The sequence below is a fragment of the Streptomyces kronopolitis genome, assembly GCF_014646275.1.
GTDB lineage: Bacteria > Actinomycetota > Actinomycetes > Streptomycetales > Streptomycetaceae > Streptomyces > Streptomyces kronopolitis.
On the sequence record NZ_BMND01000005.1, the window covers coordinates 112,085 to 167,852 of the forward strand.

53 protein-coding genes (2 of these 53 cut by a window edge) are annotated in these 55,768 nt (G+C 73.2%); 30 read left to right on the plus strand and 23 right to left on the minus strand.

Translation table 11 applies throughout. The features are described 5' to 3' along the window. The 3 genes from IEY78_RS08455 to IEY78_RS08465 form a co-directional block, all read right to left on the minus strand. On the minus strand, window positions 1-260 hold the 5' portion of the coding sequence (locus IEY78_RS08455) for a DUF4097 family beta strand repeat-containing protein (RefSeq protein WP_189096984.1). 586 nt of this gene lie to the left of the window's left edge; 260 of the gene's 846 nt are visible here — the first part of the coding sequence; its start codon is at window positions 258-260; its stop codon lies off the left edge, out of view. Window positions 261-347: 87 nt separating this feature from the next. Next, window positions 348-866 carry a hypothetical protein gene (locus IEY78_RS08460; protein WP_189096985.1) on the minus strand — a complete coding sequence of 173 codons (519 nt, stop codon included), beginning with the start codon at window positions 864-866 and terminating at the stop codon, window positions 348-350. A gap of 225 nt (window positions 867-1,091) precedes the next feature. Next, window positions 1,092-1,739 (minus strand): TetR/AcrR family transcriptional regulator, encoded by a 648-nt coding sequence (locus IEY78_RS08465; protein WP_189096986.1) that lies wholly within the window; start codon window positions 1,737-1,739, stop codon window positions 1,092-1,094. Between the two features lie 144 nt (window positions 1,740-1,883). On the opposite strand from IEY78_RS08465, the gene IEY78_RS08470 reads away from it, so the two are divergent. Further along, a complete protein-coding gene (locus IEY78_RS08470; protein ID WP_268240258.1) occupies window positions 1,884-2,513 on the plus strand; it encodes an MSMEG_1061 family FMN-dependent PPOX-type flavoprotein in 630 nt (209 codons plus the stop codon). A 43-nt stretch (window positions 2,514-2,556) separates the two neighbouring features. After that, entirely contained in the window at window positions 2,557-3,465 is a 909-nt protein-coding gene (locus tag IEY78_RS08475) for a PDR/VanB family oxidoreductase (protein ID WP_189096988.1), read from the plus strand. A 67-nt stretch (window positions 3,466-3,532) separates the two neighbouring features. On the opposite strand, the gene IEY78_RS08480 is transcribed toward IEY78_RS08475, so the two are convergent. Genes IEY78_RS08480 through gltX form a run of 4 tightly spaced genes read right to left on the minus strand, consistent with a single transcriptional unit; the run spans window position 3,533 to window position 9,888 of the window. Then, window positions 3,533-5,125 (minus strand): class I adenylate-forming enzyme family protein, encoded by a 1,593-nt coding sequence (locus tag IEY78_RS08480; protein ID WP_189096989.1) that lies wholly within the window; start codon window positions 5,123-5,125, stop codon window positions 3,533-3,535. 21 nt (window positions 5,126-5,146) lie between these two features. Continuing rightward, window positions 5,147-6,427 carry an MFS transporter gene (locus IEY78_RS08485; RefSeq protein ID WP_189096990.1) on the minus strand — a complete coding sequence of 427 codons (1,281 nt, stop codon included), beginning with the start codon at window positions 6,425-6,427 and terminating at the stop codon, window positions 5,147-5,149. 37 nt (window positions 6,428-6,464) lie between these two features. Further along, window positions 6,465-8,315, minus strand: a complete 1,851-nt coding sequence (gene asnB / locus IEY78_RS08490) for an asparagine synthase (glutamine-hydrolyzing) (RefSeq protein WP_189096991.1) — start codon at window positions 8,313-8,315, stop codon at window positions 6,465-6,467. Between the two features lie 52 nt (window positions 8,316-8,367). Next, window positions 8,368-9,888 (minus strand): glutamate--tRNA ligase, encoded by a 1,521-nt coding sequence (gene gltX, locus IEY78_RS08495; protein ID WP_189096992.1) that lies wholly within the window; start codon window positions 9,886-9,888, stop codon window positions 8,368-8,370. 449 nt (window positions 9,889-10,337) lie between these two features. Here gltX and IEY78_RS08500 point away from each other — a divergent pair, with 449 nt between their 5' ends. Continuing rightward, window positions 10,338-10,841 (plus strand): hypothetical protein, encoded by a 504-nt coding sequence (locus IEY78_RS08500; protein ID WP_189096993.1) that lies wholly within the window; start codon window positions 10,338-10,340, stop codon window positions 10,839-10,841. Between the two features lie 13 nt (window positions 10,842-10,854). Here the strand turns inward: IEY78_RS08500 and IEY78_RS08505 are convergent, their stop codons facing one another. Beyond that, entirely contained in the window at window positions 10,855-11,865 is a 1,011-nt protein-coding gene (locus tag IEY78_RS08505) for an aldose epimerase family protein (RefSeq protein WP_229699788.1), read from the minus strand. Between the two features lie 426 nt (window positions 11,866-12,291). On the opposite strand from IEY78_RS08505, the gene IEY78_RS08510 reads away from it, so the two are divergent. The 5 genes from IEY78_RS08510 to IEY78_RS08530 all read left to right on the plus strand — a co-directional run bounded on the left by IEY78_RS08510 (window position 12,292) and on the right by IEY78_RS08530 (window position 17,182). Then, window positions 12,292-12,558, plus strand: coding sequence for an acyl carrier protein (locus IEY78_RS08510; RefSeq protein ID WP_189096995.1), 267 nt, complete (start codon window positions 12,292-12,294; stop codon window positions 12,556-12,558). 1 nt (window position 12,559) lies between these two features. Next, window positions 12,560-13,624 (plus strand): GNAT family protein, encoded by a 1,065-nt coding sequence (locus IEY78_RS08515; RefSeq protein ID WP_189096996.1) that lies wholly within the window; start codon window positions 12,560-12,562, stop codon window positions 13,622-13,624. Window positions 13,625-13,758: 134 nt separating this feature from the next. Then, on the plus strand, window positions 13,759-15,282 hold the full coding sequence (locus tag IEY78_RS08520; protein ID WP_189096997.1) for an amino acid adenylation domain-containing protein: 1,524 nt from the start codon (window positions 13,759-13,761) through the stop codon (window positions 15,280-15,282). 50 nt (window positions 15,283-15,332) lie between these two features. Further along, window positions 15,333-15,800, plus strand: a complete 468-nt coding sequence (locus IEY78_RS08525) for a cobalamin-dependent protein (RefSeq protein ID WP_189096998.1) — start codon at window positions 15,333-15,335, stop codon at window positions 15,798-15,800. Beyond that, window positions 15,797-17,182 carry a methylaspartate mutase gene (locus tag IEY78_RS08530; RefSeq protein ID WP_229699789.1) on the plus strand — a complete coding sequence of 462 codons (1,386 nt, stop codon included), beginning with the start codon at window positions 15,797-15,799 and terminating at the stop codon, window positions 17,180-17,182. Before IEY78_RS08525 ends, IEY78_RS08530 begins: the two co-directional genes overlap by 4 nt. Here IEY78_RS08530 and IEY78_RS34795 read toward each other — a convergent pair. Together IEY78_RS34795 and IEY78_RS08540 are read right to left on the minus strand one after the other, a co-directional pair. Further along, window positions 17,163-18,761 carry an AfsR/SARP family transcriptional regulator gene (locus IEY78_RS34795; RefSeq protein WP_189096999.1) on the minus strand — a complete coding sequence of 533 codons (1,599 nt, stop codon included), beginning with the start codon at window positions 18,759-18,761 and terminating at the stop codon, window positions 17,163-17,165. The genes IEY78_RS08530 and IEY78_RS34795 overlap by 20 nt on opposite strands. Before the next feature lie 618 nt (window positions 18,762-19,379). Further along, window positions 19,380-19,928: an NUDIX domain-containing protein gene (locus IEY78_RS08540; protein ID WP_189097000.1), complete on the minus strand. Its 549-nt coding sequence runs from the start codon at window positions 19,926-19,928 to the stop codon at window positions 19,380-19,382. 335 nt (window positions 19,929-20,263) lie between these two features. Here IEY78_RS08540 and IEY78_RS08545 point away from each other — a divergent pair, with 335 nt between their 5' ends. From IEY78_RS08545 to IEY78_RS08585, 9 genes are all read left to right on the plus strand, one after another. Then, window positions 20,264-21,172, plus strand: a complete 909-nt coding sequence (locus IEY78_RS08545) for a TauD/TfdA family dioxygenase (protein ID WP_189097001.1) — start codon at window positions 20,264-20,266, stop codon at window positions 21,170-21,172. A 58-nt stretch (window positions 21,173-21,230) separates the two neighbouring features. Next, complete coding sequence (locus IEY78_RS08550; protein WP_229699790.1) at window positions 21,231-22,802, plus strand: pyridoxal phosphate-dependent aminotransferase; 1,572 nt, start codon at window positions 21,231-21,233, stop codon at window positions 22,800-22,802. Window positions 22,803-22,836: 34 nt separating this feature from the next. Beyond that, window positions 22,837-23,646 (plus strand): BtpA/SgcQ family protein, encoded by an 810-nt coding sequence (locus tag IEY78_RS08555; RefSeq protein WP_189097002.1) that lies wholly within the window; start codon window positions 22,837-22,839, stop codon window positions 23,644-23,646. A 59-nt stretch (window positions 23,647-23,705) separates the two neighbouring features. Continuing rightward, complete coding sequence (locus IEY78_RS08560; protein ID WP_189097003.1) at window positions 23,706-24,812, plus strand: SIS domain-containing protein; 1,107 nt, start codon at window positions 23,706-23,708, stop codon at window positions 24,810-24,812. After that, window positions 24,809-25,519, plus strand: coding sequence for a cupin domain-containing protein (locus IEY78_RS08565; protein WP_189097004.1), 711 nt, complete (start codon window positions 24,809-24,811; stop codon window positions 25,517-25,519). The genes IEY78_RS08560 and IEY78_RS08565 overlap by 4 nt, the downstream gene beginning before the upstream one ends. A gap of 100 nt (window positions 25,520-25,619) precedes the next feature. Next, window positions 25,620-26,984 (plus strand): aldehyde dehydrogenase family protein, encoded by a 1,365-nt coding sequence (locus tag IEY78_RS08570; RefSeq protein WP_189097005.1) that lies wholly within the window; start codon window positions 25,620-25,622, stop codon window positions 26,982-26,984. 69 nt (window positions 26,985-27,053) lie between these two features. Continuing rightward, window positions 27,054-27,368 carry a phosphopantetheine-binding protein gene (locus IEY78_RS08575; RefSeq protein WP_189097006.1) on the plus strand — a complete coding sequence of 105 codons (315 nt, stop codon included), beginning with the start codon at window positions 27,054-27,056 and terminating at the stop codon, window positions 27,366-27,368. Next, entirely contained in the window at window positions 27,355-28,317 is a 963-nt protein-coding gene (locus IEY78_RS08580; RefSeq protein ID WP_189097007.1) for an LLM class flavin-dependent oxidoreductase, read from the plus strand. Before IEY78_RS08575 ends, IEY78_RS08580 begins: the two co-directional genes overlap by 14 nt. 87 nt (window positions 28,318-28,404) lie before the next feature. After that, the gene (locus IEY78_RS08585) at window positions 28,405-29,172 is read left to right on the plus strand and encodes a class I SAM-dependent DNA methyltransferase (protein ID WP_189097008.1); all 768 of its coding nucleotides are present in this window, start codon (window positions 28,405-28,407) and stop codon (window positions 29,170-29,172) included. A 165-nt stretch (window positions 29,173-29,337) separates the two neighbouring features. On the opposite strand, the gene IEY78_RS08590 is transcribed toward IEY78_RS08585, so the two are convergent. Then, window positions 29,338-29,529 carry a CsbD family protein gene (locus IEY78_RS08590; protein WP_189097009.1) on the minus strand — a complete coding sequence of 64 codons (192 nt, stop codon included), beginning with the start codon at window positions 29,527-29,529 and terminating at the stop codon, window positions 29,338-29,340. Window positions 29,530-29,923: 394 nt separating this feature from the next. Here IEY78_RS08590 and IEY78_RS08595 point away from each other — a divergent pair, with 394 nt between their 5' ends. After that, entirely contained in the window at window positions 29,924-30,454 is a 531-nt protein-coding gene (locus IEY78_RS08595) for a hypothetical protein (RefSeq protein WP_189097010.1), read from the plus strand. Window positions 30,455-30,500: 46 nt separating this feature from the next. Here IEY78_RS08595 and IEY78_RS08600 read toward each other — a convergent pair whose 3' ends face one another. The 3 genes from IEY78_RS08600 to IEY78_RS08610 form a co-directional block, all read right to left on the minus strand. Continuing rightward, entirely contained in the window at window positions 30,501-30,998 is a 498-nt protein-coding gene (locus IEY78_RS08600) for an NUDIX hydrolase (protein ID WP_189097011.1), read from the minus strand. A 77-nt stretch (window positions 30,999-31,075) separates the two neighbouring features. Next, window positions 31,076-31,693 (minus strand): hypothetical protein, encoded by a 618-nt coding sequence (locus IEY78_RS08605; protein ID WP_189097012.1) that lies wholly within the window; start codon window positions 31,691-31,693, stop codon window positions 31,076-31,078. Window positions 31,694-31,787: 94 nt separating this feature from the next. After that, window positions 31,788-32,615 (minus strand): glutamate racemase, encoded by an 828-nt coding sequence (locus IEY78_RS08610; RefSeq protein ID WP_189097013.1) that lies wholly within the window; start codon window positions 32,613-32,615, stop codon window positions 31,788-31,790. Between the two features lie 182 nt (window positions 32,616-32,797). On the opposite strand from IEY78_RS08610, the gene IEY78_RS08615 reads away from it, so the two are divergent. Then, entirely contained in the window at window positions 32,798-33,958 is a 1,161-nt protein-coding gene (locus IEY78_RS08615; RefSeq protein ID WP_189097014.1) for a glycosyltransferase, read from the plus strand. Between the two features lie 21 nt (window positions 33,959-33,979). On the opposite strand, the gene IEY78_RS08620 is transcribed toward IEY78_RS08615, so the two are convergent. Beyond that, window positions 33,980-35,368: a TerD family protein gene (locus tag IEY78_RS08620; protein WP_189097015.1), complete on the minus strand. Its 1,389-nt coding sequence runs from the start codon at window positions 35,366-35,368 to the stop codon at window positions 33,980-33,982. Between the two features lie 244 nt (window positions 35,369-35,612). Between IEY78_RS08620 and IEY78_RS08625 the strand changes: the two genes are divergently transcribed. Together IEY78_RS08625 and IEY78_RS08630 are read left to right on the plus strand one after the other, a co-directional pair. Continuing rightward, window positions 35,613-36,044, plus strand: a complete 432-nt coding sequence (locus IEY78_RS08625; RefSeq protein ID WP_189097016.1) for a DUF6643 family protein — start codon at window positions 35,613-35,615, stop codon at window positions 36,042-36,044. A 48-nt stretch (window positions 36,045-36,092) separates the two neighbouring features. After that, window positions 36,093-36,917, plus strand: a complete 825-nt coding sequence (locus tag IEY78_RS08630; RefSeq protein WP_189097017.1) for an MOSC domain-containing protein — start codon at window positions 36,093-36,095, stop codon at window positions 36,915-36,917. A gap of 14 nt (window positions 36,918-36,931) precedes the next feature. On the opposite strand, the gene IEY78_RS08635 is transcribed toward IEY78_RS08630, so the two are convergent. Then, on the minus strand, window positions 36,932-37,669 hold the full coding sequence (locus IEY78_RS08635) for a TetR/AcrR family transcriptional regulator (protein ID WP_189097018.1): 738 nt from the start codon (window positions 37,667-37,669) through the stop codon (window positions 36,932-36,934). Window positions 37,670-37,834: 165 nt separating this feature from the next. Between IEY78_RS08635 and IEY78_RS08640 the strand changes: the two genes are divergently transcribed. The 3 genes from IEY78_RS08640 (at window position 37,835) to IEY78_RS08650 (ending at window position 42,823) form a co-directional block, all read left to right on the plus strand. Next, complete coding sequence (locus tag IEY78_RS08640) at window positions 37,835-39,496, plus strand: CocE/NonD family hydrolase (protein ID WP_189097144.1); 1,662 nt, start codon at window positions 37,835-37,837, stop codon at window positions 39,494-39,496. Between the two features lie 109 nt (window positions 39,497-39,605). Next, complete coding sequence (locus IEY78_RS08645; RefSeq protein WP_189097145.1) at window positions 39,606-40,199, plus strand: Rv1733c family protein; 594 nt, start codon at window positions 39,606-39,608, stop codon at window positions 40,197-40,199. Window positions 40,200-40,363: 164 nt separating this feature from the next. Next, window positions 40,364-42,823 (plus strand): right-handed parallel beta-helix repeat-containing protein, encoded by a 2,460-nt coding sequence (locus IEY78_RS08650; RefSeq protein ID WP_189097019.1) that lies wholly within the window; start codon window positions 40,364-40,366, stop codon window positions 42,821-42,823. Here the strand turns inward: IEY78_RS08650 and IEY78_RS08655 are convergent. Then, on the minus strand, window positions 42,793-45,204 hold the full coding sequence (locus IEY78_RS08655) for a hypothetical protein (protein WP_373294089.1): 2,412 nt from the start codon (window positions 45,202-45,204) through the stop codon (window positions 42,793-42,795). The genes IEY78_RS08650 and IEY78_RS08655 overlap by 31 nt on opposite strands. Window positions 45,205-45,475: 271 nt before the next feature. Between IEY78_RS08655 and IEY78_RS08660 the strand changes: the two genes are divergently transcribed. Both IEY78_RS08660 and IEY78_RS08665 read left to right on the plus strand, forming a co-directional pair. After that, window positions 45,476-46,318, plus strand: coding sequence for a DeoR/GlpR family DNA-binding transcription regulator (locus IEY78_RS08660; RefSeq protein WP_189097020.1), 843 nt, complete (start codon window positions 45,476-45,478; stop codon window positions 46,316-46,318). 70 nt (window positions 46,319-46,388) lie between these two features. Beyond that, a complete protein-coding gene (locus IEY78_RS08665; RefSeq protein ID WP_189097021.1) occupies window positions 46,389-46,862 on the plus strand; it encodes an SRPBCC family protein in 474 nt (157 codons plus the stop codon). Window positions 46,863-46,870: 8 nt separating this feature from the next. Here the strand turns inward: IEY78_RS08665 and IEY78_RS08670 are convergent, their stop codons facing one another. Next, complete coding sequence (locus IEY78_RS08670; protein ID WP_189097022.1) at window positions 46,871-48,028, minus strand: PLP-dependent cysteine synthase family protein; 1,158 nt, start codon at window positions 48,026-48,028, stop codon at window positions 46,871-46,873. Window positions 48,029-48,269: 241 nt separating this feature from the next. On the opposite strand from IEY78_RS08670, the gene IEY78_RS08675 reads away from it, so the two are divergent. The 3 genes from IEY78_RS08675 (at window position 48,270) to IEY78_RS08685 (ending at window position 50,031) form a co-directional block, all read left to right on the plus strand. Further along, on the plus strand, window positions 48,270-48,557 hold the full coding sequence (locus tag IEY78_RS08675; protein WP_189097023.1) for a hypothetical protein: 288 nt from the start codon (window positions 48,270-48,272) through the stop codon (window positions 48,555-48,557). A 174-nt stretch (window positions 48,558-48,731) separates the two neighbouring features. Next, the gene (locus IEY78_RS08680) at window positions 48,732-49,235 is read left to right on the plus strand and encodes an ATP-binding protein (protein WP_189097024.1); all 504 of its coding nucleotides are present in this window, start codon (window positions 48,732-48,734) and stop codon (window positions 49,233-49,235) included. A gap of 175 nt (window positions 49,236-49,410) precedes the next feature. Continuing rightward, window positions 49,411-50,031, plus strand: coding sequence for a TetR/AcrR family transcriptional regulator (locus tag IEY78_RS08685; RefSeq protein ID WP_229699791.1), 621 nt, complete (start codon window positions 49,411-49,413; stop codon window positions 50,029-50,031). Between the two features lie 687 nt (window positions 50,032-50,718). Here IEY78_RS08685 and IEY78_RS08690 read toward each other — a convergent pair. The 3 genes from IEY78_RS08690 to IEY78_RS08700 form a co-directional block, all read right to left on the minus strand. Further along, on the minus strand, window positions 50,719-51,624 hold the full coding sequence (locus IEY78_RS08690; protein WP_229699792.1) for a radical SAM/SPASM domain-containing protein: 906 nt from the start codon (window positions 51,622-51,624) through the stop codon (window positions 50,719-50,721). Between the two features lie 258 nt (window positions 51,625-51,882). After that, window positions 51,883-52,092, minus strand: coding sequence for a hypothetical protein (locus IEY78_RS08695; RefSeq protein WP_189097026.1), 210 nt, complete (start codon window positions 52,090-52,092; stop codon window positions 51,883-51,885). A 93-nt stretch (window positions 52,093-52,185) separates the two neighbouring features. Further along, window positions 52,186-53,424 (minus strand): helix-turn-helix transcriptional regulator, encoded by a 1,239-nt coding sequence (locus IEY78_RS08700; protein WP_189097027.1) that lies wholly within the window; start codon window positions 53,422-53,424, stop codon window positions 52,186-52,188. Between the two features lie 539 nt (window positions 53,425-53,963). Here IEY78_RS08700 and IEY78_RS08705 point away from each other — a divergent pair. Continuing rightward, window positions 53,964-54,509 (plus strand): DUF4352 domain-containing protein, encoded by a 546-nt coding sequence (locus IEY78_RS08705; protein ID WP_189097028.1) that lies wholly within the window; start codon window positions 53,964-53,966, stop codon window positions 54,507-54,509. A gap of 141 nt (window positions 54,510-54,650) precedes the next feature. Here the strand turns inward: IEY78_RS08705 and IEY78_RS08710 are convergent, their stop codons facing one another. Together IEY78_RS08710 and IEY78_RS08715 are read right to left on the minus strand one after the other, a co-directional pair. After that, window positions 54,651-55,034, minus strand: coding sequence for a PPOX class F420-dependent oxidoreductase (locus IEY78_RS08710; RefSeq protein ID WP_189097029.1), 384 nt, complete (start codon window positions 55,032-55,034; stop codon window positions 54,651-54,653). Between the two features lie 35 nt (window positions 55,035-55,069). Then, on the minus strand, window positions 55,070-55,768 hold the 3' portion of the coding sequence (locus tag IEY78_RS08715) for an ROK family protein (RefSeq protein WP_189097030.1). 522 nt of this gene lie beyond the right edge of the window; only the last 699 of its 1,221 coding nucleotides appear in the window; its start codon lies off the right edge, out of view — the gene reads right to left on this strand; its stop codon occupies window positions 55,070-55,072.

The window sequence follows — 55,768 nt, forward strand, 5'->3', positions numbered from 1 at the left end:
CCGGTGGGCAGGTCCACCGTCACATCGACGGTGCCGGTGCGCCCGAGCAGATGGCGCTGCTTGGGCGTCCGGACGGCCAGGACGCCGCTGGTGTACGTCACCTCGGTCTGCTCGGCGGCCCGCACGTCCACGTCCCGCCCCGGGTCGCGGGGCCGCACCTCGACGACCGTGTCGGGGCGGTCGCCCGCGGTGAAGTGGATGGAACCGGCGTAGACATGGGCGGTGGTCGAAATCGGTTCGGGAGTGTCGAAAGAAGGCATGGCTGTTCCGTCCTCGTGAGTCCTGGAGTCGTCCCCGCTGGTGGGACGTGGTGTGGGTGGAAGTGGAGCGGGCGGGCGCGGGCGCTGCTAGCGCACCCAGCCCGTGAAGTTCTGTCCGACGGTGTGGGTCTTCTCCGCCGTGCGTGGCCGCGCGCCGCCGTCGACCGCGGCCGACACGGCGCGCACCAGCCACGCGTTGACCGACAGGCCCTCGCGGTTCGCGGCCTCCTCGGCGCGCGTCTTGAGGTGGGCCGGCAGGCGCAGATTGACGCGGGCGATGCCACCGTCGTCGCCGTCCGCGGGGGGCGGCGCCGCGAGTGGTTCGGCGGGCGCGGCCGCCGCTTCGTGCGGGACGCCGGCGCCGGGCGGCAGCGTCACCACGAAGTCGGGGTCCAGCCCTCGCAGCCGTACGTCGACGGAGCCCGGGGCGAGTTCGCGGGTGATCTCGTCCATCGCGGCGGAGAGCACGTTGAGCATGGTCAGACGGGTCGCCGACTCCAGCGGAGTGGTGAGCCGCTCGGCCAGCTCGCGGGCATCTTCCCCGCCTGCCTCGGCGGCCACCGCGAGTTCGCGGCGGAGGGTGTCGACATACGGCGTGAGGTCCATGACGTCATCATGGCACCACTGTGGCACCACGCGCAAGACCGGATGGCACACCACATCGAGTGAGCGGGACAGAGACCGCCCTGACCTGCGGAAATGAAAGAAAATGAGCTGCACCATCGCGGCGCCATGCATGCCCGCGGCACCTTCGGGGGCAGGGAGTGGCGCCGGATGGTGCCACGTGGCACCACCTGATGCCACCCGGCACCACACGGGACCCGCGGCAGCCTACGGAGCCGAGGCCCCGCCCCCCTGCGACCCGCCCGCGAGGTAGCCGGTGAGCATGGTGACCAGCTCGTTCTCCAGGCGGGCGGGGTCGAGCGGGTCGGGTGCCGCGATGAGCTGGTGGACGAGGAGTTCGACCGTGGAGACGACGAGGCGCGCGGCGATGTGCACGTCGGCGACCCGGCTTTCCGGATGGTCCTCGATCAGCTTGCGGACATAGGCGGTCCGCGCCTGCTGGTAGCGGGAGGTCTTCTCCAGCAACTCCGGGGAGCGGGGCGCCTGTTCGATCATGACGCGGAGCAGCTGCGGGTCGTCCAGGTGGTTGTCGATCGCGAGGCGCACATACCCGCGGATGACGTCTTCGAGGGGGCGGAGCGGCCCCTCGTCCTGCTGGCGCGCGGCGGCGGCCATTCCCACCTCCAGATGGCGGGCCAGCAACTCCATCAGGATCGCGTCCTTGTTCGGGTAGTACTGGTACAGCGAGCCGATGGAGATCTGTGCCTGCTCGGCGATCCGGTTGGTGGTCCCGGCGGCATAGCCGTACTCGGCGAAAACGTGAGCAGCGGCCGCGAGGATCCGCTGCCGGGTCAGCTCCGCACGGGCCTGACGGGGCTGTTTACGTGGCTGGAGTCCGCCTCGTCCCGATGTCATGACACCTCCTGGACAGCACCGCGAATGCGAGTAGCGCGGGACCTGAGTAATTGCTCACAATGGTGCCATGACCTGCGGCGGAACGGTATGCCGCGCTGTCTCGCGCGGTCGCCCGACCGACCCCCGATCCGGAAGGAGCCCTCCGTGATCCAGACCGCTGCACGCCCCCGGCGGCTCTCGCCCGCCGATGTCCGTGCGCGGCTCGGCGAGCCCGAGGAGATGATCAAGGCCAAGATCCAGGACCGCATCGACGCACACTTCCACCGCTTCATCGCCCACTCCCCCTTCCTGACGATGGCCACGGCGGACGCGGCGGGCCGGGCCGACTGCTCGCCCCGCGGCGACTACCCGGGGTTCGTGAAGGTCCTGGACGCGCACACGCTCGCCATCCCGGACCGGCCCGGCAACAAGATCGCCGACTCCTTCCGCAACCTCGCCGAGAACGACGGGATAGGGCTGGTCTTCCTGATCCCCGGGCTGCCCGAGATGCTTCGCGTCAACGGCAGCGCCTACCCCACCGACGACGCCGACGTGCTCGCCCGGATGCGGACCGAGGCGCGCGAGCCGGAACTCGCACTCGTCGTGGACGTCGCCGAGGCGTACTTCCACTGCGGGCGGGCGCTGCTGCGCTCCCGGCTGTGGGACCCCGCGAGCCAGGCCCTCGCCGACGAGATCCCGTCGGCCGGCGAGATGGTCGCGGCGCAGTCAGGTCTCGACATCGCCCCCGATGACATCAACGACGCCCTCCAAGAGGCCTACCGCAAGCTCTACTGACCACAACTCCCGCCCTGCCCCGGGACTTCCCCTAGGACCCTTCATGCAGCACACCGTCGTCGACCGCATCGAGAAGATCGCCGAAGACACCGTCGCCCTTCACCTGCGCGGTACCTCCGGGCCGCTCGCGCCCTGGGAGCCCGGAGCCCATATCGACCTGGCGCTGCCCAACTGGCTCACCCGGCAGTACTCGCTGTGCGGCGACCCGGCCGACCGGGACTCCTACCGCGTCGCCGTACGCCACGAACGGCTCAGCCGCGGCGGCTCGGAGTATGTGCACCGGTTCCTGCGCCGGGGCCGCGCCCTCGACGTGTCCCTCCCCCGCAACCACTTCCCGCTCGTCCCCGCGCCCGGCTACCTCTTCCTCGCGGGCGGCATCGGTATCACCGCCCTGCTGCCGATGCTGCGCGCGCCCGCCGCGGCGGGCGTCCCCGCCTCCCTCGTGTACGTCGGGCGCTCGGCCGGGGCCATGCCGTTCGCCGAGGAGCTGCGGGCCTCGTACGGCGAGCGGGTGCGGATCGTCGCCACCCGGGAGGAGGGCAGGCCGGATCTCGCGGCCCTGGCCGCCGAATCGGCCCCCGGCACGCTGGTCTACTGCTGCGGCCCCGACGCGATGCTCGCCGCCGCGGAGGCCGCGTTCCCGGCCGAGCGGTTGCGTGCGGAACGGTTCCGTCCGGCGCACCGGACGTTCGGCCCCGACACGGAGTTCGAGGCGGTGTGCGCGCGATCGGCGCGTACGGTCCGGGTGGCGGCCGACGACTCGCTGCTCGACGCCCTGGCCCACGCCGGGTACCCGCTCCCGTCGGGATGCCGTGAAGGCGTCTGCGGAAGCTGCGCGCTCACCGTCCTCGACGGCGAGCCCGACCACCGCGACGACATCGGCGCCCCGGAGGGCCGGATGTACGCCTGCGTCTCCCGGGCCCGGTCCGCGCGCCTCGTCCTGGACCTCTGACGAGGCGGGCACCGGGCAGGCCGACTCCTCGTGGCCGCGGCGGTGCCGGCCGGCGGAGCCGCCGCCGTCAGCCGGACCGCGGACCGTGCGCCTCGGACAGTGACGCGGCCAGCCGGGGGCGCAGCACCTTTCCGGTCGCGGTGCGCGGGATCTCCGGGAGGGGCACGATGCGCGAGGGCAGTACCGCCTGGGGGAACCTCGCCCGCAGCGCGGCCCGCGCACCCGCGGTGTCCGCGGCGGGGGCGAGCACCACGGCCGCGACGATGCTCTCTCCGGTGAACCTGTCCGGGACGGTGACGCAGGCCGCGTCGCGGACTTCCGGAAGGGCGCGAAGGACGCGGTCCATCTCCTCCAGCGACACGGTCTCCCCGGACACCTTGGCGATGTTCTTCAGCCTGCCGGTGAGGACGAAGTGGTCGCGCCCGTCCTCCACCACCCGGTATCCCAGGTCCTGGGAGTGGAACCACCCGTCGCGGAAGGCCTCCGCGGTGGCCTCGGCGTTGCCGGCGTAGCGGGACATCACGTTGAAGCCCCGCATGCACACCTCGCCGATCTCCCCGGGACGCACCGGACGGCACTTCTCGTCGAGCACCGCCACCTCGTTGCCGGGGACGGCCACACCGACCGAGGGGATGTCCGGATCCAGCATCAGCCGCCGGTAGCCGTCCTCGGACAGGTCCGCCGGCATCGTGGTGGAGAAGTTCGTGGTCTCGGAGAGGCCGTAGCCCTGGAGCACCCGGGCGCCGAGCCGGTCGGACACCGAGCGGGCGGTGCGGGTGGTCAGCGGAGCCGCCGCGGAGACGAAGTAGTCGAAGTCCGGCGGCACTTCGGGGCCGCGCCAGGTCTCCGCGAGCGCTTCGAGGATGCCCGGGACCACGCTCGCGATGCGCGGACGGTAGTGCCGCAGCGTCTTCGGATAGCTCATCGGCGAGAACGACTCGGCGAGCACCGTGTGCGCCCCGGCCATCATGGCGCCCAAAACGGTGAAGTGGGCTCCGTTGACGTGGTGGATGGGCAGGCAGCCCAGCAACCGGTCGCCGGGGACCAGGCCGTGGTGGCGGCGCACCGCCTCGGCGTTGGCCACGGCGTTGCGGTGCGACTGGGCGACGATCTTGGACGCCGCGGTGGAGCCGGACGTCGCGAAGTACAGCGCGTCGGCGGCCGGGTCGACGGACGGCAGCGGCAGCGCGCGCTCCGCCAGGTCCTCCCAGTGCGGCAGGGTGAGGGAGCCCGCGTGCGGCGCACCGGTGCCGGGCGCGTGCAGCACCACCGGCGCGCCGACGGCCCGGAGTTGCTCCGCCCGGCGCTCGGCCGGATCGTTCGGGCCGAGCATCAGCAGGCCGAAGCCGGCGCGCAGCACGCCCAGTATCGCCAGCACCGAGGGCACATCGTTCGTCGGCGCGAGGGCGAGCGCGGCCGGGCGGTCGGTGCCCCACTGGGCGCCCAGCCAGCCCGCGAGCGCGCGGCTCGCGAGGTCGGCGGTGCGGTAGTCCAGTGTGGTCTCGGTGCCGTCGTGCGCCACGGCGGTGATCAGTGGTGCGTCGCCCCGGCGCCGCGCGAACCAGTGCAGGGCGTCGAACGGGGTGCGCCACGCCGAGAAGGGGAAGCCGGGGTCGGCTCCCAGATAACTGTGGGCGCGTTCGCGGTCAGCGGAGGTCATCGAACAGCCATCCCTCGTGGTTCACCGTGCGTCTGCGGAATTCTGCGGGGCGACCTCGCCGGCCCGGTCGTGCGTCGCGCCCGCCGGGTCGGCCGGCTGCGGCACGGCCTGGGTGCGGCGGGTGCGTTCGGCCCAGGCCACCACCGCTCCGGCGGGCAGCACGGACAGCAGGAACGCGCCGCCCAGTACGAGCCAGCCCGGCGGGCCCCCTTGGACCACGAGGACGGTCAGCAGGGTGGGCGCGAGCATCATGGCGGTCGCGTAACCGGTCATCGCGAAGCCCTGGTACTGGCCCTGCTTCCCGGCCGGGGCGAGGCTGAAGGTGATGTGCCACGAGGCCGCCGAGACCAGCAGTTCGCCGCCGACGTGCAGGGCGCCGGCCAGCACCAGCAGCACGCTCGACACGAGCGGCGAACCTCCCGCCGAGGCGGCGAACACACCGCAGGCGGCGCAGAGCGCCACCCCGGACCACCGGAACGCCCGTACGGCGCTGGGCATCGTGGTCACCCGCACGCCGATGCGCACCTGGAACAGCACGACGCTGACCGTGTTCAGCACGAACAGCACGGTCACCAGCGCCGTCGAGGCATGGGTGTACCGGGTGATCCACAGCGGCAGCACGATCTCCAGCAGCACCGTGTGCAGGGCGAGCACGGCGCCGAGCGCGGTGAAGACCGCGAACGGGCCGTCGCGGAAGACCGCCCATCGGGGCTCGTCCGGCGGCGAGTCGGGCGCCGGCGGGACCGGGGGCAGGGTGGCGAGCATGGCCGCGGAGGCGAAGAAGCCCAGCGCGTTCACGATGATGACCGCCGAGAACGCGGTGGCGGTGCCGATCTGCAGGGCGATGCTCGCTCCCGCGGCGCCGACGCCGATGCCGACGTTGTTCATCGACCGGACCCTCGCCTGCGTGCGCACCACCTCGTCGCCGCCCACCAGCCGCGCGATCAGCGCCTGCTGCGCGGCACGGGAGCCGCGCTGCGCCGCGGTGAACAGGCACGCCATCAGCACGAAGACCGGGAATCCGCGCACCAGCAGATAGCCCGAGGCCGCGACCCCGTTGAGCGCCACGAGCAGGACGGCGACGCGCTGCGGGCCCCGGCGGTCGGCCAGGTGCCCCAGGGGCACGCCGACCACGAGGCCCAGCGCGCAGGCGATCGTCAGCCCCAGGCCCATCTCGGTGAGAGTGAGGCCGCCCACCCGGGTGAAGTAGATCGCCGAGCAGGTGGCGAAGGCGCCGTTGCCCGCGGTCATCAGCAGGCTGGCAATGACCAGCCTGCGGGTGGGGCTCAGTCTCGCTAACATCAAGGAATTGCCTTCCTGGGTGGTGCCGTTGGCCGATTCAGGACAGCAGCAGTCGAGGGCGGTGGACGTCCAGCCAGGTCGCGAGGTTCAGGCTGCGCTCCAGTCCGCTCCGTGCCGCCGGGCCCGTCTCCCCCGCCACGGCCTTCTCCAGCCACGGCCTGCTGATCAGGCCGAACACCGGGTGCCCGGAGTCGACGAGCAGCTCCTTGGCCTGCTGCCGCAGCGCGGTCAGATAGCCCGGGTCCTGGATGGAGGGGTAGGCGCTCTTGACCCGGTCGGCCACCGACGGCGGCAGCATGTCCCGGACGGCCGCACGCAGCAGGCTCTTCTCGCGCCCGTCGAAGCTCTTCAGCGTCCAGGGCGCGTTGTGCACGTACTCCACCAGCCGGTGGTCGCAGAACGGCACCCGGACCTCCAGGCCGACGGCCATGCTCATCCGGTCCTTGCGGTCCAGCAGCATGCGCATGAACCGGGTGATGCCCAGGTGCGAGGTCACCCGCCGGGTGCGGGCCTCGGCGTCGTCTCCGGGCAGCTGCTCGACCTCGGCGACCGCCTCGGCGTAGCGGTCCGCCGTGTAGGCGGGCAGGTCCAGCGCCTGGAGCAGCTCCGGGCGCAGGACGCCGCCGTCCCGGCCCTGGCTGCCCGAGGGCACCCCGTTCGCCGGTGACATCCACGGGAAGGTGCCGGCCCGTTGCGCCGCAAGCGACCGGTGCCAGTGGTAGCCGCCGAACACCTCGTCGGCGCTCTCCCCGGACAGGGCCACCGCCGAGTGCTGCCGCACCGCGTGGAACAGCCGGTAGAGCGAGACATCGGTGTCACCGGTGCCGGCCGGGATGTCCCGGGCGGTGATCACCGCGCGGCGGACGGCCGGATCGGCGAGCGAGTCCGTGTCCAGCACGATGTCCGAGTGCACCGTGCCCACGTGTGCGACCACGTCCCGTACGTAGGGCGTGTCCGGGGTGGGGCGGGCCGGGTCAGGTATGTAGTTCTCGGTCTGTCCGGCGAAGTCGACGGAGAAGCTGTGTGCCTTGTCGCCCTGGAGGGACAGCTGCCGCGCGGCGAGGGCGGTCACCGCGCTGGAGTCCAGTCCGCCGGAGAGCAGCAGGCACAGCGGGACATCGGCGACCAGCTGCCGGGAGACGATGTCCGCCAGCAGTTCGCGCACCCGGGAGACGGTCGCGTCGCGGTCGTCGGTGTGTTCTTGCGAGGCCAGCGCCCAGTAGACGTGTTCGCGCACACCCGTGGCGTCGACCGTGACCACCGTGCCGGGCTTCACCTCGCGCATGCCCGCCCATACCGCGTGCCCGGGCGTCTTGACGAAGCCGAAGAGCTCGCGCAGTCCGTCCAGGTCGACGGTCCCGGTGGCCAGCGGGTTCGCCAGGATCGCCTTGGGTTCCGAGCCGAAGAGCACGCCGTCCGCCGTGGGCTGGTAGTACAGCGGCTTGACGCCCAACCGGTCGCGGATCATGACCAGTTTCGCCGAGCGGGGGTCCCAGACGGCGAAGGCGTACATGCCGTTGAGCCGCTCGGCGACCGCCTCGCCCCACTCCAGATAGCCGCGCAGCACCACCTCGGTGTCCCCGGCGGAGCGGAAGACGTGCCCCCGGCGGCGCAACTCCTCGCGCAGTTCGCGGTAGTTGTAGACCTCGCCGCTGTAGACCATGGCCAGCGGGACGGCGGGGGCGTCCAGTGTCATCGGCTGGGTGCTGCCGGCGAGGTCGATGACCGCCAGCCGCCGGTGGCCGAGCGCGGCGCGGCCCCGTGGCTCGGTCCAGGTGCCGTCCGCGTCGGGACCGCGGCAGGACATGGTCGCGGTCATCGCGTCCAGCGTGCGCCGCTCCCCGTTCAGGTCCCGCTCGAAGGCGATCCATCCGGCGATACCACACATGCGACTGTCTCCCTGGGCAGGCGGAACGGGGGGCTGAGCGGATCCGGGCAGGTCACCGGGGTACCGGCGACGCGGCACTCAGCGCATGGCGTATACGGCACAGGCTGCGCGTGCGGCCCAGTAGCGCCAGCGTCTCGTACAGCGGGGGCGCCACCGGGCGGCCGGTCAGGGCGACACGGAGCGCACCGAGCGCCGGCCGGGCCTGCTTGCCCAGCCCCGTCCTGAGGCAGCTCCCCACCGACTCCGCCGTCCAGTCCGCCAGCCCCTCCAAGAGGTCCGCGACGACGCGCAGCGCCTCGTGGTCACACGCCGCCGCCGACTCGTCCGCACCGGCCCGGTCGGCGACCGCGTCATCGGGGAAGAACAGGAACGCGACGGCCTCGGCGGCCGCCGTCAGCGTCTTGGCGGACCGCTGCACCAGTCCGGCGGCCCGGCACAGCATCTCCCGCTGGGCCGCGTCGGGCTCCGGCGGCAGCGCCCCCGACCGGATCACGTACGGCAGCAGCGCCGCGCCGTAGTCGGCGATGCTCAACCGGCGCAGATGCGTGGCGTTGGTCTCGGTGAGGCGTGCCACGTCCAGCCGGACCGGGTGCGCCCGCATCCGCCCGACGTCGTAATCCTCGATCAGCTCCTCGCGGGTGAAGACGGAACCGGTGGCGGAGTGCGACCAGCCGATGGACGCGAGGTAATTGACCATTGCCTCCGGAAGGAATCCGCGCTCCCGATAGCCCAGCACCTCGGCCTCCGGGACGGCGCGGCTCAACTTCTTTCCCCGCGCGTCGAGTACCGGCGAGATGTGCCCCAGACGCGGAATGTGCGTGGTGATTCCGAGGCGCTGCAGGGCGGCGTAGACGGCCAATTGGCGCGGCACCGAGGAGAGCAGGTCGTCCCCGCGCAGACTGTGCGTGATGCCCATCAGCGCGTTGTCGAGGGTGTTCGCCAGCGCGAACAGCGGATCGCCGTTCGCGCGCACCATGACGGGGTCGGGGGTGTGGCCGGCCGGAAAGACGATCCTGCCACGCACCAGGTCGTCGAAGACGACTTCCTCGTCGGGCATCCGCATCCGGAGCACCGGGGTGCGTCCCTCGGCGCGGTAGGCGGCCCTGCGCTGTTCGGACAGCTCGCGGTCACCGTTGTCGTAGCCGGCCGTCGGCGGGCGTCCGGCCGCGTGGTTGCGCGCCTCGATCTCTTCCCGCGTGGAGAACGACTCGTAGAGTTCGCCCGCCTCGAAGAGCCGCTGCGCGGCGTCGAGGTGGATCTCGCGGCGTTCGCTCTGGAGGTAGGGGCCGTGCTCTCCGCCGACGCCGGGGCCCTCGTCCCAGTCCAGCCCCAGCCACTCCAGCACCTCGGTCAGCGGCCGGTAGTACTCGGCCATGCCGGTGGCCGCGTCGGTGTCCTCGATGCGGAGCACGAACCGGCCGCCGTGGTGCCGGGCCAGCGCCCAGTTGACGACGGCCGCGCGGATCAGCCCGATGCTCGGCGGTCCGATCGGGGACGGGCTGAAGGCGGTGCGCACGGTCTCGGGCGCCGCCGCGGACGCGTCCGGCAGGTGGGGGGTCGCCGTCTGTTGCATCACAAGTCTCTTTTCTCGTTCCTCAACGCCCCTGAGCCTGACCGCGCAGCCGCTTTGCCATGGGCAACCGGAATTCCGCTCACCGTCGCGGTGGGATTCATCCGTCGTCTGCGAAAGGTAGCAGCGGGCCCGATGAGCAAATACCGCTTCGGGTAATGCGCGAACCACTCCCGAGGAACACGGGAGTACGGATTCCGATGGCGTGGTGCGCCGCCGCACGGGCGTCCTCATCAGCGCCGGAACAACGGCGGCAGCGGCTGATTGCCGGGAAGTTTCCCCGGAGTTCCGGATGCGGGCCGGCCGTAGTCGCGGCATGGTGCCGAATGAACGACCGTGGACGGGGAGCGACTTACGCTCACGGCGACCATCCCGACAATGCCGTCGAAACTGAAGGAGACCACCATGCCGGGCGCTGAATTCAAGACCACCGCGATAAAGGCGGATTCACGATGACCGAATGGACCTGGGAAGTGGCCGCGGACGCCGGCGAGGTGCACGAGCTGCTGTGCGCGAGCGACCGCTATCAGGGGGAGCGGTTCCACTCGCCGGTGCCGCGGCGCAATCCCGCCACCAGCGCCTCCCTGGTGCGTGACGGCCTGGTGCACCTGCTGCGCGACGGAGCGTCGGCGGCCGCCATGTTCACCCTCACCCGGACCCCGGCCTTCGAGGAGCCGCCGGGAGTCTTCCCGTTGGCCGCGGACCCCGCGTACCTGAGCCGGCTCGCCGTCCGGCCCGACCTGGTCACCGCCGCCTCGCTCGCCGGGCCGCTGTGCCTGCGCCGGGCCATCGCGCTCGCGGGTGAGCGCGGCGCGGACATGCTGCGGGCCGAGGCGAACCCCGACATCGAGTCCACCGTGGAGTGCATGGCGCTCCTGGGCTTCCGCCGCTGCGCCGCGCCGTCCGAGGAGACCACCGGGCCGCGGCGTATCCACCTCTACCGCCTGCTGACCTGAGTCGCCGCTCGGCTCAGTCGCAGTCGAACCGGTAGACGCTGCGGTGCCGGTAGCGGTCGCCCGGGTCGAGCCGTACGGACGGGTAGTCCGGGCGGTTCGGGGCGTCCGGCAGGGCCCCGGTCTCCAGGCAGATCCCGCCGCGCGGGCGCCCGGCGAACCAGTCCCCGGTGTACACGCCGACCGCCGGCTGGTCCGTGCCGAGGCGCATCACCCGGCCACTGCGCGGATCCGCCAGCTCCGCGCACACCGGCCCGTCCGGGACGAGGAAGCAGTTGTCGACGCGGACCCCGTCGAGCGACCGAGCGGCGGTGAAGTCGCGGGCGGTGCCGCGTACGTCCTCGGGGGCGCCGGGAAGCGGGATGAGGTCCTCGTCGAAGCGCACCGCCTCGGTCGCGCCGAGCCGGAGCCGGTGCCCGTCGATGGTGCCCTCCCCCGCGAGGTTCCAGAAGGCGTGCTGGGTCATCCCGACGACGGTGGGCGCCGTGGTGCGCGCGGTGTAGGCGATGACCAGTGTGCCGTCCGGCTCGATCCGGTAGCTCGCGCCCACCGTCAGCTCGCCCGGGTAGCCCTGGTCGCCGTCCGGGCTGAGCACGGACAGCCGCACCTCCAGCGCGTCGCCGTCCCGCGACGCCTCGGCCGACCACACCCGGCGGTCGAGCCCCTCGGAGCCGCCGTGCACATGGTGCTCGCCCTCGTTGCGGTCCAGTGTGTGGCGCACGCCGTCGAGCGTGAACTCCGCGCCGGAGACGCAGCGGCAGTAGCGGCCGACGCTGGCCCCGACATACGGATTGGTCCGGCGGGTCAGGTAGGCGTCGAGGTCGGGCAGGCGCACGCAGACATTGGCGTACCGGCCTTCGCGGTCCGGGACCTGGACGTCGATCAGGGTGGCGCCGTAGCTCCACACCGTCATCGCGGGCCCGCTGCCGGTGTTCAGCACGTAGGACGCCACCTCGGCGGCGGGGAACCCGGCGCGGGCGGGGGCGACACCGACGGTGGTGCGCTCGATGGTGGGTCGTGCGGCCACAAGGGCTCCTCTCGGCACCGACGCGCGGTGCGTGCCTGTGGGGCGCGGCGGATGCGGAGCCTCCGGTGGGGCGTCACGGGTGCGCACGGCACGCGTCGCGGGGTGTTCCGCCGCAGATGACGGCATGCGCCGAAGCGGCCCGCCTGACCGCCAGACACTAATCACGCGCGCCCCGCGTCGCGCCCACCCGGGGGTAACCGCCGTGCCACGGTCCTGACTCGGCGCGCCATCGCGGAGCAACCGCGCGCCGGGCGGATCGATTGCCGGGAGGATGGCGCCGTAGTTACCCGTGTGGTGATCCGGTCGCGTTACGTTCATGACGCGGTGGCGGTCCCTCCCCCGGGACGGACCGGCAACGGCCGATACCGCGAGGTGGGCGAACTCGTCGTCCCGTGCCGGTGGACCTCTACACAGGACAGGTGAGACATGAAGGACGGCCTTGCGCTGACCGAGAGTGCGGTGCGCGACCACGTGCACACGCTGCTGTGCGACCTGCTGTTGCGGGACTCCCTGCCGGCCGACCACGATCTCAGGGAGAGCGGCGCCCTCAACTCCGTCATGTTCCTCGAGCTGTTCGTCCGGCTGGAGACGGAGTTCGGGATCCAGCTCACGGGTGCCGATGTGACGCAGGACAACTTCCGCACGGCGGAGTCGATCGCCCGGTTCGTCTGCGCGAAGCGGGCGGACGGCTGACATGGGCGCGGAACTCACCCTCACCGACTGCACGCCCGCCGATCACGCGGAGATCTGCGCCCTCCAGGAGGGGCTGTGGGCCGGCGGTCCCGCGGGCAACCAGGCCTACCTGGAGTGGAAGTACCACGCCAATCCCTACCTCGACGAGCGGTACACCGTACTCGCCCGCTCGGCGCCGGCCGACGGCTCCCAACTGCTGGGCATGGTCGGGGTGTTCGGCTCCTCCTGGGAGAGGAACGGGCGCCGGTTCACCCTGCCCTGCCTGACGGACACGATCATCACCAGCGAGCACCGCAACAGCCCGCTCTTCCACGAGATGGTCGACGAGGTGCTCGCCCGGCTGCGCCGCGACGGCATCCCGTGGCTGCTCGACTTCGGCGACCAGGGCACCGTGCCGGCGATGCTGTTCCGCGGCTGGCGGCAGGTCGGCGTCTGGGGGCAGTCCGTGCTGACCCGGCCCGCCGACGCCTGGCACCGCAAGCCGTGGGACGAGGTGCCGGCCACCCGCGGTGCCCGCTCCGGTGCGCTGCTCACGCCGTCCCGCACCCCGGACCTCGACGCGATGACCGAGGTCGTACGGGACGTACCTGCCGACGGCCGCCTGCGGGTCGCGCGCGACCGCGCCTACTTCCACTGGCGCGCCGCGCATCCGCTGGCCACCTACTACTACCTCGTGGCGCGGTCGGAGACGGGACGGGCCGAGGGCTACCTCGTCGGCCACCGCTCCGGCGTGGACACCGACCAGGGCCCGACACCGACCACCGTCGTCGAGTGCGAGGCCCGCACGCCAGAGATCCACGCGGACCTCATCCGGCTCGCCCATGAGGCGCTGCCCGGCACCCGGGTGCTCATGTGGACCCGGGATCTGACCGAGGCGGCAGCCGCCGTGCTGGCCGACATGGGCGCCGCGTTCATCGAGCCGACCGGCCGGCCCACCCAGGACCGGCCACTGCCCAGCCTCCTGATCCGCGACACCGGCGCCCGGCCGGTCAGCGCCGCACTCGCCGACGTGGACGGGCTCGACGCATGGGACTTCCGCGGTGTCTCCGGCCGCGGCTGGCGCTGAGGCAGCTCCGCCCGGCTCCCGTCGCGGGCCCGGGCGACCGGGTACCGCTCCGCAAGAGGAAGAGAGGTGTTGACGTGACCGGCCTTCGAGCAGGCGAGTTTCCGAACGCTACCCTCGTCGGGGAACGCCGGGAGTTGCCGGCGTCCTCCGTGGTGGAGCTGATCAGCCGATGGGCCCGGACCGCGCCGGACGCGGTCGCGCTCGAATGCGGGGACACCCGCACCACGTTCCGCGAGCTGTGGCGGCGCAGCATGGCCATCGCCGCCGGGCTGCGGGAGCGGGACGTGCAGCCGGGTGAGGTCATCGGCGTCATCGCCCATCGCACCGCGGAGTCGGTGGCGGCGATGATCGCGGTCATGGCCGTCCGCGCGGCCTACGCGCCGATCGATCCGACCAATCCGCTCGGGCGCGTGCGGCTGATCCTCGATCAGGTGCGGCCCCGCGTGATGCTGTGGGACGGCACCGGCTCCGCCGAGTGCGCCGGCGGCCTGCCCACGCTGGACACCTCCGGCATACCGGACCTGCCGGCGGACAGCCCGGCCCCGGTCACCCGCGGCCCGCGCCACGACGACCTGGCCTACGTGGTCTTCACCTCGGGCTCGACGGGGCTGCCCAAGGGCGTCCTGGTGGAGCACCGTTCCCTGGTCAACTACATCGGCTGGGCGACGACCCACGTCCTGCCGGACGCCGGCGGCGCCGCCTGCCCGGTGTTCGCCAGCATGAGCTTCGACCTCGCGCTCACCACCCTGTGGGTGCCCTTGGCGCAGGGACGCACCATCGTCCTGCTGGAGGACTCCTGGGACTACGCGCGCCTGTACGCGCCCCGGTCCCGGCCGTACGACTTCATCAAGGCCACCCCCAGCCACTTCCGGCTGTTCGAGCGCATGCTGCGGCCGGAGTACCGGTCCGCCGCCAAGCGGCTGATGATCGGCGGTGAGCCGCTGGAGCCGGCCATGCTGCGGCAGATGGGCGACCGGATCGACGGCGTGGAAGTGGTCAACCACTACGGGCCGACCGAGACCACCATCGGCTGCTGCGCCTACCGGTCCACCGTGCGGGACCTGCCCGACCTGCCCACCGTGCCCATCGGCAGCCCCGCCTGGAACGCCGCGGCCTATGTGGTGGACGAGCGCGGCGGACCGGTGGGGGTGGGCGGCCAGGGGGAACTCATCGTCAGCGGGTTCGGCATCGCCCGCGGCTACCTCGGCGGCGGGGGCGGGGACCGCTTCTTCGACGACCCCGCGTTCGGCGGCCGGGCCTACCGCACGGGCGATATCGTCGAGGTGCTGCCCGAGGGCGTGCTGCTCCATCTCGGGCGCAAGGACAGCCAGTTGAAGGTGAGCGGCCACCGGTTCGAAGCGGCCGAGCTGCGCCGCCACGCGATGTCGCTGCCGCTGATCGCCGACGCCGCCTTCGACGTGATCCGCGGTGGCGTCCTGGACGCGGTCGAGGCCTTCGTGGTCTTCGACGACCGGTCGACTCAGACGCCGCCCACGGAGCGGGAGATCCGCGTCCAGCTCGCCTCGCTGCTGCCCAAGGAACTGGTGCCCAGGCGGGTGTACGTGGTGCCCGAGATCAAGGTCAACGCCAACGGCAAACGGGATGTGGGGGCCACCAGGGAACTGGCCGAGGCGCGGGCGGGGGAAACCGGTCCGTGAGCGGGGTACGGGCAGCGCACACCGAGCCGGCCGATGGGGAAGGACCAGTCATGCGGAGCGATCCCGCGCACACCGACGCACCGGAGTCCGCGCACGAGGTGATCGTGCTGGGCGTGACCGCGAGCGACGCGCACGCGGTGGCCAACCAGCTGATCGCGCACGGGCTGCGCGCCCACGGCTTCACCGTGATCAACCTGGGGGTCTGCACCCCGATCGAGGAGTTCGCCCTGGCCGTGCGGGAGAACCCCGGCGTGCTCGCCGTGGTCGTCGGCAGCCTCAACGGCCACGCCTACGACGACCTGTGCGACCTCCCTGCCGCCCGGGCCGCGGGCGAGCTGGCCTGCCCGGTCATCCTGGGCGGCAATCTGTCCGTGGGCAGCCGCAAGGATCCCGACGCGCTGGACCGGCTGCGGCGACTGGGTGTCGACCACATCCTGTCCGAACTGACCGACCTCGCCCCGCTGCTGGGCGAACTGGCCCGGAAGGCCGCGCGGTCCCGGCGGCTGCAGACCATATGAACCGGGACCCGCACCGCCGCACCGACCCGCACGCCGCGCCCGAGCCGGAGTATCCCTCCATGGCCGAGACGGTGCGCTTCGCCCGCACCCGCGGCACGCCGACCGTGCGTGACGTGCTGGCCCGGTCCGCGAAGGACGCGGTGGTGGCCATCCAGCCCCGCTGCGGGGTGGGCGGCCACCCCGAGATGCGGCAGCTGCTGCGCGCGCTGGAATCCGGTGCGCGGCCGGACGTCCTGACCCTCACCATCGACTCCCACACCCGGCTCAACCGCTTCGCGCACGCGGCCCGCCTGGCCGCCACCGATCCGGGCGCGCTGAACGGCTATCCGCTCGTGGCGCACGGCTGGCAGCGCGGCCGCGAACTGGTCGAGGCGGTGTCCGCGCCGGTGGAGATCCGGCACGGCTCCCCGGACGCGCGGCGGCTGTTCCGGGTCGCGGTGGCCGCCGGCGCCACGTCGTTCGAGGGCGGCGGCATCTCGTACAACCTCCCTTACTGCAAGGACGTACCGCTCGCCCACTCACTGGCCTGCTGGCGCGAGGTCGACGCACTGACCGGCGATCTGCGGCGCGCCGGACTGACCCTGGACCGCGAGTTGTTCGGCACCCTCACCGGGGTGCTGACGCCGCCGTCGATCAGCCTGGCCATCGGCGTGATCGAGGCCGCCCTCGCGGCCGCCGAGGGGGTGGGATGCCTCTCCATTTCCTATCCGCAGGGCGGGAACCTCGCGCAGGACGTCGCCGCGCTGCGCGCGATTCCCCTGCTGGCCCGGCGCTATCTGCCGGCGGATGTCGAGGTCTATCCGGTCCTCCACGAGTTCATGGGCGTCTTCCCTGGCCGGCGGGCCCACGCCGAGCAGCTGATCTTCTACGGGGCGCTGACCGCCCGGCTGGGCGGGGCGGCGAAGCTGGTGACCAAGACCTACCAGGAGGCGCTGGGCGTGCCGGACGCCCGGGCGAACATCGACGGGATGCGCCTGGCGGCGGTCGCCAACTCACCGCTGCTGGACTTCGTCACCGTCGACGCGGAGCAGGTCGAGGAGGAACTCCACTGGCTGCTCGCCGAGGTGGACGACCTCGTCGCCCCGGTCCTCGGCGCCGCGGATCCGGCCCGCGCCGTCACCGCGGCCTTCGCCGACGGCACGCTGGACATCCCGTTCAGCGCCAGCCGGTACGCCCGCGGGGACGTGCTGCCCTGCCGCGACGCCTCAGGGGCGATCCGCTACGCGGTGGCCGGCGCGCTGTCCCTGTCACCCGCCGCGGTGGCCCGGCACCGCAGGGCGCTCGGCCTGGCCGACGGCCCGCACAGCATGCGCACCCTGGTCGACCGGGTCACGCGCGACATCAACCACTTCCTCCACCTCTTCAAAGAGATCGAGCCGTGAGCCGCGCCAGGCCCGGTCCCTCCGGCGGCCCGGAGGACTCCGGCGCCCGTGTCTCCGCCCGGCCCTGCCCCGCGCCGGTCCGGACGCGGACCGCCTCCCAGCCCTCCGGCGGCTCGGGCCCCAGGTGGTACGAGATCTGCGCCTCCGTCGCCTGGCGCGTGACCTCGCACACCCGCACCTGCCCCCGGGGCGCCATCGCCAGCAGCCGGAAGCCCCGGTCGACCGCGTCCCCCGTGACGGTCGGGACGCCGCTGTGCGCCGGCAGGTACGACAGGCAGGCGTCACCGGTGACCACGGCGACGTGCAGCCGGAGCCAGGACGGGCGGGTACGCGGCCGGCTGCCGTCGATCCGGTCCCGGAGGGCGAAGGCCGTCCGCACGGCGCGCGTGGCGTCGTCCCGGCGGGGGCCGTCGATGCCGAAGACCGCGGAGAACACCGGTGCCGTCACGGGTCCCACGGTCCCCCCGTTCTGGCTGGACTGCTGCCGCAGCACCGCCTCGATGTCCGCCATGGCGTGCTGAACGCCGTCCAGGTCATGGTCGTCGGACAGGTCGTGCCGCACCCACGCCAGGACGACGCTCACCCGGGTGCGGCGGGGCGCCGACCGGTGGCCCGTACACGGCCGGTCGCCGTCCTCCGCGCGGTCCACCACACGGTGCTCGCGCCGGTGGTCCCGGCCCACCCGTGCCAGCACCCGGCTGACGGCCGGCGCGTCCCGGGCGTCGGGCGCCTCCGGCCGGCGGGGCGGCTGCTGGGCGACGAGGGTCGCCACCCTGGTCGGCTCCGGGGCCCGGTGGCGCTCCCCCGGCGGCGCGGCCGGCACCTCCAGGTCGGGGGCGTGTTCGAGGATGGAGCGCTCCAGGCGGCGCAGTTCCCGCGACGGCTCCAGCCCGAACCGCTCCACGAGTTCGGTCCTGATGCCCCGGAACACCGACAGCGCGTCGGTCTGCCGGCCGCACCGGTAGAGCGCCACCATCAGCTGGCCGCTGAGCCGCTCGCGCAGCGGGTCCTCGGCGACGGCCGTCTGCAGCTCGCCCAGGATCTCGTGGTGCCGGCCGATCGCCAGTCCGGCTTCGAAGTAGTCCTCCAGGGCCCCCAGCCGCTCACTCTCCAGGGCGTCCAGTTCGGGCCAGTTCAGGGCGCCGTCCGTGAGGTCGGCGAGTGCCGCACCCCGCCACAGGTCGAGCGCCCCGCGCAGGGTGCGCGCCGCGGTGACGTGATCGCCCGCGCCGGCCTCGGTGCGTCCGCGCTCCACGTGCCGGCGGAACAGGAAGAGATCCACCGCGTCGGGTGCGACCCGCAACTGGTATCCGGGGGCGCAGGTCAGCAGGGCCGCGCGCGTGTCCGCGGCGCCGTGGGCCAGGTCGAGCCGCAGGCCCCGGACGGCGTTGCCGATCATCTTGCGCGCGGTGCGGGGCGTCTCGTCCGGCCACAGGACGTCGAGCAGCTTGTGCGTGGCCACGACGCGGTTGGCGTTCAGCAGAAGGTAGGCGAGCAGCCGGCGCTTGATCACTCCGCCGAGCGGCATCGTCGTGCCGTCCACGCCTGCCTGGAGAGAGCCCAGTATTCGGAAGTGCACTTCAACCTCATTTCCCTGTTCCCCCGCTTTTTCTCGTTCCTGACGGCCGTCCGACCCGGAGAACATCACCACGAGGAGAGCTTCTTCCGGCCGTTCGCCGGGTTGCACAGGCGTGCGCGCCGAGACGCGGAAAACGGCACATGGTGAAGAAGGCTGTCGCTGACGTCAATCCTCCGCGGATGCGGCGGCGACGGAAACGGAGGCAGGGTAATTCGCCTGCCACCGCGTTCTGGTCACCGCGATATCCGACCGGTCCCTCTTTTCGTGCGGTTACGCGTCGACCGATCACGGCGGATTCGGCTGGAATGCCGGAGAGCCGCGTGACCGCGAAGCGCCCGGCAGGAAGGGGCATTCGGGTACGGGGCAGCATCCAGGCTCCTGCGGATGACGCCGGCTTCCTCGGCTCCGGAAGACCGGACGGACGGGTTCAGTAGATAACGCTCCGTCACATTGCAGGGACATCGCGTCCGGAGTCCAGCGTCCCGGAGATCCTTTGCCCTTTTGGACAGACCTGAGCCGCCTGTGGGGCACAGCAGGCGCCAACGGGCTGCCGCGGCGGAGGATCCGGGGCACCCTGGGCGGCGCACACGGGCCGGTGGAGCCACCGGCGTCCGCGGTTCAGGGCGAGATCCGCCGCCCCTCGGGCCCCAGCAGCGAGCGCCCGGCCAGGGCGGCGGCCAGCGCCCGGGTGTGCCCGGGGAAGGCGAGTTCCGCCGGTTCGCCGAGGACACAGCAGCCCTCGGTCTCGTCCGTCGCTGTCATCGCGGGCAGTCCCGCGGCCGCACGGACGGGCAGCAGCACGAAGAGTTCCACGGTGTCCCGTGTGCTGTGCGCGCCGAACAGGCGCGCCCCCTGTGCCGGGGCCAAGAGCCCGGTCTCCTCGTGGAGTTCGCGCACGGCCGCCTCCCGCCAGCTCTCCCCGACCTCCAGGTATCCACCGGGCAGGGCCAGCTCGCCGCGTCCCGGGGGGAGCGAGCGGCGGATCACGACGATGCCCCGGGTGCCGTCCTCCTGCGTCACGGGCTGTAGCGCCACCGCGACCGGCAGCGGGTTGCGCCACAGCGTCTCCCGGCACGCGGGGCAATCCAGCGGCCAGTGCGCGCCGTCCGGGTAGGCGTGGCCGCAATACGGGCAGTGGGTGACGCGGCGCCCGTGCGTGAATCCCATGAACGCCTCATTTCATGCCAGGGCCCCGCGGCGGAGCGGAACGGGCTCGCCCCGCAAGGGTGCGGTCATGCACCAAGGGAGCCCGCGGGAAGTGTCGAATTCTTCGGCGGGCCAGACCGTAACGATCTCCGGAGAATTCCCGGATAACCGGCCGGCTATCGCCCGTGGTGCACGGCGCCTCTCCGGGATTCCCCGGTAATTCCCGTACCGCCTCTAGAGTGCTCGGCACGCCCCCATTCCCGCTGACCGTCCGCGTCATCGGGCGGGGCCGAGTACCACCGCTCCACAGTTTCCTGGCTCCCGGTAGCTGATTCGTCCGAGCAAAGGAACAAGGCATGGAACAGCCCGCCTTCGCCCCCTCCGAAGCCCCCTGTGCGGCAGCGCGCGGTGTCACGCACGGCTGCTTCGGTGCGTCGCGGTCCGACCCTCACCTCGCGCCCAGGGAACGGCTGCTGGGCAACGCGGCGCCCCTGCACCGTCCGACAGCGGCCGCCCTGGAGGGTCCGGAGGCCGACGACCGCGGCCTGCACCAGGAGGTCACCGAGCAGCTGTGGCGCCAGGGCCTGGCCGTGGTGCAGCTCGACGGGCCGCTGCCTCCCGACCGGTTCATGGCGCTCGGCGAGAGCCTGGGCACGGCGACCCCGGAAACCGATCCGGCGGTGCAGCCGTTCGTCCAGGACCGCGTCATCCTCAACCTCCGCAGCCGGCACGCGCCCACCGCGGAGGTGTCGCTGCAGCCCTTCGCCCGCAACTCGCTCTCCCTGCACTCCGAGAGCAGCGGTGCGAGCGTGCCTCGGCAGCCCCGGTACATCGTGCTCATGTGCGTCAACCCCGGTGACGACACCCCGCACGCCCAGACGGTGCTGGTGTCCATGCGGGACGTGGCACGCCGGCTGTCGCCCGGCGCGCTGGAGCTGCTCTCCCGTACCTCCTACCGGGACAGCCCGGCGGCGCCGCCCCTCGCGCGCCACGTCGACGGCCGGTGGGTGTTCTCCTTCCGCGACTTCCTCGATCAGGAGCTGCGGTGGACGCACGACCGGCCGGACACCGACCCCGAGACGGTCAACGCGGCACTGCGCGAGCTGCTGGCCGCCATGTACGCGCCAGACGAGACGGTCGCCGTGCGCTGGCGCCGCGGACTGCTCGTCGTGATCGACAACACCTACTACTTCCACGGCCGGACCGCCGGCGCCGCGACACCCCCGCGGCAGCAACGGCACCTGCAGCGCCTCCGGATCCGCTAGCCACCCGTCCCGTCGGACCCCTCCGAAGGCCCCTCCCACCACCCCCTGCGAGAAGCCGATGACACTGTTCGACTCCCCTCTGGTCCCGCGCCCTTCGCACGCGTCGCAGGACGCCCTCGCGATGTCCCTGCGGGCGCCCCGGCCCGCCGGGACCTCCGACACCTTCGCCACCCGCGTCGACGAGCGGGTGCTGGACGTCTTCGCCCGGGCCCGCCGCCCCGACGACCCGCTGGAGCTGCGCAACCTGTGGCTGGGCCGGGTGGAGGACGAACTGGGCGCCCACGCGCACCATCCGGCGCTGGCCGAGCAGTGGCGGGACAGCCGCCGGCTCCGCTCGGTCGAACCGGAGCAGGTGCTGGGCTCCCGGGCCACCGTCCGGTTCGTCAAGGAGCTGTTCAACTGGTACTTCCGCGACGACCTGTACGGCGACCTCCGGGACAACGCCCAGTACATCCTCTCCGGCGGCGCGGTGGACGAGGAGCGGTGGGGGCTTCCGCAGAGCCTGAAGGAATGCATCCGCTTCGCTCTGGACCGCGACTGGTACGGCTACTCCGACTCGCGCGGGCGCTACCCGGCACGCGAGGCGATCGCCGCCTACGAGAGCGCCCGGCTCGACGGCATGCGCTACGGGCCCGAGCACGTCGCCATGACGATGGGCGGCACCTTCGCCGTCAGCACGCTCGCGGACTTCGTGCTGCACCGGGCCGCCCCGTCCACCCCGCCGGCCCTGTGCGCGATACCCAACTACCCGCCCCTGGTCGAGACGATCGCCCGCCGGCACGACATCCGGCTGGTCCCCCTGCACAGCGAGCAGGGGCAGACCTCGATCGAGCCGCTCCTCGCGGCGCTCACCCCCGACACCCCTCTGGTGCTGCTGCAGACCGTGGGCAACCCGACCGGCGCGGCCGTCACGGAGGACGGCCTGCGACGGCTGATCGAGGCGGCCTCGCCCTCCACCGTCATCGTCCTCGACGAGTGCCACGAGTGGCTGGGCTCCTACGAGGAGCGCTCCGCCGCGCGCGGTGCCCCCAACGTGGTCAGGGTCTCCAGCCTGTCCAAGACGTGGTCGGCGCCGGGTCTCAAGGCGGGCTGGTTCCTCGCCGACCCCGGCTTCATCGCCGAGTACTACGAGTACGCCTCCTCCTCGTTCGGCGGGCCGCCGTCCTTCTTCTACACGGTCGTGGAGGTCCTGGCCCGCATGGAGCGCTGGCTGATCACCGGCCTGGAGGAGCCAGGGCCGAGCGAACTCAAGGAGTTCGAGGCGTCCTACGGACTCGGCCTGGACCAGCTGCGGCACGCCTTTCGCACCTACCGCACGGAGCGGCTGCGCAGGGCCGAGGAACTCACCGTGCTGCGCGACGCGGCGACCGTCCGCCTGGCGCAGACCCCCGCGCGGGTGCTCACCCCGCGCTTCTCCATCAACACCACCGTGGAACTGCCCGGTTGGGACGACTCCTACCGATGTTTCCGCGACGTGCTGCGGGAGACGGGCGTCTCCCTCTTCCCCGGCATCCTCACCTTCTGCTTCTCCGGTCCCGTCATGCGCATCACCACCGCCCGCCCGTGGGAGCAGATGGCCCCCGCGCTGGACCGGCTGGGATCCCACCTCGACGCCCGGGCGGCCCGCTGATGTCCTTCCGCCACCACGAAGAGCGAGGGGCCGCATGACGTCCTGGGCCCTACCGGCCGGCGGGCACAAGCTGGTCCTCGGCATGGTGCATCTCACGCCCCTGCCGGGCACCCCCTTCCACCGGCCGCACAGCTTCCCGGAGATCCTCGACACGGCGGTCGCGTCCGCGCGGGCCCTGTACGAGGGCGGGGCGGACGGCTGCCTGATCCAGACGGTCGACCGTGTCTACAGCGTCGCCGACGAGTCGGACCCGGCACGTACCGTCGCGATGGGCCTGATCGCGCGCGCGGCCGTCGAGGCGACCGGCGGGGACTTCCGCGTCGGTGTCCAGATGATGCGCAACGCCACCCGGGCCTCGCTCGCCGTGGCACAGGTGGCCGGGGGCGACTTCGTCCGGGCGGGCGCCCTGGTGGGGCAGACCCTCACCGCCCACGGCATGGTGCGGCCCGATCCGCTGGAGGTCATGAGCTATCGCCGCTCGATCGGCGCGGAGCACGTGGGCATCGTGGCGGACATCGACTCCATGCACTTCACCTGGCACGGAGGGGAGAAGACCACCCCGGAGGTGGCGCGCGCGGCCCGCACCGTCGGCGCGGACGCGGTGTCGCTCTCGCACCCCGACCCGCGCACCGCACTGGAGATGATCGCCTCCGTCCGCGAGGCCGTTCCGCAGCTGCCCCTCATCCTGGCCGGACACACGAACCACGACAACGCGGCGCGACTGCTCGCCGCCGCGGACGGCGCGTTCGTGGGCACCTGCCTGGAACGTGACGGCTGGGGCGGCACGGTCGACGCCGACCTCGTGCGGCGCTACGTCGACCTCGTCAGGGGGACCGAGCGATGACCTCCGCGCCCCACCCGGGCCCCGGTCCGGCCGGACCCCCGCCGATGGAGCCGGAAGTGATGCTCCGTCAGGTAGTGTGCCTCGCCGACGACATACGGGGCCGCGCCGCGTCCGTCGCCGAGCAGGTGCGGGCCCTGCCGGGCGCCCTGGACCTGGCCGGCGTCGAGTCGGTGGTCATCGTGGGCAACGGGGACAGCGACCACGCCGCCCGGGCCGTCGAGATGGCCTTCCGGTCCCTCGCCGGTGTCGACTGCCGGCCGGTGAGCGCGCTGCCCTTCACCCACTACCGCAAGCCCGCCGCCTCGCCCGCCCGGGTGCTCACCGTCGCGATCTCCGTCTCGGGCGGCAGCCCGCTCGTCGTCACGTCGGCCGAGCAGGCGAGGGCGGAGGGGGGAGCGGTCGTCGCGCTCACCGCGAACGCGGCGAGCCCACTGGCCCGTTCGGCGTACGGCACCGTCCTGCTCGACCTGCCCGGCCAGGAGCCGTCCCCGGGCGTCCGCACCTACCAGGCCAGTCTCCTCGGCGCGCTGCTGCTGGCGATCGCGCTGGGGCAGGCACGAGGGCATCTGGACCGGGCGGCGGCCGAGATGCTGCGCGAGGAACTCGGCGCGCTGGCCGACGCGATCGAGGCCACCGTCGACGAGAGCGTCCGGCGGACCCGGCAGCTCGCCGACCGGATCGCGCACGCGCCGGTGCTGACCCTGCTCGGCAGCGGGCCGTCCCACGGCAGCGCGCTGTACGGCGCGGCGAAGCAGGTGGAGACCGCCGCCGTCTTCGCCGTGGGCCAGGACCTGGAGGAGTGGTGCCACGTCGAGCGGTTCGCGGGGCCGTCCGACCTGCCGGTCTTCGTGCTGGCCCCGGCCGGCCGGTCCTCCGGTCCCGCCCTGCGGGTCGCCCAGCGCGCCGCCGACCTCGGGCGGCGGCTCGTCGCGGTCGCCCCCGCGGACCGGCTCGACGGCTTCCCCGCCTGGGCCGCGCTGCCCGTCCACGGCCAGGTGCGCGAGGAGTTCTCCCCGCTGCTCTACCACCTCTTCGCCGCCCCGCTCGCCTGCCACCTCGCCCAGTCCCTGGGCCGTGTCCCGTTCGCCGCCGGCCGGCCCGGGCACGCCCCCGCCGTCCCCGTCCGACCCGCCACCCCCGCGACCGTGAAGGAAGAAGGACGATGACCGAGACCACCCACCGCCGGCCCGCCGACGAGACCATCGACCTGCTGCGTGCGGAGCTGGACCGCCTCGCCCCGGCCGAACGCGAGGCCAAGGCGGTGGAACTGCTGTCGGTCCTCGGCCGTACGAAGGCCGCGGAGGCCTCCTCGGCGCTCCCGCCCCTCGAGGAGCCCGGCACCGGCCGCGCGCCCCTGCTGATCTGCGACTGGGCGACCGACCTCGGACTGGACGGGACGACCCAGCAGCTCGGCATCACCATGGCGCCCGGCCCCACCCGGGTGTCGAAGACCGCCGACGCCACCGGACACTCGCTGCTCTCCAGCGGTCATGTCGGGGCCGACATCCTGCACGTGCCCGCCGGCAGCGGCTTCGCCCCGCACACCCACCCCGGGGACCATCTGCTGTTCGTGCTGGCGGGCACCGGCACCATCTCCGTCGCCGGAGAGATCGTGCAGACCCGTCCCGGACAGGTCTACATGGTGGAGGGCGCGCTCACCCACGCGGTGGGCGCGGTGACCGACCACATGATCCTCGCCGTGGGCGCTCCGCACCGCCCCCTGGACAGCCCCGAACGGCAGGAACTCACCGCCTACGCAGCCCTCCTGGGCGATCTCGGCCGTATCACCTGCCGCATCTGCGACATCGAGGGCTCCAGCGGTGAGGAACTCGCGGCGAACGGCTGCCCGCACTCCCCGCACCGGTTCGGGTGATCCGCCCGGGGACCGCCGCCGATCCGTTCCCGGCAGGGCCGTGCGGTCCGCCGACCGCCTGCCGCGTGCTGACCGAAACCACCTGGAAGCAGGGCCCACGATGTCGCAGAACACCCCCACGCTGCCCCTGACCGACCCGCGCACCGGCCGGGAGCGGTCGTCGCTGGCCGTCGGCCGCGAGGCGGAGACCCGGGCCGCGGTGGCGGCCGCCCGCGGCGCCCAGCCCGCCTGGGCCGCCCTCACTCCCCGCGAGCGGGCCCGGCGCCTGCTGCGGTTCGCCGACCTCATCGAGGACAACGCCGCCGCGTATGTGGCGGCCGAGCAGGCCGGGACCGGAAAGCCCGACGCCGAGGCGCGCGGCGAGGTCGAGAACTGCGCCGATCTGCTGCGGTTCTACGCCGGTGCCCAGCGCGCCGACACCGCGCCCGCGGGCGGCCGGCGGATGGCCGGCCGCGAGAGCTGGGTGCGGTGGGAGCCGCTGGGCGTCGTCGCCGCGATCGTGCCGTGGAACTACCCGCTCATGATGGCCGCCTGGCGGATCGGCCCGGCGCTCGCCGCCGGCAACACCGTCGTGCTCAAGCCCGCGCTGACCACGCCGGACACCGCCATGCTGCTCGCCCGGGACGCGGCCGCGGCTCTCGTCCCGGGCGCGCTGGTGACGGTGCCGGGCGACCGTGACACCGGGCGGCTGCTCGTCGCCGAGGACATCGACATGGTGGCCTTCACCGGCAGCGAGGCGGGGGGCCGGGATGTCGCCGTCCGCGCGGCACTGCACCGGGTCAGCCTGGAGCTGGGCGGCAACTGCCCCGCCGTCGTCCTCCCGGACGCGCCCGACGACACCTGCGCGGAGCTGGTGCGGGCCGTCACCTACAACGCCGGCCAGAGCTGCGCCGCACCGGCGCGGGTGATCACCCTGCGGGAGAACTACGAGCGGACCGTGGCCGGGCTGGCCGAGGCGATGGCCGGCCGGCGCGCCGGGGCCGACTTCGGGCCGCTCAACAACGCGGACCAGGCGGCGCGTTACGACCGCATCGTGGGGAGCAGCGCGGCCGGCATCGTCCATGTCGCCGATGTCGCGTCGCGGCCGGGCCAGGAGAACGGCTTCTGGCGGCCCGGACGGATCCTCGCCGATCTGAAGCCCGACGACCCGGCGGTGGTGGAGGAGGTGTTCGGCCCCGTGCTGACGGTCCAGGCGGTGGACGGCACCGAGGAGGCGCTGGCCCTGGCCAACTCCGTGCCTCAGGCGCTCGCCGCGAGCGTCTGGGGTTCCGACACGGCCACCACGCTCGCCCTGGCCCACGAGTTGAACGCCGGGGAGGTCTGGGTCAACTGCCATCTGGACCAGTGCCCCGAGCTGCCCCATGGCGGCCGCGGCAGCTCCGGACACGGCACGGACATGAGCGTCCTGGCCCTGACGGAGTACCAGCGCCCCAAGGCCGTCACGGTGCGCCTGCGCACGCCCTGACGCCCCGGCCGGACGCTGCCCCCGCCCGAGTCCGCTGAGCGGGCCGGGCCGACGAAGGAGAAGAGCACCATGAGTGAGACCGCCGGTCGAACCGGTGACGCGCTGGGCGAGACGATCCGCGATCTCGTCGCCCGGCAGCTGCCCGACGAAGGCGGCAGGGAGCTGACGCCGGATCTCCCGCTGCGGGACGCCGGGTTGAACTCCCTGGGCACCGTCGCGACGCTGGTGGCGATCGAGAGCGAGTTCGGCCTCAGCCTCCCCGACGAGCTGGTCACCCCGGAGACCTTCCACAGCGTGCGGACGCTGACCGCCGCCGTCGCGTCCGTGGTGGACGCGGAGCGGGACGCGACGGGCGGGGCGAGGGCGGACGATGCCGTCTCCTGAACCGGCGCTGCGCTTCGGAGTCCACTCCGGGCAGCAGTACGAGACGTACGACGCGCTCCTGACGCTGTGGCGCAGGGCCGAGGACCTCGGCTACGACTGGTGCTCGCTCTTCGACCACCTGCGACCGCCGATGGGCGGACCGGACGGCCCGTGCTTCGAGGGCACCACCCTGCTCTCCGCACTGACCGCGCAGACCGGCCGGATCCGCGGCGCGCTCATGGTGGCACCCGTGGCGTGGCGCCATCCGGCGATGCTGGCCGCGCTCGCCGCGACCATCGACCACGTCGGCGCCGGGCGGGTGGAAATCGGCATCGGGGTCGGCGGCGCCGACCTGGCACACGAGCAGTACGGCATCGCTCAGCCGGACCGCGCCGAGCGCCTGGAGATGCTGGAGGAGACCGCCGCGGTCCTGCGCGGCCTGTGGTCGGGCGAGGAATTCTCCTACGCCGGCAAGCACTTCCGCATCACGCGGGGCCATCTCCGCCCCGCGCCGGTCCAGCCGCGGCTGCCGCTGGTCGTCGGCGGGGCGAGCCCACCGGTGCTGCGGGTGGTCGCACGGCACGGCGACGTGTGGAACAGCCTGCTCACGGACCCGGACCGGTATCGGCGGCGCGTGGAGCAGTTGGACCGCGAGTGCGCGCGGGCCGGCCGTGACCGGGCGGAGATCCGCGTGTCGATGACCTTCCGCGCGCTGCTCGTCGACGACCCGGCGGAGCTGCCGGGCAGACTCGACCGGCTGCGTGCCGTCTTCCCGCCCGATTCGCCGGTGTGGCCGGAGTATCTGGTCTTCGGTACCCCCGAGCAGTGCGTCGAGGCGCTGCTGCCCTACCGCGAACTGGGCGTCACCGACTTCGTGCTGGGGGCCCGGCCGCCGGTGGACTGGGACAGCGTCACGCTCTTCGCCGAGCGCGTCATCCCGCACCTGCGCCCCGCCTCCACCCCGGCGTGAGCCGAACGTCCGCCCCCGTACCACACCCCGCAACACCACCGTGCCCAGTGCGCGCCCTGAGCGGTGCCCGCAGGAAGGGAAACCCGTATGACCAACTACTACTCCCAAGGATTCGCTGCCTTCTTCGACAGCAGCTACACCGGCTGGGTGGACCGCTTCTCCCCCAAGCTGGTCGCGCACCTGGCGCAGGCGGCCGGAGACAACCGCACCGCAGCCGATATCTGCTGCGGCACCGGCGTGACCGCCGCCCACTTCCTCGACGCCGGCTGGACCCTGCACGGGGTCGACGGCTCGAAGGCGATGCTCGACCTCGCGCGGGCCCGGCACGCCGCACGGATCGAGGAGGGCAGGTTCGGCGTGACGGAGGCCGACGCCCGCGCGTTCCGGCTGCCCGCCGAGGTCGCCGCGTGCGTCAGCATGGACGGCGCGCTCAACCACCTCCCCACCCTCGACGATCTGCGGCAGTGCTTCACCTCGGTGGCCGCCGCGCTCGCCCCCGGGGGCGAGTTCGTCTTCGACCTCTACGAGGAGTCGCACTTCCTCCACTGGAACCACGTCACGCTCACGGACAGCCCCGAGGCGGTCGTGGTCAAGCGGGGGGTGTGGGACACCGCCGGCCGCAGCGGCATGCTGCGCGTCTCGGGGGTGTTCGACACCGGGGACCGGGCGCAGCGGGTCGACCAGACGCTGACGAGCTGGTACTACGACCATGCCGAGGTGACCGGTGCGCTGCGCGCGGCCGGACTGGAGCCGCTCCCCCACGACTTCGGCGGCCCCGACCTCAAGTGCGACTCGGGTTCCTGCTCGCGCACCGATGTGCCGTGCCGCCGGGTCTACCGCGCCCGCAAGGCCTGACGCACGCGACCCCCGGGACGGTGGGCACGGACGCCGCGCACGGCGGGGCGTCGTCGGCACCACCGTCCACGGGGGCCTGGAATACCTGATGTACGGCGGGGGCGTGGCGGGCCGGTGACGGCTCCGGGAGACGGGCCAGCGGGTCCGCCACGCCCCCGCCGGGCGTCAGGAGCGCTTGCCCTTGAGGGAGTCCTTCATCCCCTGGGCGTTGTCGCGGGCCTCGCCCATCGCGCTCTTGGCCCGGCCCCTGGCCTCGTCCGTGCGGCCCTCGGCCTTCATGCGCTCGTTGCCCATGGCCTTGCCGGCCTTCTGCTTGGCCTTGCCCTTCATCTTGTCCATGGAACCCTTGTCAGCCATGTCGAACTCCTTCGTGCGGAGGGGAAAAGCTTCGTCCTCACGCTGCCGCAGGTCGCATCGGCCCGCACCCGGAGGCGGCTGGCCGAGGGAACTCCTGTGCGGCCGCGGTGCGTCCCCCGGCTCCCGCTACGCCTCGGTATCCCGTGCGACGGCGGCCCCGTACCGGCGCGGCCGCGGCACGGGCCGAAGCTCCCGGGCCCGTTCGGGCGTCCGCCGGCCGGGGCCCGGCCACCCGCCACCCCGGTCCGTCGCCCGCGGCGTCCGGTGGCGGCCCCGCGCGTCCCCCACGGGCGTCACCCGATCGGTCGTCCCGGTTCGCCGCGCCCGCCCCGGCCCCCTAGCGTCGTACGACGCAGCGTGCCGTCTGCGCACCGCCGCCTCAAGGGAGTCCGACATGCGGAGGGTCCTCACCGTGCCGACCGTGCTGCTCGCCCTCGCCGGGGCGGGCTGCGGGGACGGCGGCGAAGCGCCGACCGCGGCGTCGTCCGCCACGGGCAGCGGCCCGGGCAGCCGCGGCTCGGCGTCCCCGACCGTCCCGGGACAGCCGGTGGACTGCGGCGAGCTGGCCGACGCGCTGGGCCCCGAGGGCGATGTCACCCTCTTCGCGGATGCCGCGGCCGGCGGCACGGTGGGCTGTACGGAGGCCCGCTCGGTGATGTCCGAGTTCTTCCTGCGGGCGCCGCGGGAGGCCGAGGACGACCGGGGCACGCTCGCCGTCCGGGGCTGGCTCTGCCAGTACGAGAGCGGCCCCACCGGCACCTGGATCACGACCTGCCGCAAGGACAAGCGGGAGATGCACACGGAGGAGCCGTCCGGCCAGAGCGGCCCCTCCGAGGAGCCCGGCACACCGGACGGCTCGCAGCTGCCCACCCTCCCCGACGAGCCCTCCGACCCGATGGACGAGCCGTCGACGGAGGAGCTGTAGGCGGAGCAGCGGTGGGCGGACGCCGGGCCGGGCCCGCCGGGTGCCGTCAGTCCTGCGGCGCCGTCGGCTCCTCGCCCATCCCCTGGAACCACGTCGGCCCCGGCTCCAGCGCCCGCTTGATGCGGGTCAGCGCGTAGTCCTGGAGCTCCGGCAGGGCGTCGACCGCGAACCAGCCCACCTCCAGCGACTCGTCGTCGTTGACCCGGGCCTCACCGCCGATCGCCCGGCAGCGCAGCGTCACGTCCATGAACTGGCAGACGTCCCCGTTGGGGTAATGGGTGGGCGGCATGGTCTCGATGAGGACCACGGCCTCGGGGACGACCCGCACCGCGGTCTCCTCATGGACCTCGCGCACCGCGGTCTCGGCCGGCTGCTCGCCGGGCTCGGGGATGCCGCCGATCACCGACCAGCCGCCGGTGTCGGCCCGCCTGCCCAGCAGGACGCGGCCCCGGTCGTCGAAGACCACCGCGCTCACCCCGGGCAGCCACAGCAGCTGCCGGCCGATGGAGGTCCGCAGGTCACGGATGAAATCGGGAGTTGCCATCCTTCGACCCTACGGGAGACCGGCCGCGGGCTCCCGGCGTACGGTGCAGCCGGTGCCGCCGCCCGCCCGTGCCGCGCTCAGGCGCCGGCCGGGGACCCCTCACGCGGGCGGAGCCGGCCGCGGATCACCCGCACGGCGACCTCCGCGTCATCGACGGTGATGGTGAAGGTCCGCCCGTCGCCGAGCCGCAGGATCACGCCCTCACCGCGGCGGACGACGACGGCGGTGCCCTGCTCGGGGCGCCAGCGGTAGCCCCAGCCGCCCCAGTGGCGGGGCGTGACCTGCGGGGTGAAATCGGCGCCGACGACGGTTTCCAGCGGGATCCGGCGGCGCGGCACCCCTATATGGCCGCACCGCACCTCCAGGTACTCCTTGTCCACGCGCACCGCGACGTGGACGAAGGCCAGCGTGCCGAAGAGCACCAGCAGCCCGGCCGCGACACAGCCGACCACCGACATCACCAGGGCCACCAGGCCCGAGGTCCAGTTGCTGTCGACGGCGAGTTCGATGCCCAGGGCCAGACAGGCGGCGCCGATCGCGGCCAGCAGCCACTGGATGCGGTTGGTGGCACTGCCGTGCCAGACCTCGGGAAGCTCCGCGTGGGAGCCGCCGACGGGGCGCGCCGGGCCGGCGGCGCCGTCGGTGGGGTCCTGGCTCTCGGGGGCGGCTGCCCCCTCGTGGGGGTGGTCCCTCATGAGACGCAGCGTACGCGTCTTTGCACCCTGGGGCAGCGCGTCGGACGCGTCGTTCGCGCCCCGGGTCGCGGGGCGCGCGGCGTGGTGTCCGGCGTCAGCGGCGGGCCGGGGCGGCGGCGCCGTCCGCCGTCGGTGCGGCGCCGTCCGCTCGGGACCGGGCGAGCAGTTGGCCCTCCTCGTAGGCGAGCGCCGTGTCCGGGAGCGTGCTGGGACGGCCGCTGAGGATCACGCTCAGGGTGCCGGTCGCGGCGGCCGCCGGGGCGGGCTCGGCGCCGATCCGGCGCAGCGCCTGGGCGGCGACCGCCTCGGCGGAGCCGTACAGCACCAGGGCCGGGGCGCCGGGCTGCTGGAGGGCGGCCCGGATCCGCTCCGCGACCAGCTCGTAGTGGGTGCAACCAAGGACGACGGCCCGCAGGTCCCGGGGGGTGTGCCGGGCGGCGGCCGCCACGGCGGCGTCGATGGCGGCCTCGTCGGCCTGCTGCACCGCGTCGGCGAGCCCCGGGCAGGGCACCCCGGTGACATCCGCGTCGCGTCCGAACCGTTCGATCAGCTCCCGCTGGTAGGGGCTGCCGGTGGTGGCGGGGGTGGCCCAGATGGCGACCGGGCCGCCGCCGGCCGCGGCGGGCTTGACGGCCGGGACGGTGCCGATGACCGGGATGCCCGGTTCGAGGGCGGCGCGGAGGGCGGGCAGGGCGTGGACCGACGCGGTGTTGCAGGCGACGATCAGCGCGTCGGGCCGGTGCGCGGCCGCGGCGCGGGCGACCGCCAGCGCGTGGGCGGTGACATCGTCGGGCGTACGGGGTCCCCACGGCATTCCGTCGGGATCACTGGAGAGCACCAGATCCGCGTCCGGCCGCAGTCGGCGCATGGCGGCGGCCGCCGCGAGCAGCCCATTCCCGGAGTCCATCAGCGCGATCTTCACCCGGACACTTTACTCAGCCGGGTGTCCGTCTTGTCATACCGGCTCGTCACGCCGGGCGGGGACGGGCGGCGGCCGCGGACGGCGTCCCGGCCGGTCGCGCCCCGGGCGCCACGCCGGGGGCACGGTGCCGATCACCGCCGCGCGCCGGGTGCGGTGCGGCAGACTGCGGTGCCGTGGGAGCGATGGAGTGGATCGGTGCCGGGTCGCTGCTGGCCTGGGCGTGGCTGCTGCTGGGGCAGGGCTTCTTCTGGCGGACGGACGTGCGGCTGCCGGACCGCCGGGACCCGGAGCGCTGGCCGTCGGTCGCCGTGGTGGTCCCGGCGCGGGACGAGGCCGCGGTGCTGCCGGACAGCCTGCCCTCGCTGCTCGGGCAGAAGTACCCGGGCCGGGCGGAAGTGTTCCTGGTCGACGACGGCAGTACGGACGGGACCGGCGCGCTGGCCCGGGAGCTGGCGGCCGCGCGGGGCGGACTGCCGCTGACCGTGTCCTCGCCCGGTGAGCCCGGGCCGGGGTGGACGGGGAAACTGTGGGCGCTGCGGCACGGCATCGCGCTGGCGCGCGAGCGCGTCGGGCCGGAGTACCTGCTGCTGACCGACGCGGACATCGCGCACGAGCCGGACAGCCTGCGGGAGTTGGTGGCGGCGGCCCGGTCGGCGGACCTGGACCTGGTCTCCCAGATGGCGCGGCTGCGGGTGGTGACGCGCTGGGAGCGGCTGATCGTGCCGGCGTTCGTGTACTTCTTCGGGCAGCTGTATCCGTTCCGGTGGGTCAACCGCCCCGGGGCGCGGACCGCGGCGGCGGCCGGCGGCTGCGTGCTGCTGCGGCGGGAGGCCGCGGAGCGGGCGGGCATCCCGGAGGCGATCCGGCACGCGGTGATCGACGACGTGACGCTGGCCCGCGCGGTCAAGCGCTCCGGCCGGGCCGAGGGCGGGCGGATCTGGCTGGGGCTGGCGGACCGGGTGGCCAGTGTGCGGCCGTATCCGCGGCCGGCCGATCTGTGGCGGATGGTCTCGCGCAGCGCGTACGCCCAACTGCGGCACCAGCCGCTGCTGTTGCTCGGCACGGTGCTCGGCCTGGCGCTGGTCTACCTCGTGCCGCCCGTCGCGCTGGCGGTCGGGGCGGCCGGCGGCGGAGCGGCGGTGGCCGCGCTGGGCGGGGCGGCCTGGGCCGTGATGTGCGGGACGTATCTGCCGATGCTGCGCCACTACGGGCAGCCGTGGTGGACGGCGCCGCTGCTGCCCTTCACCGCGCTGCTGTATCTGCTGATGACGGTGGACTCGGCGGTGCAGCACCACCGGGGGCGCGGCGCGGCGTGGAAGGGCCGGACGTACCCCAAGCCGTGAGCCGCGCCCCCGCGGCCGCCGTCACTTGCGGGCCGGTGCCCAGTTCAGGCCCCAGCCGTAGGCCTGGTCGACGGTGCGCTGCGGGCTGACGCCGGGCGCGGGCACGAGGTAGCGGGCCTCGCGCTGGACGACGAGTTCGCTGCCGGTGTGGGTGATCAGGGCCAGCGCGCAGACGGTGGAGGGCACCGTGCAGGCGTCGAGGGTGAAGTCGACGGGGGCGCCGTGCTGGGGCTGGAGGGTGACGGTCGCCTCCAGGCCCTCGAAGCTGCGGGCACCGGCGTAGACCGTGACGAAGATCAGGATGCGCCTGATCCGCGCCTGGTGGTCGAGGTTGATGGTCATGTTCTCGCCGGCCGCGACCGCGCCGGTGCGGTCGTCGCCGTCGAGCTGGATGTACGGCGGGGCGTGCAGGGCGCCGAAGTTACCGCCCAGGGGGTGGACCACACCGGCGGCGCCGTCGGTGAGTTCGTAGAGCGCGCAGAGGTCGAGGTCGACCTCCCCGGACGGCTGCAGCGCGCCGCGGGCGCCCATGGCCTGCAACGCCTTGCGGCCGAGGGTCTTGCCCAGGCTCTTGCCCGCCGCGCCGCCGTGCCAGTTGAGGTTCACCCGCATCGCCCCGGAGGTGCCGCCCTGCTTCGTCAGCGAGACGGCGGGGGCGGCCTTCGTGAGCGTCACCTTGGTCAGCCGGACGGGCGGGGAGGCGGGGGCCGGGGCGGGCTGCCCGGGCGGCGGCGGGACGGATGTCACGGGCTGCCCGGTCGGCGCCGGCGGCGGGGGCGCGACGGGCGGTGCGGGCGGTGGCGCCATGGGCGGTGCGGGCGCCATGGCCGGGGGTGCGGCGGGGGGCGGCACCGCGGCGGGCGCCGCGGGAGCCGGGGCGGGCGCGGCCTCCTCGACGCTGATGCCGAAGTCGGTGGCCAGCCCGGCGAGACCGGTGTCGTAGCCCTGGCCCACCGCGCGGAACTTCCAGGCGCCCTGGCGCCGGTAGAGCTCGCCGAGCACGAAGGCGGTCTCGGGCCCGGCGTCCTCGCTGTCGAAACGGGCGAGTTCGGCGCCGTCCGCGGCGTCCAGCACCCGGATGTGCAGCCCGGGCACGCTCCCGAACGTGCCGCCGTCGGCGGAGGCGGCGAGCACCACGGTGTCCACGGCGGGCTCCACGGCCGTCAGATCGACGGTGAGATCGTCGGTCACCGCGCCGCCGGCCGGGCGCTTGCCCTCGTGGCGTACGGCGCCGGAGCGGTGCGCGGCCTGGTTGTAGAAGACGAAGTCGCCGTCGTCGCGGACCTTTCCGGACACCAGCAGCAGCGCGGAGGCATCGACGTCCGGCGTCCCCGGGGCGGTCCGCCAGCCCAGTTCCACCCGGACCGCCGGGGCCGGGATGGGGACATTCCCGCCCTTGAGCATCGACATCGCCGCACCTTCCTGTCGTCCGCCTACCTGCCGTGGTGCCACCTCCCAACCTACTTGGCCCGAACCGTTCCGAACGCCCCTTGTTCACCGGCGAGGAGCGGGGTCTTTACACGATCCCTACGGGCGATCGCGACCGATTTCCACAAGTTCGCTCGCATTGGCGCTCGGCAGCCACTCCGAACACGGAAAACAACCCTCTTGCCAGACTCCCCAATCGGCACATCGTGGGCTTAACTTATGAAGCATGACCTCCCCCCGCTCTACCTACGGCGGCGGCTACTACGCTTCGCCTTCCTTCCCGGACACCCCGATCTACGACAGCCTCGTCGCAGAACGCGGCACGCCCCAGATCGCCCCGATCCGGGTGAACCCCTCCCCTTACGACACCGGAGCGTCCTACGCCCCGGCACTGCCGGCCCTTCCGGCGCTCCCGTCCGGGCCCTCCCAGAGCTATCCGGGCGCGGCCGCCCAGCCGGTCGCCCCGCTCCAGCAGGCCCCGGCGCCCTACATCCCGCAGCAGGCGGGCGTCCGCGGCTATCCGCCCCCGCAGCAGCAGCCCCAGCGCCCGCCCATGGGCACGGGGTACGAGTCGATGCGGCCGGCCGCCCCGGTGGCCCCGCGACAGCCCTCGCCGTACGACGACCCCTACGGCCGCCAGTACCCGCGGGGGTACTGACCCTGGCCGATCGATCACTTGTCCGAGGCGGCTGGCAGGATGGACGGCATGCCGACGCCTGCGCTCCGTTCGATCCACCTCTACCCGGTCAAGTCCCTTGCGGGGTCCGGTCCCGGTGAAGCGGCGGTGGAACCGTGGGGGCTCGCCGGGGACCGCCGCTGGCTGCTGGTCGACGCCGAGCACCGGCAGCTCACCCAACGGCAGCTGCCCGCCATGGCGTTGGCGCGTGCCCAGGAGCTGCCGGGCGGCGCGCTGCGGCTCACCGCGCCCGGACGGCAGCCGCTGACGGTCGAGGTGCCCGCCTGCGGGGAGACGTTCCCGGTCGAGGTCTGGAAGGACCGGGTCGAGGCGGTGCCGGTCGAGGGGGCGGCGGCCGAGTGGTTTCGCGCCTACCTGGGCGTCGAGTGCCGGCTGGTGCATCTCGACGCCCCGGACGAGCGCCGCCCGATCGACCCGGAGTACAGCGAGCCCGGCGACACGGTCGGTTTCGCCGACGGCTTCCCGCTGCTGCTGACCACGAGTTCCTCGCTGGACGCCCTCAACTCCCTGATCGCGCAGGGCGACCACGCCGACGAGGGACCGCTGCCCATGAACCGCTTCCGGCCCAATGTGGTGGTGGACGGCACCGCTCCCTGGGCGGAGGACGACTGGCGGCGGATCCGCATCGGCGAGGTGGTCTTCGAGGTGGCCAAGCCCAGCGCGCGCTGCGTGGTCACGACCACCGACCAGCACACCGCCGAGCGCGGCAAGGAGCCGCTGCGCACGCTCGCCCGCCACCGCCGCTTCGGCGACCGCCTGGTCTTCGGCCAGAACCTGATCCCGCGCGGGACCGGCACGATCCGGATCGGCGACCCCTTCGAGATCCTCGACTGAGGAGGCCCGGGCCGTCAGCCCGCCGCCGTCAGCCCGTCGATCATGCGGTCGAGGAGGCGGTCGAAGGCGTCCTGGCCGCCGGGGTCGCGGCTCGCCGCCGCCAGGGCCTCGGCGAGGTGGGGATAGGCGTCCCCGGTGGCGACGGACCGGAGGTGGCGCGCCTGGTCCTCCAGGAGTTCGCCGGAGGTGCGGCCGGCGGCCACCGTGGCCTGCTCCTGGGCGAGTTCGTACGACACGTGGCTGGCCACGAAGCCCGTGAGCAGCGTGAAGACCTCCAGCCGGGCCCGGGCGTCCAGGCCCGCCGGGGCGAGGGCGGCGAGGGCGTACTCCAGGACGGCGAGGGCGCGCGGGCCGAGCGTCCGGCGGGCCGGCAGCGCGGCCGGCAGCCAGGGGTGGCGCCGCATGATCTCGCGCTGTTCGCAGGCGAGTCGGCGCAGGTCGGCGCGCCAGTCGCCGGAGGGTTCGCGGGGCATCCGGTGGTCGCCGCTGACCTGGTCGATCATCAGCTCCAGCAGCGTCTCCTTGTTGGGGACGTAGCTGTAGAGCGACATCGCACCGGCCCCGATCCGGGCCGCGACCGCGCGCATCGTGACGGCGGGGAGCCCCTCGGCGTCGGCGAGGGCGACGGCCTCGGCGGTGATCGCGGCGCGACTGTGGGCCGGCGGCCGCCCGCGCCGCGGCCGTTCGGCCGTCGACCAGAGCGCCTCGGGGTCGACCCCGGCACCGCGGCCGGCTGAGTTGGTACGGGCCACGGCAGCCTCTCCTCGTTCCGGTCCGCCATCCTCTCACCCGCTATTCTGGTACAACGTACGGGAATACCCGCGCTCCCGCTCAGGAATCGAGGCACCGTGACGACGGCGACCGCCCGCCCCTCCGCGAAAAAGCCGCCCCTGCACGTCCGGGCCGCCAGGCGCGCCATGAGGAACCTGCCGCCCAAGCGCTACGACGTGGCCCGCGAGCCCGGCCTCGTCGTGCCCGCCGCCGACGGCAGCGCCCTGCTGGCCGACCACTACTTCCCCCTGGCCGGGGGCGACTTCCCCACGGTGCTGGCCCGCTCGCCGTACGGCCGGGGCTTCCCCTGGGCGGCGATGTACGGCGTGCACCTGGCCGAGCAGGGCTTCCATGTCGTCCTCCAGAGCTGCCGCGGCTCCGGCGGATCCGGCGGCGAGTCCGCCCTGTGGCAGCACGAGGCCGCCGACGGGCAGGCCACCGTCGCCTGGCTGCGCCAACAGCCCTGGTTCACCGGCGTGCTGGGCACGATCGGCGCCAGCTACCTCGGCTACACGCAGTGGGCACTCGCCCTGGACCCGCCGCCGGAACTGCGGGCGATGGTGGTCCAGATCGGCCTGCACGACCTGCACTCCTTCTTCCACCCCGGAGGCGCGTTCGCGCTGGAGACCGCGCTGATCTCCACGATGGGCCGGCTGTCCCAGCACCGCGGCCTGGCGGAGTCCCTGCGGGCCGGCCTGCGGCTCCGGCGCCACCTGCCGGCGGTCGCCCGGACCCTCCCCCTCGGCGAGTCGTACGTGCCCGGCCTGGGCGGCCGGGTCCCGTTCCTGGAGGAGGCGATGGCGCACCCCGACCCCGGCGACCCGCACTGGCAGGGGGCCGACGCGGGCGTCGCGGCCCGGCGGCTGACCGTGCCGACGGCCCTGATCAGCGGCTGGCACGACGCGCTGCTCGACCAGAACCTGCGGCAGTACGCCCGGCTCCGGCGGGCCGGCTGCGACACCTCCCTGCTCATCGGCCCCTGGACGCACAGCTCCGCGCTGAGCGGACCCGAGGCCCTCGGCGCGAGCCTGGCGTGGCTGCGGGCGCATCTGTGCGACGACCCCTCGGGCCTGCCCGCGTCGCGGGTGCGGGTCCACGTGGGCGGCCGGCGCACCTGGCACGACCTGCCCGACTGGCCGCCGCCCGGCACGGACCGGCGCTGGTACATCGGCAGCGGCGGCACGCTGCATGACCGGATACCCGGGGACGCCACCGCGCCGCTGTCGTTCCGCTACGACCCGGCCGACCCCACTCCCTCGGTCGGCGGTCCGCTGCTGTCGCCGAAGGCCGGGAGCCGGGACAACACCGCCCTGGAGGCCCGGGACGACGTGCTGACCTTCACCACCGCCCCGCTCACCGAGCCGCTGCATGTCGCCGGACCGGTCCGGGCGGAGCTGCGGGTCGCGGTGGACACCGGTCACGCCGATGTCTTCGCCCGGCTCTGCGAGGTCGACGCCCGGGGCCGCTCGGTGAACGTCTGCGACGGCCTCCAACGGCTCGTCCTCGCCGGGGACGGACCGGCCGAGGTCACGGTGGCGATGAGCGCCACCGCGCACCGCTTCGCCGCCGGGCACCGGATCCGCCTGCAGATCAGCGGCGGCGCCCATCCGCGCTTCGCCCGCCACACCGGCACCGGTGAACCGCCCGCGACGGCCACCCGCCTCCGGCCGTCCGAGGTCTCGCTCTTCCCGGGGTCCGCGCTCGTCCTGCCCCTCGCCGACGCGGACCTCGACGGCCGCGAGCCCGCGCGCCGACCGGCCCGGTCCGCAGGGCGACAGACGTGCGAGCGGCGTGCCTATCCCTCCTGATGTCATGGTTTGTACGTCGCGAAGTTGCTCCCTCTTCGCAGAACTCTCGCGTGGACCACCCGCGATGAGGTATTCACGGACACACCGAGAGGGGGCAACCATGCGAGCGATGCGAGGCGTGTGGCGCTGGCGGCACAGTCCGCTGTGGCGCCGCAGCGACCGGATCGAGGCATGGGTGGCGCTGGCCGCCGCCCTGCTGATCGCCCTCGGCGCGACCTCGGCGGGCTGGGCCGCCGGCCGGGCCGCGCACGGCGCGCTGCTGGACACCGTGCGGATACAGCACCAGCAGCGGCATCTGGTGTGGGTCACGGTCGACCGGCTGGTGTCGCGGACCCCGCTGGACCCCGATCCGGAGACCGCCTCGCAGCGCGACGCGCACCGCCGGGTCCTGGCCCGCTGGTCCGCGCCGGACGGCAGCGGGCGGATCGGTGAACTGGCCGCGCCCCGCCCCGTCGAGCCCGGCGACCGGTTCCGGATCTGGTCGGACGGCCGGGGCCGGGTGATGCCGCGGCCGATGGACGTCAGCACGGCCGGTACGCACGCGGTGCTGGCGGGCCTGGGCACGGCGGCCGGCGTCGGCATGATGATCGAGGGTGCCAGGCGTCTGGTCGGATGGCATCTGATGGTGCGTCGCTTCCGCCGGTGGGACCGGGAGTGGGAACGGGCGGGGCAGGACTGGGGCCGGGCCGATGCCGGTAGTTGAGGGCGGCCGAGCAGGCCGCTGACCGTGTCAACCACCGTTCGCCCGGCGCGCTACGGTGGTGGCGCCGGCCCCTCGGCCGGCACCTCGCAGGCCGGAAAGCGGACATCCGCGGACGGATGCCGGCGAGCCGACACAGCCGCACGAAGTGGGGACACGACAGCACCATGGCACAGGGCTCGGTCCAGGTGACGCACTCCGGAACCTCCCGGTGGCGGCGCCGTACAGGGGAGTACAGCTCGCTCGCCGCCGCCCTGGAGGCCGCCGGGGACGGGGATGTGCTGACCGTCCCGGCCGGTACGTACCGGGAGAATCTGGTGCTGGTGCGCGCGGTGACGCTGCGCGGCCCGGACGGCGCCCGCGGTTCGGTGCGGATCGCCCCGGCCGACGGGGTGGCGCTGACGGTGCGCGCCTCGGCCACCGTCCACGATCTGCATCTGGAGGCGACGGATTCCGCCTCGCCCGCCCTGCTGGTGGAGGACGGCGCCCCGGAGCTGTCCGGCCTGCGGGTGGTGACCCGGTCCGCGTCCGGCATCGAGGTCCGCGGCGGCGCCCGCCCGACGGTGCGCCGCTGCACGGTGGACAATCCGGGCGGGGTCGGCATCAGCGTCCTGGACGGCGCCGGCGGCCTGTTCGAGGAGTGCGAGGTGATGGCCGCCGGGCAGGCCGGTGTGGCGGTGCGCGACGGGGCCCACCCGCGGCTGGAGAACTGCCGGATCCACCATGCCTCGGGGGCCGGTCTGTCGGTCAACGGCGAGGGCAGCGCGGTCGAGGCGGTCGGCTGCGAGTTCTACGAGATCAAGGGCGCGGGGATCCAGATCGCCGCGCGGGCCACCGGCCACTTCACCGACTGCACCGTGCACCGCACCTCCGCCGACGGGGTCACCCTGGACACCGACGCGGTCCTCACCCTCGCCGACTGCGACATCCACGACATCCCGGAGAACGCGGTTGATCTGCGGTCCCGCTCGGTCCTCACGCTGACCCGCAGCACGGTGCGGCACTTCGGGCGCAACGGCCTGTCCGTGTGGGACCCGGGCACCCGGGTGGACGCCAACCGGTGCGAGATCCACGACAGCACGGGCGACTACCCGGCGGTGTGGGTCAGCGACGGCGCCACCGCCGTGCTCGACTCGACCCGGGTGCACGACGTGCCGGACGCGCTGTTCGTGCTGGACCGGGGCTCGCGCGCCGACGTGGTGGACTGCGACCTCACCCAGGTCCGCAACACCGCGGTCTCGGTCAGCGACGGCGCGACCGTCCAGCTCGACGACTGCCGGATCCGGGAGGCCGCTACCGGCGCGTGGTTCCGCGATCACGGCAGCGGCGGCACGCTCGCCAACTGCACCATCGACGCCGCCCAGACCGGCGTGATCGTCACCAAGGGCGCGGACCCCACCATCGAGGGGTGCACGGTCAGTTCACCGGCCGAGGCCGGGTTCTACGTCTCCGCGGAGGGCCGCGGCACCTTCCACGGCTGCCGGGTCACCGGGAGTTCGGGCTTCGGCTTCCATGTGATCGACGGCTGCCGGACGACCCTGACGCGGTGCCGCACCGAGCGGTGTGCGCGCGGCGGCTACGAGTTCGCCGAGGGCGGCGCGGGGCAGGGCGGCGGGCCGGCGGTCCAGGACTGCACCAGCGACGAGAGCCGCGCCCGGCCGGCCGCGGCCGCCGGTGCGGTGGCGGCGCCAGCGGTCCAGCAGCTGACGCGGACCACCGGGTTGCTGGGCACGGTGCCGGCGCAGGGCGCGCCCCCGGCCGCCCCGCCCGCCGCGTCCCCGGCCGCCCCCGCCGCCGAGGCTCCTGCCGTCAGCGGCCGCCCGTCCGACGAGGTGCTGGGCGAACTGGACACCCTGGTGGGCCTGGACAGCGTCAAGCGCGAGGTGCGCAGCCTGATCAACATGATCGAGGTGGGGCGCCGGCGGCAGGAGGCGGGGCTGAAGGCCGCCTCGGTGCGCCGCCATCTCGTCTTCACCGGCTCCCCCGGTACCGGCAAGACCACCGTCGCCCGCCTCTACGGCGAGATCCTCGCCGCCCTCGGGGTGCTGGAGCGCGGGCATCTGGTGGAGGTCTCCCGGGTGGACCTGGTGGGCGAGCACATCGGGTCGACGGCGATCCGCACCCAGGAGGCGTTCGAGCGGGCGCGCGGCGGGGTGCTGTTCATCGACGAGGCCTACGCCCTCTCCCCGGAGGACTCCGGACGCGACTTCGGCAAGGAGGCCATCGACACCCTGGTGAAGCTGATGGAGGACCACCGCGAGGCGGTGGTGGTGATCGTGGCGGGCTACACCGCCGAGATGGCGCGCTTCCTGGCGGTCAACCCCGGTGTGGCGTCGCGTTTCTCACGGACCATCACCTTCGGCGACTACGCGCCGGAGGAGCTGCTGCGGATCGTCGAGCAGCAGGGCGAGGAGCACGAGTACCGCCTCGCCGAGGGCGCCGGTGAAGCCCTGCTGAAGCACTTCACGGCGCTGCCCAAGGGGCCGTCGTTCGGCAACGGCCGCACCGCGCGCCAGACCTTCGAGGCGATGGTGGAGCGGCACGCGGGCCGGGTGGCGCAGCTGACCGACCCGAGCACCGACGACCTGACCCTGCTCTACGCGGACGATCTGCCCGAACTCCCCTGATCCGCCCGGCGGTCCGGGCCGTCGGCGGGCCGCTGCCCCGGCAGGTCCGGGCCGAGCCGGGCGATGAGTTCGGCGCGCACCCGCTCGAAGACCGGGTCGGCCTGGTAGTCGCTGTGGGCCAGGATCTGGGCGGGCAGCGGGTTGTGCAGGGTGCGGCCGAAGGCCAGCGGGTCGCGCAGCGGTCCCTCGTCGATCCGCCGGCCGTCCTCGCAGGTGAGCCGGATCGGGCCGCCGATGGGGTCGGTGAAGCGCCACAGGTTGCGCCAGTCGTCCATCTGGCGGTGCAGACCGGTCAGCGCCGGCGGCCCGAAGAAGGCCGGGAACCAGCGGCCGTAGAGCCGCTCCAGGGGGCTGCCGTACGTCAGCAGCGCGACCCGGCTGCGGGTGACCGGGTCCAGCTGCCAGACGGCGGCGGCCGCCAGCACACTGCCCTGGGAGTGCCCGGAGAGCACCAGCCGGCCGTCGAACCGCTCGGTCCAGGTGGCCATCCGCCAGGTGAGGTCGGGGACGGCCCGCTCGGCGTAGCAGGGCGGCGCGAAGGGGTGGGCGGCGCGCGGCCAGAACGTGCCGACGTCCCAGAGGATGCCGATGGTGCGGCGCGCGGCGTGGTCGCGGTAGGCGCGCCGGCCCATGGTGACCAGCAGTATGACGCCGGCGCCCATCAGCCAGGAGCCGAGCGACTCCGCGGTCTCGGCGGCGGCGTGCACGACGGGTGCCGAGCCCTCGGTGGCGCGGCCGGGCGCCAGGTCGGTGAGCCAGGCACCGGCCACCGCGCCGGCCCCGAGGACGAGGGTGACCGCCGCGATGGCCGCGACCAGGACGGGGGCGGCGTCGGTCAGTCCGGCCCGGGCAATGGCACCGGCGATGCCCCTGACGCGGCGCCGGGCGAGGTGCTCGCGCGGGTCGTAGAGCCCGGGGACGTCGCGGGCCACCCGGCCGCGGACGACCACCACCCGGACGGCGGCGAGCACCGCGACGGCGGCGACGACCACCAGGAGGACGGGCAGCACCGAGGCCTGCCAGGACAGCAGGACCGGCGGGCCGGGAATCGGGGCGTGCTCCTGGCCCGGCGTCGCGTCCCCGTCCAGCCAGTCCGCGCAGCGCTGGGCCACTCCCCCGGACAGCACCCCGCCGACCGCGCAGGCCAGCAGGGCGACGGCCGGTCCGCCCATGCCGCGCAGGGCGGTGCGGGCATCGTCGCGGGCGGCGCGCTGCAGCACCCAGGCGGTCAGCGCCAGCGCGAGGACCAGCAGGCTCTGGAAGACGGCGATCCCGCCGAAGGCGGCGGCACCGGGCAGCGCGCCGTGGCTGCGGACCCCGGGGCGGGCCCAGCCGGTGTGCACGGCGATCAGCGCCAGTGCGGCGAGCGCGGCGAACGGCAGCACCCGCACGACCAGCCGGTCGGACTGGTCGTCCGGCGCGGCCTCGCTGCGGGCGGTGTGCCACACGACCGCCAGGGTGGCGGCGGCGAGCAGCGCGACCAGGACGGCCAGCGCGCGGCCGGTGCCCGCCAGCGCGGCGCTGCCGCCGGCCCGCGCGTCGGCCCTGGCGCCGGCGGCGAGCAGCACGGTCCCGATGGTCAGCACCCCGGCCGTGGTGTGCGCGGCGCGCAGCCGGGCGACCACCCGGCGGCCGTACCAGAAGCCTTCGAGGCTGAGCGCGGTGCGTTCGGCGGGCGGCACGTCACGGGAGGTGCCGGGCCGCCGCGGCGGCGGCGAGGCCGATTCGTAGGCGCTCCACGTACGGCGCGAGAGCCACCACAGGAAGCCGACCACGGCCAGCGGCACGGTGGCGGCCAGCGCGAGGCGGCGGCCCGGGGCGCTCCACCAGCCGGAGTTCTCGGGGCGCAGGAAGCCCATCCAGGACTTCCCGGCGGCGCAGGTGGCGGTGCCGGCGCACTGCCAGGCCGCGAGGTCGAGGGCGACCTCGCAGGCCGCGGCGGCGAGCAGCACGGTGAGGGTGAGGGCGAGGATCCGCACCAGCACGTCGTAGAGGCGCTGGGCGCGGTGCTCGGGCGGGGCGGCCGGGCGCATCCAGTGGGCGAGGTTGGCGACCATGAAGGGCAGCAGGATCAGCCACAGGGCGCGGGCGCCGTTGCCGGAGGTGAGGTTGGACCAGCAGTACGCCTCGCGGACCGGCTCGCCCCGGTAGTCGTCGGGCCGCTGCTCGGCGTCCGCGTCGTCGGTGCGGCGGTAGCAGGCGGCGGTGTCGTCGCCGGTGATCAGCCGGACGCGGGGGTCGCCGAGCATGTCCGGGGCCGAGGTGCCGCCGACACCGTGCACCAGCAGCTCCAGGGAGAGCCGGGGGGCCGGCGGCGGCCCGTCTGGCGGGGTGTCACGGTCCTTCGCGCGGGCGGGCGGTGTCGGCCCCGCGGTCTCCATGGACTCCACAGTCTCCCCCGTCGTCGGCGTGGCGCCGTGCGGTGCGGCGCCCCCGGGATTGTCCCTTTCCGGAGGGGTCGCATCCAGTCCCCGCACCCGGGCGCCGCCCGGAACCGGCCGTGCGTCCCCTCCCTGCCGCTTCCTGCCGCTTCCCGCCGGCGACCGGCGTCGCTGTCGGTACCACGTGCGAGGATGAGGGCATCAGTGATCGCGGGCGGCAGCCGGCGCGCAGACCCGGGAGCGAGAGCCGGGGCGGAAGGGACGGGCCGGGGTGAGTGACAACCAGAACCTCCTCGCGGAGCAGCGGCGGGCCCTGATTCTCGACGAGGTCAGGCGCCGCGGCGGGGTACGGGTCAATGAACTCACCCGCAGGCTGAACGTGTCGGACATGACGGTCCGCCGCGATCTGGACGCCCTGGCCCGGCAGGGCATGGTGGAGAAGGTGCACGGCGGCGCGGTGCCGGTCAGCGAGCCCAGCGCGCACGAGCCGGGATTCGAGGCGAAGTCGGCGCTGGAGCTGAGCGCGAAGGAGGACATCGCCCGGGCCGCGGCCGAGATGGCGGCGCCGGGCAGCGCCATCGCGCTGGCGGGCGGCACCACCGCGTTCGCGCTGGCCCAGCGGCTGCTGGACGTACCCGATCTGACGGTGGTGACGAATTCGGTGCGGGTGGCCGATGTGTTCTACACCGCGCAGCGGGCGGCGGCCGGCGGCGGCGGTCCCCGCCCGGGGGCCGCGACGGTCGTGCTGACCGGCGGGGTGCGGACGCCGTCGGACACCCTGGTGGGACCGGTCGCGGACGCCGCCATCCGCTCGCTCCATTTCGATGTGCTCTTCCTGGGCGTGCACGGCATATCGGTGGAGGCGGGGCTGTCGACGCCGAATCTGGCGGAGGCGGAGACCAACCGGCACTTCGTGCGGTCCGCGCGCCGGGTGGTGGTGGTCGCCGACCACACCAAGTGGGGCACGGTGGGCCTGAGTTCGTTCGCTTCGCTGGACCAGGTGGCGGTGCTGGTGACCGACTCCGGGCTGTCCGCCGCGGCGCGTGCGGAGTTCGCCGAGCTGCCGCCGGAGCTGGTGGTGGCGGGCGAGGAGCCGGCGGACGCAGACATCTGACGGGACGGCGGCTATGGTGTGCCGCGCCGGGGCCGCTCCCCCGGTCCGCCGACCCCGGGGGGACCCGCCCATGGCACGCCGACTGCGCCCCGTCGAGCTCGACTTCACCGCGTCCGCCCCGCTGCGGCTGGTGTTCGCCACGGAACTCGCCGCACCGCCCGGGGCGGTCTACGCGGCGCTGGCCGAGGAACTGGCGGACCTCTCCAGCTGGTTCACGGGCGTCTCCCGCGCGGCGCACACGCGCGGCGGCGCGGGCCGGGAGGTATGGCTGACCGGCGGCACCCGCTTCGCCGAGACGATCCTGGCGGCCGAGCCCGCCGCGCGCTACGCCTACCGGGTCGACACCACCAACGCCCCGGGCGTGCGGGCGCTGCTGGAGGACTGGCGGCTGACGCCGGCCGGCGGCGGGACCCGGCTGCGGTGGCTGTTCGCGGCGGACGGCCCGGCGCCGTTCCGCCTGCTGCTGACGCTGGCGAGGCCCGGCCTGGGCCGGGCGTTCCGGCAGTCGGCCCGGGCCCTGGACCGCCGGCTCGCCCGGAGCTGAGCGACGGCTCAGGCGGGCCAGGTGCCGGTGGCGAGGAACTCCTCCAGGGTGCGCGCGTAGGGCGTGATGTCCAGGCCCTGGGAGGCCAGCCAGGCGTCGGAGTAGTACTTGTCGAGGTAGCGGTCGCCCGGGTCGCACAGCAGCGTGACGACGGACCCCCTACGGCCCTCGGCGACCATCTCGGCGACGATCCGCAGGGAGCTCCACAGCCCGGTGCCGGTCGAGCCGCCCGCCTTGCGGCCGATCGCGGTCTCCAGGGCGCGGACCGCGGCGATGCTGGCCGCGTCCGGCACCTTCATCATCCGGTCGATCGCGCCGGGCACGAAGCTGGGCTCCATCCGGGGCCGCCCGATGCCCTCGATGCGCGAGGCGGTGGCGCAGTCGCTCCGGGCGTCACCGGTGCGCCAGCCGTCGAAGAAGCAGGAGTTCTCCGGGTCCGGCACGCACACGCGGGTGTCGTACTGCATGTAGTGGACGTAGCGGGCGATGGTCGCGGAGGTGCCGCCGGTGCCCGCGGTCGCCACGATCCAGGCGGGCTCGGGATAGCGCTCCAGCCGCAGCTGCTGGTAGATCGACTCGGCGATGTTGTTGTTGCCGCGCCAGTCCGTGGCCCGTTCCGCGTAGGTGAACTGGTCCATGTAGTGGCCGCCGGACTCGGCGGCGAGCCGGGCGGAGACCTCGTAGACCGTCCGCGGGTCGTCCACCAGATGGCAGGTGCCGCCGTGGAACTCGATCAGCCGGGTCTTCTCCTGGCTGGTGGTGGCCGGCATCACCGCGATGAACGGCACCCCGATCAGCGAGGCGAAGTAGGCCTCGGACACGGCCGTGGAGCCGCTGGAGGACTCGATGACGGGCTTGTCGGGGCGGATCCAGCCGTTGCACAGCCCGTAGAGGAACAGCGAGCGGGCCAGCCGGTGCTTGAGGCTGCCGGTGGGGTGCGTCGACTCGTCCTTGAGGTAGAGATCGATCCCCCACGCCTCGGGCAGCGGGAAGCGCAGCAGGTGGGTGTCGGCGGTGCGGTTGGCGTCCGCCTGCACCTTGCGAACGGCTTCTTTCAGCCAGCTTCGGTAGTCCGGATCCGTGCGGTCGACGTCGACGGTCGGCAGCGGGCCCGGGCCCGATGCCTCGTGGTCGGGCCGGCTCTGCGGCTGCTGTGCGGTGCTCACCGGCGCACTCCTCAAGGGGCTTGGACAACGGGCACGCAACGGCGGGCCGATTCCGACTATAACCCCCAGCGCAACCCTCCTACCTGCATAAACATCGCTTTGAGAAACCCCAAGGAGGCCGTGGGGCGGCGCTGTTGCGGGCGCTTCGCACGGGGGAGACTGGTGCGCCGGGCGCCCTACCGGCAGACTTCACCCAAGGGGCGGTGGAGGGCAGCTGCCCGTTCACCGAGGAGGTGCCGGCATGGCGGAGGCCGAGTTCAACGCGACCGGCGTACGGATCGAGCGGTGGCTGCGGTCCTTGACACGCGCCGGACAGGTCGTCATCGCCGACGGCAGGCTGGCGCTGCTGACCAGCTACGGCACCGAGATCGACAGCGCCCCGCTGCAGGCCGTGCAGGCCCACAAGCCGCTGTTCGCGGCGCGGGACCGCGCCCTGGCCCGACTCAACGGGCACCGCTACTCCCTCACCCTCGGCGCACCGGAGCTGTTCCTCAAGGCACTGGAAGCGGCGCGTCCACCGCGCGGCTGACGGCCGCTTCCGGCCGGGACGTGCGGTTGCGGGAGCGCACCGACTGGATGACCCTGTACTCGTATCACTGAGGGTTCACCAGCGGTGACGCTGTGGCGCAGTCGGCATCGCTGGATCCGATCTTCGCCCCTGCCCGGTACGAGGGGCGCCCGGCCTCATCAGGGAGTCGCGGTCGTGATCAGGCAGCCCAGCAGGCACTGCACGGTGGAGCTCCAAGCCGTTCCGGCTCGCATCGGACATGTGCGCAGAATCGTCTCCGCGCAGCTGCGGTACTGGCGTCTCGACGCCCTGATAGACCCGGCGGCGCTCGGGGTGACCGAACTCCTCGCGAATGTCCACCGGCACGCCCGCCCCAGCAAGCAGTGCACCGTGGAACTCCGCGTGCTCCTGGACCAGTTGACGGTCTCGGTGCACGACGAGGACCCACGGCTGCCGCGGCTGCGGGCGGCCGGCACCTGGGAGACCTGCGGCCGCGGGCTGGCGCTGATCGCGGCGCTCAGCGAGAGCTGGGGAGTGCGCCCGGACGGCAGCGGCAAGGTCGTGTGGTTCACCCTTCCGGCCCTGACCACCGCGCCCGGCGAGGCCCGCGCGGGCCGGGCCGACGGGGAGCCGCTGCCCCTGACGGACGCCGCGGCGGCCGGTCCGCAACTGCGGCTGCGGGGCACGAAGGTCGGCTGACGGGCCGCCGGCCGTACGGCACCGCCGCACGGCCGGCGGCCTCACCGGTAGGCCGCAGGCAGCACCGGGAGCCCGGCCACCCGCTCCGGTCGCGCGGCCGGCCGCCTCTGAGATGCCCGCTCTTGTGAGATGCCCGCCCTTGCCTTCTGTAACTACTGGTATGTACAGTCCCCGCATGAGCACGCAGGAGCAGCCCGGCCCCCGGGAACGGCCCGGCACACGGGAGCGGCTGGTGCGCGGCACCCAGGAACTCCTGTGGGAGCGCGGGTACGTCGGCACCAGCCCCAAGGCGATCCTGGAGCGCGCGGACGCCGGCCAGGGCAGCATGTACCACCACTTCACCGGCAAGTCCGACCTCGCCCTCACGGCGCTCCGGCGGACCGTGCGGGACATGGCGGAGGCCGCCGAGGAGTGCCTGACCGGCCCCGGCACGGCGTACGACCGGGTCGCCGCCTATCTGCTGCGCGAGCGGCAGGTGCTGCGCGGCTGCCCGGTCGGCCGGATGACGCAGGACCGCGAGGTGGTGGACAGCCCCGAGCTGCGGGCGCCGCTGGACGAGATGTTCGGCCGCCTGCGGGAGCGGATCGCCGAGGTCCTCGCCGAGGGGCAGCGCCGCGGCGAGCTGGCCGGCGGGCTGGATCCGGTGGCCTGCGCCGCGACCGTCGCGGCCGTCGTCCAGGGCGGCTACGTCCTGGCCCGCGCCGCGGACGACACCGCCCCCTTCGACGCCGCCGTCCGCGGCGTACTGTCCCTGCTCGCCGCCCAGGTCCTGCCCGCCGCGGGCCTCACCGGCTGAAGCCCGTTGCGTCGCCGAACGCCTGCAAGCCGGCGGCTCCCCCACCGACGACGACCTGGTCAACGAACTGGTCGACGAGGTCCGACCGGCGCTGCGGTCCCTCCTTCAGAAAGGGGATTCGCCGTCGACACGGAGCGCTCCCTCACGCTCCCTACGGTCGCTCAGGCGGCCATCTCCAGCCGGCGCGACACCAAGGGCACTGGGACATGAGAAGCCCCATCCGCAGCCACTGAGGGCTTCGCGAACGGGGCTGTGATGGTGCGAACCCCGCCCATGTCCCACCGGGGGGGGAGGAAACAGGCGGGAGCGGATCTGGTCAGCGCGTGGGGTCCGCTGAGAGCTTCTGGTGTCGCAGCTCTGCCAGTCGCCTTTGGTACAGAGGGCCGGCGACGTGGGCAGCCCGCGCGGGGGACGGAGCCGACTCCACAATAAGGTTCTGCGCAGCTGCCTTGAGGTGCGCAGCCCACGCCAGCACATGTTGCTGGGCACCTCGTCCGCACTCCTGCGGCTCACCAGGAAGGCACAACGGAATCTGTTCTGGCCCGAGAATCTTGATGGCTGCGTGCCGCACGTATTGGGCGATCATGAGCCACTCCTCCTCAGAGCGCTGGACGTGCTGCCTCTCCTGGAACCAATCACCGAAGTCGTCCCCGTGATCATCCATCTACGCTCCTGCGGGCCTCTGAGTTACGCGGGTGCGGCGATGGTAGCTGTCTTCGCCTGTGCGGCAGCCTCCTTCGGGTCGCAGTGACCGACGGAGGGGGGACACGGCCCGCATGGGCCGCACATAGGGAGGAATTGCGGAGGTGTGCACGACTGTGCGCCTTCCCCGTGTACTGCCGTGATCTCGGCTAGCACATCAGTCATCCGCGCTCCGCCCCAAATTTCGGAGAGCGGTGTCTCGAGTACATTCCCGATGCGCAGAAAGCGCCCCAGCACACATGGCCACACGTCCCCCGTCGGCCCGATGGCGCATTTCTCGTAACCGCAGTGCCCGCACAGATCGGCGATGGTGGGCGTCGCGCCCCTGCTGGCTCGCCCGAACGCCCTCGTGCGGTCCCGGCCCACCTGCTCAACCCCGAGGGCTGTCAGGTCTTCCGCCGCTTCGTGCACACGCTGTTGTGTGTTCACCGCGACCACACCGCCGCGAAGTGGGATACCCAGACTCAGCGCCTTCTCGATGTTCCTGCGGGTGCGTCGGTGGGAGCCTCGCAGGTTGGTCACCTTGTCGTGATCCTGCGCGCTGGCGGAGTAGTAGGACGTCGCGAGCTTGATATCAAACTCCGAGAACGCGTCCCACAGGTGATCCTTGATGTGCGTGAGGTTCGAGAACACCTCGATTGCAAGTCCCGCCACGTGAGCGTAGTTGATCAGCTCGCGCAGGTGCGGGTACAAGGTCGGCTCGCCGCCGATGAACTGCACATCTGTGACACCCATCCCCGTCAACTGGTCGATGGTGCGCTTCCAGTCCTCGACCGTCATGGTCCCGTGGGTACCCTGCGGGGACGAGTCTGCGTAGCAGTGATCGCAACTCTCGTTGCAGAATCCCGTGACCTCCAGCCACGCGAACTTCAGTAACGTTGATGCTGCCATGAGTGATCCTCTCCAGCCCTGGGTCCTCTGCGAATGGCCCGGCGGGGAAGCAGCCACTTCCCCGCCGGTACGGCACTGTCACCACCTCATTGCCGACCTGCCCGCTTGCAGTGGTCGCACGGGTACGAGCAGGGCGCTACAGCCTCTGACGACGGGACGAACCGGACGTCGCCGGGGATGATGTAGGGGCGGACGAGAGTGCGTCCAGCAGCACGTCGCCCAGCCGACCGTGCTGCGGCTCCGGGTCGCCGTTCGACATCATGACGACCGCCTGCGCCCCGTGTGCGGGTGGTTCATGATCTCGACACCGGCGATTGCTGCGGACGCGCAGTCCTCCCGCTCCCGTGCTTCCAGGCGCTGCTTGTCCAGTGCGGCGCAGACATCGCAGCCGGGGGCCGGCGCTGCGTTGGGGTTGTACGAGGGCGTGACGTGCACTGGCGGCGACATCGTCCCCTTCGGCTCGGTCATGCTGTAACCATCGGCCGACGGAGAGTGATATACCACGGGCGCCGTCCGGTAGTTCGCGGTATGGATCCGCACAACTACCGGGCTACACGGTAGTTAGCCGGAGATGCCCAGGTGAGAGGCCATCAGACGCATGTCCTTCGTCAAGGTGCGCTTGCGGCGCTTGAGGATGTCCTCCATCAACTGCCGGGCAATCGACTGGTGCTTGAGCCACTCCGGAGCTTCGCCGCGGAGCGCCTTCAACTCATCCATGGCGTCTTGATGAGACCCCAGCAAGGCGTGCGCCCGAACGACGTCCAGGCGGTGCCTGTTCCAACTGCTGGGACTGGGGCGCCCGAGACGTCGCAACGTAGCTCCTGCCAGCGGTCCTTGATCAGAGTCCCGCAGCACCCCGCGAGCGTCGCGCATCAGCGACCTGTCCTCAATGGTCTTGACTGCCGCCGTTGCAGGGCCGAACGTGCCCCAGTGCGTACGGAAATTGGTAGCCTCGCGCCCCATCGCGGAAGCTGCGCTAGCAGCCATCCGACGGGCGTCCACGACGTCGCCCTTCCGACCGTTGCGCACTGCGGCGGAAGCGACTCGGAGAGCCAACTCTCCCCATACCGCCAGCTGGCCGGCTGTCGCCGTCGACATGCGGGGCTCCACGGCGTCCGCCGTCGTCACCGCGAGATCTTGCGCTTCGGAGAACCGGTCCTGTCGGAGGAGCAGCCAGCACAGTCCGACAACCCCCACGGCTGCAGTCGTCTGGTCCTCCGCTGAACGAGCATCACGGATGCCTGCGGAGAGTGCTTGGTACGCAAGATCGTACTGACGAACCTGAGTGAGGTACTTTCCCGTGACCAGGTGGGCACGCGCGTTCGTACTGAGCATCGCCCGGCGACAGTCATCACCTTCTGCGGCAAACAGAGCCGCCTTCGTCCCGGCCAGCACACCAGGCAGGCAGCGTGCCATTTCGTCGTACTCGTCGGCGTGGTAGTGGGCGTGGGCAACGTCAATCCGGCGTTCCAGATCCGTCCGGCTTGCCACCGTCACCGACTCAGCCGGCGCGTCGACGAGACCAACGGGCGGCATGAGCTGACGCCGCAAATCCAACAGGTAGCGGCGGTTGCCCTTGTCATCCGGCGCGGGATGCGGAGTGCCCGACGCGAAGAGTGCTTCTGTGTCCACACCCAAAGCCTCTGCCAACCGGGCAAAGGTTTCCATCCTGGCCGAACCACCTTGCTCAATGTTCGCCACGGTGGTGCTGGAGAGTCCCGCGGCATGAGCCAGGCCTTCTTGCGTCAGGCCCGACCGACGGCGGAGGGTACGGACGTTGTTGGAGATCTGCGCAGACATCGCCTCACCTACCTCGGTCCCAGCGTACTCGGGTGACGTGACACAAAAAGCCCCCGTCGGATGATCCCGACGGGGGCTTTCTTACTCATCCTTGCCGTCCCCACTCCGCCATGCGGAGGGTTGCGGCGCGACGCTCTTCCACCGCGACGCTCTTCCGCAGTGAGCGCCGGACTCTCGATCACGTGCCACCTGACGACCTGCCCGCTCCACGCGGTGCTCTCGCAGTCCCGCGGGTGCAGCCCATGGCGTCACGACGAGTCCTGAGCCTCTGCCACGCCACGACGAAGCCCCCGTGTACTCGTCCCGTGCGTGACGGGCATGCCCTGAACATCGCCGGGGCCGTGACGCACGAAGTGTTCCATCAATGCAACCGGCAGGCGGGTACTTCCTTCCCCACGCCATTCCGCCTCCCTCCAATCCGGGCATGCCGTACAGTCCACTCATTCGCGGGCAGGGGGCCCACATGAGGAATTCGGGGGAGCGCCATGCGCCCATCCATTCGCGTCGCCACATTGGCCGTAGGCGCGCTAATAACTGCCGTGCTGACAGCAGGGTGTTCACCCTTCAGCAAGGCCCCTGACGCCGCCCCTGCGGGCCCTCAGGGGGCTGCCGAAGGGAAAGCTGCAGACGCTGCCGTGGAGCCGTCAGAGACGCCTGCGAAGACTCCCCTCGTCGCCGTCGGCAAGTCCGGTACGTACACGGCCGAGGACAGTGCGACACACGTGAAAACGAAGATGCAGATCACACTGAAAGACGTGAGGACGGTGAGCCCCTCGGAGATCAACACGACGAGCAAGCCCAAGGGTCAGTTCGTCATCCTCACGCTCACCGTGAAGAACATCGGAAACAAGGACGGCGGCTTCCACCCGTACGGGCTGATGAAGTGGGAGGACACCCAGACCGCGGAGCAGGACGCTTCGACGCTGGAGAAGACCGACGTCGGCCAGGACGTCGATGCGACGTACCGGCCCGGTCAGAACGTCACTGGGGATGTCGTCCTTGACGTCCCGCGGATGGGCGGGAAGGTGAACTTCTACGACGGGCTGGCCGCTGCATCGCTCTCGTTCGAGCTGCCAGCCGACTAGCACGCATGGAAAAGCCCTGCCGCGGGGCCTCTCCTTCGCGGCGGGGCTAGCTGTGAACTGAGCAGACCACCCACCCCGCCCGCGCCTTCGCCGCCGTCTGGCCGCGGACCCCGCCCCCGGACCGGGCCGCGGCCGCACCCACTACAGCGTGACGGAGATCCCCACATGGGGCCGCCGCCCGCCGCGCACCAGCGCGCCGACGCCGTCCATCAGCCGGAACCGCAGCCCGTATTTGCGCGCCATCGCCTTGCGCACCCGGCCGAGCGCGGCGCTGCCCTCCAGGAGCCGGCCGGTGCCTTCGAGGCTCTGCGCGCCCTCGGCGATCCGCCCGCGCACATCGCACGGGGTGACGGTCACCCGCGCGCCGTTGCGCAGCCGCTTGACCTTCCCGCTGTCGTCCCGCGTCCACACCAGGAGTTCGCCGCCCTCGGCGACCGCCCAGACAGGGGTGGCCACCGGGGTGCCGTTCCTGCGGAAGGTGACCAGGCTGACGTACGGGCTGCGCGCGACCTCTTCGGGAATCATGAGCGCAGCCTAGGCCGTCGGTTCGCGGGCGGCCGCTACCGGTCGAGGACGACCAGCGGATCGTCCAGCACCGGCTGCCAGGCCAGCTCGGCAGCGCCGACCAGGCTGTTGTGGTCGAGCCCGCACGGCAGGATCGGCACCCCGCCGCTGCGGCCCCACAGGCTGCGGTCGGCGACGACCGCGCGCAGCCGCTCCGGGTCGGCCTTCAGCAGGTCGCGGTGGAGGCCGCCGAGGATGATGCGGTCGGGGTTGAGGATGTTGACGAGCCCGGCGATCCCGAGGCCCAGGCGGTCGATGAGCAGATCGGCCGCGGCACGGACGCCCGGATCGGCGTACTCGTCCCGCAGCAGATCGGCGGCCTGCTGGAGCAGCGAGACCTCGGGGCCCGGTTCGCGGCCCGCGGCGCCGAGGAAGGCGAGCGGGTCCGCCTCGACGTCCAGGCAGCCGCGGCTGCCGCAGTGGCAGGGCGCCCCTTCGGGGTTGACCGTCAGATGGCCGACCTCCAGTGCCAGGCCCGAACTGCCGCTGTGCAGACGGCCGTCGAGCACCAGCGCCCCGCCGACGCCGCGGTGGCCGGAGGCCACACAGAGCAGATCGCGGGCGCCCCGGCCGGCGCCGTGGCGGTGCTCGGCGAGCGCCATGAGGTTGACGTCGTTACCGGTGAAGCCGATCGCGTCGGTGACGCCCGGGATGCCGGCGTCGGTGAGCGCACGCAGGAACAGCGCGCGGACCGG

Excerpts from the sequence above, each read along its gene's own strand:
- IEY78_RS08460 (WP_189096985.1), bottom strand. The coding sequence starts at position 866 with ATGGACCTCACGCCGTATGTCGACACCCTCCGCCGCGAACTCGCGGTG.
- IEY78_RS08465 (WP_189096986.1), bottom strand. The coding sequence starts at position 1,739 with ATGACATCGGGACGAGGCGGACTCCAGCCACGTAAACAGCCCCGTCAG.
- IEY78_RS08475 (WP_189096988.1), top strand. The coding sequence starts at position 2,557 with ATGCAGCACACCGTCGTCGACCGCATCGAGAAGATCGCCGAAGACACC.
- IEY78_RS08480 (WP_189096989.1), bottom strand. The coding sequence starts at position 5,125 with ATGACCTCCGCTGACCGCGAACGCGCCCACAGTTATCTGGGAGCCGAC.
- IEY78_RS08485 (WP_189096990.1), bottom strand. The coding sequence starts at position 6,427 with ATGTTAGCGAGACTGAGCCCCACCCGCAGGCTGGTCATTGCCAGCCTG.
- asnB (WP_189096991.1), bottom strand. The coding sequence starts at position 8,315 with ATGTGTGGTATCGCCGGATGGATCGCCTTCGAGCGGGACCTGAACGGG.
- gltX (WP_189096992.1), bottom strand. The coding sequence starts at position 9,888 with ATGCAACAGACGGCGACCCCCCACCTGCCGGACGCGTCCGCGGCGGCG.
- IEY78_RS08500 (WP_189096993.1), top strand. The coding sequence starts at position 10,338 with ATGACCGAATGGACCTGGGAAGTGGCCGCGGACGCCGGCGAGGTGCAC.
- IEY78_RS08510 (WP_189096995.1), top strand. The coding sequence starts at position 12,292 with ATGAAGGACGGCCTTGCGCTGACCGAGAGTGCGGTGCGCGACCACGTG.
- IEY78_RS08515 (WP_189096996.1), top strand. The coding sequence starts at position 12,560 with ATGGGCGCGGAACTCACCCTCACCGACTGCACGCCCGCCGATCACGCG.
- IEY78_RS08525 (WP_189096998.1), top strand. The coding sequence starts at position 15,333 with ATGCGGAGCGATCCCGCGCACACCGACGCACCGGAGTCCGCGCACGAG.
- IEY78_RS08530 (WP_229699789.1), top strand. The coding sequence starts at position 15,797 with ATGAACCGGGACCCGCACCGCCGCACCGACCCGCACGCCGCGCCCGAG.
- IEY78_RS08540 (WP_189097000.1), bottom strand. The coding sequence starts at position 19,928 with ATGGGATTCACGCACGGGCGCCGCGTCACCCACTGCCCGTATTGCGGC.
- IEY78_RS08545 (WP_189097001.1), top strand. The coding sequence starts at position 20,264 with ATGGAACAGCCCGCCTTCGCCCCCTCCGAAGCCCCCTGTGCGGCAGCG.
- IEY78_RS08550 (WP_229699790.1), top strand. The coding sequence starts at position 21,231 with ATGACACTGTTCGACTCCCCTCTGGTCCCGCGCCCTTCGCACGCGTCG.
- IEY78_RS08555 (WP_189097002.1), top strand. The coding sequence starts at position 22,837 with ATGACGTCCTGGGCCCTACCGGCCGGCGGGCACAAGCTGGTCCTCGGC.
- IEY78_RS08560 (WP_189097003.1), top strand. The coding sequence starts at position 23,706 with ATGCTCCGTCAGGTAGTGTGCCTCGCCGACGACATACGGGGCCGCGCC.
- IEY78_RS08565 (WP_189097004.1), top strand. The coding sequence starts at position 24,809 with ATGACCGAGACCACCCACCGCCGGCCCGCCGACGAGACCATCGACCTG.
- IEY78_RS08570 (WP_189097005.1), top strand. The coding sequence starts at position 25,620 with ATGTCGCAGAACACCCCCACGCTGCCCCTGACCGACCCGCGCACCGGC.
- IEY78_RS08575 (WP_189097006.1), top strand. The coding sequence starts at position 27,054 with ATGAGTGAGACCGCCGGTCGAACCGGTGACGCGCTGGGCGAGACGATC.
- IEY78_RS08580 (WP_189097007.1), top strand. The coding sequence starts at position 27,355 with ATGCCGTCTCCTGAACCGGCGCTGCGCTTCGGAGTCCACTCCGGGCAG.
- IEY78_RS08585 (WP_189097008.1), top strand. The coding sequence starts at position 28,405 with ATGACCAACTACTACTCCCAAGGATTCGCTGCCTTCTTCGACAGCAGC.
- IEY78_RS08590 (WP_189097009.1), bottom strand. The coding sequence starts at position 29,529 with ATGGCTGACAAGGGTTCCATGGACAAGATGAAGGGCAAGGCCAAGCAG.
- IEY78_RS08595 (WP_189097010.1), top strand. The coding sequence starts at position 29,924 with ATGCGGAGGGTCCTCACCGTGCCGACCGTGCTGCTCGCCCTCGCCGGG.
- IEY78_RS08600 (WP_189097011.1), bottom strand. The coding sequence starts at position 30,998 with ATGGCAACTCCCGATTTCATCCGTGACCTGCGGACCTCCATCGGCCGG.
- IEY78_RS08605 (WP_189097012.1), bottom strand. The coding sequence starts at position 31,693 with ATGAGGGACCACCCCCACGAGGGGGCAGCCGCCCCCGAGAGCCAGGAC.
- IEY78_RS08615 (WP_189097014.1), top strand. The coding sequence starts at position 32,798 with ATGGAGTGGATCGGTGCCGGGTCGCTGCTGGCCTGGGCGTGGCTGCTG.
- IEY78_RS08620 (WP_189097015.1), bottom strand. The coding sequence starts at position 35,368 with ATGTCGATGCTCAAGGGCGGGAATGTCCCCATCCCGGCCCCGGCGGTC.
- IEY78_RS08625 (WP_189097016.1), top strand. The coding sequence starts at position 35,613 with ATGACCTCCCCCCGCTCTACCTACGGCGGCGGCTACTACGCTTCGCCT.
- IEY78_RS08630 (WP_189097017.1), top strand. The coding sequence starts at position 36,093 with ATGCCGACGCCTGCGCTCCGTTCGATCCACCTCTACCCGGTCAAGTCC.
- IEY78_RS08640 (WP_189097144.1), top strand. The coding sequence starts at position 37,835 with ATGAGGAACCTGCCGCCCAAGCGCTACGACGTGGCCCGCGAGCCCGGC.
- IEY78_RS08645 (WP_189097145.1), top strand. The coding sequence starts at position 39,606 with ATGCGAGGCGTGTGGCGCTGGCGGCACAGTCCGCTGTGGCGCCGCAGC.
- IEY78_RS08650 (WP_189097019.1), top strand. The coding sequence starts at position 40,364 with ATGGCACAGGGCTCGGTCCAGGTGACGCACTCCGGAACCTCCCGGTGG.
- IEY78_RS08655 (WP_373294089.1), bottom strand. The coding sequence starts at position 45,204 with ATGGAGACCGCGGGGCCGACACCGCCCGCCCGCGCGAAGGACCGTGAC.
- IEY78_RS08665 (WP_189097021.1), top strand. The coding sequence starts at position 46,389 with ATGGCACGCCGACTGCGCCCCGTCGAGCTCGACTTCACCGCGTCCGCC.
- IEY78_RS08675 (WP_189097023.1), top strand. The coding sequence starts at position 48,270 with ATGGCGGAGGCCGAGTTCAACGCGACCGGCGTACGGATCGAGCGGTGG.
- IEY78_RS08685 (WP_229699791.1), top strand. The coding sequence starts at position 49,411 with ATGAGCACGCAGGAGCAGCCCGGCCCCCGGGAACGGCCCGGCACACGG.
- IEY78_RS08690 (WP_229699792.1), bottom strand. The coding sequence starts at position 51,624 with ATGGCAGCATCAACGTTACTGAAGTTCGCGTGGCTGGAGGTCACGGGA.
- IEY78_RS08695 (WP_189097026.1), bottom strand. The coding sequence starts at position 52,092 with ATGACCGAGCCGAAGGGGACGATGTCGCCGCCAGTGCACGTCACGCCC.
- IEY78_RS08700 (WP_189097027.1), bottom strand. The coding sequence starts at position 53,424 with ATGTCTGCGCAGATCTCCAACAACGTCCGTACCCTCCGCCGTCGGTCG.
- IEY78_RS08710 (WP_189097029.1), bottom strand. The coding sequence starts at position 55,034 with ATGATTCCCGAAGAGGTCGCGCGCAGCCCGTACGTCAGCCTGGTCACC.